Origin of the sequence: Flavobacterium jejuense (assembly GCF_006491595.2) — a bacterium.
GTDB lineage: Bacteria > Bacteroidota > Bacteroidia > Flavobacteriales > Flavobacteriaceae > Flavobacterium > Flavobacterium jejuense.
Map to the genome: position 1 here is coordinate 345,024 of NZ_VEVQ02000003.1, position 57,671 is coordinate 402,694.

Sequence of the window (57,671 nt, forward strand, 5' to 3'; positions counted from 1 at the left end):
TTTTAAGTCGCCTTCAGCTTTTCGACTTTTTATTTGAATAGATACTTTCTCAAAAACAACTTACTAACTTACACTTTTATACAAAAATAGCTACAAGTCATCTTAATTCATGTACAGTAAATCTGTAAAAAAAGTTAATTTTTAAGCAAACATGGCCATAGTGTTTTTTAAAAATAGATTTACAAATACTTTAAAAAACTTATCTTTGTAACATGAAAGAAGACAAATTAGTTCGCATCAATAAATTTTTATCAGAATCTGGATTTTGTTCTCGTAGAGAAGCCGATCGCTTAATTGAGCAAGGAAGAGTAACAATTAATGGAGTTGTTCCAGAAATGGGTACTAAAATTGGCCCAAGCGATGAAGTAAGAGTCAATGGAACACTGATACAAGAAAAAAAAGAAGCAAAAGTATATTTGGCTTTCAATAAACCACCAGGTATTGAGTGTACTACAAATCTTGATGTAAGAGACAATATAATTGATTATATTAATTATCCAGAACGTGTATTTCCCATTGGACGATTAGATAAAGGCAGTGAAGGTTTGATTTTCTTGACAAATGATGGAGATATCGTTAATAAAATACTTCGTGCCAGAAACAATCACGAGAAAGAGTATATTGTAACTGTAAACAAACCTATTACTGAACGTTTTATACAACAGATGAGTGATGGCATCCCAATACTTGAAACTATTACAAGAAAATGTAAAGTACAACAAGTAAGTAAATACATTTTTAGAATTGTCTTAACTCAAGGTTTAAATCGCCAAATTCGTAGAATGTGTGAATATTTAGATTACGAAGTAACAGCTTTAAAACGTACTCGAATCATTAATATTTCACTCGACGTTCCTCTAGGACAATATCGTTTATTAACAGAAAAAGAAATAGTCGATTTAAACCAGCTTATTGCTCCTTCTAGCAAAACAGAAGAAGCTAGTTTACCAAGCAATAAAAGTAAATTTACAGGGAAAAGAAATTACGGAGATAGGAATAGGTAGTTTGATTTTATAAACAATCCATGAAAAAAACATACATTTTCGCTTTAATTATTTTAGCGTCTAGTTGTGCATCTACAGAAATGACAATTCCTGATAAATTAGATCCTATTCACATAGCAAATGCCAAAGAGTTTGCTTTTTCACAATTTCAAAGTTGCACAACAGAAAGCTATATTCCTATTACAACTAAAATAGCAACACCTAGTTTCTCAAGAAGTTTGACAATCGATGTTTTAAAAGAATCTTGTAAGGAAATTAATGAAAGCAATGGAACTCTATTAAAATTGGAGATACAACAAACTTTAGTCTATAAAAAAACATTAATTTATAGATTTAAAGCTACTTATTCAAAAATTGAACATCATCCAGAAATTAGAGTATACTCAACTCTTGCTAATAAGTATAATGGATTAATTTTAAAACCTGAGTATTTAGAAAAATACACACCGTTTAAACCAGAAACAAAAATTTAGGAGAAACAAAACTCCTACCAATAAAAAAACATAAAAAAATGCCAAATCAATTTTCCAAATTAGGAATTGCTGTCCCAATACTAAAAAGTTTAGCCGATTTAAAAATCGACATTCCAACAGAAATTCAAGAGAAAACAATTCCTTTTTTATTAAACAAAACGGATGATTTTGTTGGATTAGCCAAAACTGGAACTGGAAAAACAGCAGCTTTTGGTTTGCCTTTATTACAATTAATTGAACTAAATAATAAAAATATTCAGGCTGTTATTCTAGTTCCGACAAGAGAATTAGGACATCAGATTTTTACTAACATGGAAGCTTTTGCTACCTATTTACCCGAAATTTCTATTGCTACAACCTGTGGAGGAATTCCTATCAAACCACAAATAGAACGTCTATCAAAACCCACTCATATAGTTATTGCAACTCCAGGACGTTTAATTGATTTAATTAAGCGAAATGCTATCAATATAAAGCATGCCAAATATTTAGTTCTAGATGAAGCGGATGAAATGGTAACCGTTTTGAAAGAAGGCTTAGATGAAATTATAGCAGAACTTCCAAAAAACAGAAGAACCATGTTGTTTTCTGCAACAATGCCTGGAACAATTAAGCAATTAATTCAAAACTACATGTCTAAGCACGTTACACAAATAAGTGCAAGCATGGAGACTATAGGAAACAACAGTATCAATCATCAATATGTAGTAGTAGATCCTATTGAAAAACTAGATATTTTAATGCATTTTCTTACCTCAAAAGAAGGTGAACGTGGTATTATTTTTTGTAAAACTAAAGCAGCAGTTAATAAATTAGCTAAAAATTTAGCGATAAATCGTTTTTCCTCTGGAGCTTTGCATGGTAGCTTAACACAACCTATTCGTGATCGCATTATGGATCAATTCCGTGAAGGTCATATCAATATATTAGTAGCCACTGATTTAGCAGCAAGAGGAATTGATGTAAAAGAGATTTCTTATGTAGTAAATTATCATCTACCAGATATTTATGAAGCCTACGTTCATAGAAGCGGAAGAACAGCTAGAGCTGGAGCAAATGGGTTATCGTTGACGGTTTTACAAGAAGAGGAAACTGCTGAATTAGCTGATTTTGAAAAGGAATTAGGTATTCGTTTTAAAGAATTTAAGAAACCGGATTATCAAAGTATAGAAGATAACAATGCTTTTTTATGGGCGAAACAAATTTTTAAAACAAAACCAAATAATGAAATTCCTCCTCTCTTAAAAGATAAAATTAAAACCGTTTTTCATCATTTAACGAAAGACGAATTAATTGAAAAATTGTTAGCCAATTATTTATTACAAAATAAAAATGAAGTTCTTGTGAAAGAAAAAACAACTTCAAAGAAGAAAAGATAAATTTAGCTTTTTAAAGTATTTGGTACTATAATATTCTACTGAAGTCCTAATAAAGGTTCCTTTTAAACAATATAGAAGAAACCTTTATCTTTTTTATCTAGCTTTGATTATAACTAATTGTAAATTAATAACTTAATTTTAATTTCACACTCTTATTTTCAACTTATCGATCTCATCATAATCAAAAACATAAGATTCACTTCTTATTTCATTTGCTTTGCAGTAATCAAAGTCTTGTAATTCACTATACCTTAAAGTAGACAAAGGATAAACTTTTGATGTTCCACATAAATTTAAAACCATTGTTCTTTACACTATAAACTATATCGCTTAAAAAAGCAATATCTGTAGAATTCATATTTCCTTTTTTATTTCTTTTAAACAATTGATTGTGTACTCTTGGGAAAAAGTATTTCAGAAAATGACAAAATAGATAACAAGAGTAATTGCTTCATTTTAATTTAAAAGTTATATTAAATCTCAACTTCCATTACATAATCATCCATTACATAATTGTTTCCAATATCTATTACTTCCTCTTTCACAATCTCAAAACCTAGTTTTTCGTAGAAGAATTTGGCTTTATTATATTTGTTTACATTTAAAAAAATAGCCTTTTGATTATTTTCTAACGCTTTTTCTTTAACATGGTAAAACAATTTTTTCCCTAAACCTGTTCCTTGTGTTTCGGGCAAAACGTATATTCTATGAATCTTTGTTTTTTCTGGTTTACAATTCAATTCATAAGATACAAATCCTAAGGGTTTATCTTTTTTGTCAATAGCAATATAAAAAACGTGTTTTGCTTCATTCCATAAACTCTCAAGAGCTTCAATAGAATAAAACTTTTCTAACATATACTTTAATTGTTCTTTTGATAAAATCTCTCCATAAGCCAAAGGCCAAACAGCATAAGCCAAATCTTTAATAATTTGGAGTTGGTTTTTATTTATTTTAATTATTCTCATACTATTATAATTAAAAAATGAATTTTAAGTAAATCTCTTCCGAAGAGTTAATAAAATTATAAACCATTTAGCTATCATAAAATTGAAATAATTTTTCTTCTAAATGGTTCATAAATATTTAAAAATGTTATGCTTGACCTGTTGGACCAAAATTTAAAGGAATTTGTGGTTGTTCTCCTTCTTCTATTTTACCATGTGCAGCTTCAAATCTTTGAATATTTTCTGCCATTGCTTTTAACAATCTTTTAGCATGCTGTGGAGTCAACACTATTCTTGATTTTACTTTAGCCTTTGGAACACCTGGCATAATTGCAATAAAATCTAATACAAATTCACTATTTGAATGATTAATGATAGCTAAATTAGAATAAATTCCTTCAGCCGTTTTTTCATCTAATTCAATATTAATCTGTCCTTGTGGGTTATTATTTTCCATAATTTTTTAATTTAAAAAAACCTAACAGAAAAATCTGTTAGGTTTTGGTTATATGCATATTTTATAATCAACTACTAGTAATTAAATTCTTCTTTAGCAGCCATTAATTCATTATATTCTTCTTTAGATCCTACGATAGTATTATCATATTCTCTCATCCCTGTACCTGCAGGAATTCTATGACCTACAATTACATTTTCTTTCAATCCTTCTAATGTATCTATTTTACCTGCAACCGCAGCCTCATTTAATACTTTAGTCGTTTCTTGGAAAGAAGCAGCTGAAATGAATGATTTCGTTTGTAACGAAGCTCTTGTAATACCTTGAAGAACTGGTGTAGCTGTTGCTGTAATTACATCTCTAGCTTCCACTAAGTTTTTATCTTCACGTTTTAACAATGAATTTTCATCACGCAATTGACGAGGAGAAATAATCTGACCTGCTTTAAGGTTTTGAGAATCTCCAGCATCTTCAACCACTTTCATTCCGTATAATTTATCATTCTCAACGATAAAGTCTCTAGTATGAGCTAATTGATCCTCTAAGAATAAAGTATCACCAGCATCAACAATTCTTACTTTACGCATCATTTGACGAATTACTACCTCAAAGTGCTTGTCATTAATTTTAACCCCTTGTAAACGGTATACTTCTTGAATTTCATTTACCAAATACTGTTGAACAGCAGAAGGTCCTTTAATTCTTAAAATATCCTCTGGAGTAATAGCTCCATCAGACAAAGGAGTTCCAGCTTTCACGTAGTCATTTTCTTGAACTAATATTTGATTTGAAAGTTTTACTAAGTATTTCTTTATTTCACCAAACTTAGATTCAATAGCCAACTCACGGTTACCTCTTTTAATTTTACCAAAAGTAACAACACCATCAATCTCAGAAACTACAGCTGGGTTTGAAGGATTACGAGCCTCTAACAACTCAGTAATTCTCGGTAAACCTCCAGTAATATCACTTGATTTAGAAGAACGACGAGGAATTTTTACAAGAATTTTACCTGCTTTAATTTTCTCTCCATCGTCTACCATAAGGTGAGCTCCAACTGGTAAGTTGTAAGAACGTATTAACTCTCCATCTTTACCATAAATTAATAAAGTAGGAATTAATTTTTTATTACGAGCTTCAGAAACTACTTTCTCTTGGAAACCAGTTTGCTCATCAATTTCAACTACAAAAGTTTCACCTTGCTTGATATCTTCGTATTCTACTTTACCAGTAAATTCAGAAATAATTACACCATTATATGGATCCCATTTACAAATTAAAGTTCCTTTATCTACCACTTCTCCATCTTTAATAAAGATACTTGAACCGTAAGGAATATTATGTGTGTTTAAAATAATTCCTGTTTTTTCATCTACTAATTTTAATTCAGTAGAACGCGAAATAACAATATCAACTGCATTACCATCAGTATCTTCACCTTTTACAGTTTTTAAATCCTCTACTTCTAAACGACCTTTAAACTTAGTTACAATACTAGATTCTTCTGATAAACCTCCAGCTACCCCACCAACGTGGAATGTACGAAGTGTTAACTGAGTTCCTGGCTCTCCAATTGATTGAGCTGCAATTACTCCAACGGCCTCACCTTTTTGAGTCATTTTTCCAGTAGCTAGGTTACGACCATAACATTTAGCACAAATACCTTTTTGAGCTTCACAAGTTAATGGAGAACGTACTTCCACTTTTTCAAGAGGAGATGCTTCAATTTTCTTAACAATAGCATCTGTAATTTGTTCACCAGCTTCAACTAATACTTCTGAAGTTAATGGATTAATTACATCTTGTAATGTTACACGTCCTAAAATTCTTTCTCCTAAAGTTTCAACAATCTCTTCATTTTTCTTTAAAGCAGAAACTTCAATACCTCTTAAAGTACCACAATCAACAGAATTCACAATAACATCCTGAGAAACATCATGTAATCTTCTTGTTAAATAACCTGCATCGGCAGTTTTAAGAGCCGTATCGGCAAGACCTTTACGAGCACCGTGAGTAGAAATAAAGTACTCAAGAATAGAAAGACCTTCTTTAAAGTTAGAAAGAATCGGATTTTCAATAATTTCACCACCACCAGCAGTAGATTTTTTAGGTTTAGCCATCAAACCACGCATACCTGTTAACTGACGAATTTGTTCTTTAGATCCCCTTGCTCCAGAATCAAGCATCATATATACCGAGTTAAAACCTTGTTGGTCTTCTCTAATATTTTTCATTGCTAATTCAGTCAATTGAGCATTTGCAGAAGTCCAAATATCAATAACTTGATTATAACGCTCGTTATTTGTGATAAGTCCCATGTTATAATTCAAAGATATAGCGTCAACTTGCTCACGAGCATCTATAATTAATTGTCCTTTTTGCTCAGGAATTCTAATATCACCTAATGAGAATGATAAACCACCTTTGAAAGCGAATTTATACCCCATATCTTTCATATTATCTAAGAAAGCAGCTGTAACTGGTACACTAGTAACATTTAAAATTCCTCCAATAATATCACGAAGTGACTTTTTAGTCAATACCTCATTAATATAACCAGCTTCAGCTGGTACTACTTCATTAAATAATACTCTACCAACGGTAGTTTGGATTATTTTATAAACTAATTCTCCTTCTTCATTAAAATCTTTTGCTCTTACTTTAATACGAGCATTTAATTCAACTTTCCCTTCATTTAAAGCTATGTTCACTTCTTCTGCTGAATAGAATGTCATACCTTCTCCTAAGATTTTTTTCTCTGGAGTTGATAAACGTTCTTTTGTCATATAATATAAACCAAGAACCATGTCCTGAGAAGGTACCGTAATAGGTGCTCCATTAGCAGGATTCAAGATATTATGTGAAGCTAACATTAATAATTGTGCTTCCAAAATAGCTTCTGGTCCTAACGGCAAGTGAACTGCCATCTGATCCCCATCAAAATCCGCGTTAAACGCTGTACAAACTAAAGGGTGCAATTGGATTGCTTTTCCCTCAATCAATTTTGGTTGGAAAGCTTGAATACCCAATCTGTGCAAAGTAGGAGCACGATTCAGTAATACTGGATGTCCTTTAATTACATTTTCAAGAATATCCCAAACTACTGGTTCTTTTTTATCTATAATTTTCTTAGCAGACTTAACTGTTTTTACAATTCCTCTTTCTATCAATTTACGGATAACGAAAGGTTTGTATAATTCAGCTGCCATATCTTTTGGCAATCCACATTCAAATAATTTTAATTCAGGTCCAACAACAATTACAGAACGAGCAGAATAATCTACACGCTTACCTAATAAGTTTTGACGGAAACGTCCTTGTTTACCTTTTAACGAATCAGATAAAGATTTTAAAGGTCTATTAGATTCTGTTTTAACTGCTGATGCTTTTCTTGTATTATCAAATAATGAATCCACCGCTTCTTGAAGCATACGTTTTTCATTACGTAAAATCACTTCAGGAGCTTTAATTTCAACTAATCTTTTCAAACGATTATTACGGATGATTACTCTTCTGTATAAATCATTTAAATCTGAAGTAGCGAAACGACCTCCATCAAGTGGAACAAGTGGACGTAATTCTGGTGGAATAACCGGAATTACTTTTAATATCATCCATTCTGGAAGGTTTTCTCTATTCAAGTTAGCCTCACGGAAAGATTCTACTATATTTAAACGCTTTAATGCTTCTGTTTTACGTTGTTTAGATGTTTCTGTATTTGCTGCGTGACGCAAATCAAATGACAGGGTATCTAAATCAATTCTTGATAATAAATCCATGATACATTCAGCACCCATTTTGGCAATGAATTTATTAGGATCTGTATCATCTAAATATTGATTCTCCATTGGAAGTGTATCTAAAATATTCAAATACTCTTCTTCTGTTAAGAAATCTAATTTACTTAATGTTTCACCTTCTGGTCCCTTAGCGATACCTGCTTGAATTACTACGTATCTTTCGTAGTAAATAATCATATCTAATTTCTTAGAAGGTAATCCTAAAATATAACCAATTTTATTTGGTAACGAACGGAAATACCAGATATGAGCAATTGGCACAACTAAATTGATGTGTCCTACTCTATCTCTACGAACTTTCTTTTCTGTTACTTCAACACCACAACGGTCACAAACAATTCCTTTGTAACGTATTCTTTTATACTTACCGCAGGCACATTCATAATCCTTTACTGGACCGAAAATTCGTTCACAGAAAAGACCATCTCTTTCTGGTTTGTGAGTACGATAGTTTATGGTTTCTGGTTTTAAAACCTCACCTCTTGACTCTGCCAAAATAGATTCTGGTGAAGCCAATCCTATCGTAATTCTGTTAAATCTCTTAACGGTGTTTTTATCTTTTAATCTTGTCATGATATGATTACTATCGATTTTTGTAAAAAACTTTTCTTCAGTTATACAGTTACCAGTCCCAGTTTTCAGTCGCAAAACTGATTACTGCGACTGAGACTGTTTACTGTTTATTTATTCTTCTAATCTGATGTCTAAACCAAGACCTTTCAATTCATGCATTAATACATTGAATGATTCAGGTAATCCTGGTTCTGGCATTGTTTCTCCTTTAACGATTGCTTCGTAAGTTTTAGCTCTACCGATTACATCATCAGATTTAACCGTCAATATCTCTCTTAAAGTACTTGATGCTCCATAAGCTTCAAGTGCCCAAACCTCCATTTCTCCGAAACGTTGACCTCCAAATTGCGCCTTACCACCTAAAGGTTGTTGCGTAATTAAAGAGTAAGGACCTATAGAACGAGCATGCATTTTATCGTCAACCATATGTCCTAATTTAAGCATATAGATAACTCCTACTGTAGCTGCCTGATGGAAACGCTCACCAGTTCCACCATCATAAAGATGTGTGTGTCCAAATCTTGGTACACCGGCTTCATCAGTTAACTCATTAATTTGATCTAAAGATGCACCATCAAAAATTGGTGTTGCAAACTTTCTACCTAAATTCATACCAGCCCAACCAAGAACAGTTTCATATATCTGACCAATGTTCATACGTGAAGGTACTCCAAGTGGATTCAATACAATATCAACAGGTGTTCCGTCCTCTAAAAATGGCATATCTTCATGACGTACAATTCTTGCAACGATACCTTTGTTACCGTGACGACCAGCCATTTTATCACCTACTTTAAGTTTACGTTTCTTAGCAATATAAACTTTAGCTAATTTTAAAATCCCTGCTGGTAACTCATCACCTACTGTAATTGTAAATTTCTCTCTTCTTAACCAACCTTGTAAGTCATTCAACTTAATTTTATAGTTATGAACTAAGTCATTTACCATTTTATTTGTAGCATCATCTGTTGTCCATTGTCCTTTTGTTAAGTGAGCAAAATCGTCAACTGATTGCAACATTTTTTTAGTAAATTTCTTACCTTTTGGTAATACTTCTTCTCCTAGATCGTTCATTACACCTTGAGAAGTTTTACCATCAATGATAACAAATAACTTTTCGATTAACTTGTCTTTTAATTCGTTGAATTTTACTTCAAACTCTATATCAAGTTTATCGATGTCTTCTTTATCTTTTGAACGCTTACGTTTATCTTTTACCGCTTTAGCAAATAATTTTTTATCTAAAACTACACCATGTAATGATGGAGAAGCTTTTAATGAAGCGTCTTTTACATCACCTGCTTTATCTCCAAAGATTGCACGAAGTAATTTCTCTTCAGGTGTTGGATCAGATTCTCCTTTAGGAGTAATTTTACCAATTAAAATATCACCTGGTTTCACTTCTGCACCAATACGAATCATTCCGTTTTCATCCAAGTCTTTAGTAGCCTCTTCGGAAACGTTAGGAATATCATTAGTTAACTCTTCATTACCTAATTTTGTATCACGCACTTCTAATGAATAGTCATCAATATGAATAGAAGTGAATATATCATCACGAACTACTTTTTCAGAAATTACAATTGCATCCTCAAAGTTATATCCTTTCCAAGGCATGAAAGCTACTTTTAAGTTTCTACCTAAAGCTAACTCTCCATTTTGTGTTGCATATCCTTCGCAAAGAACTTGTCCTTTGTTAACTTTATCTCCTTTTCTCACAATAGGTTTTAAGTTAATAGAAGTACTTTGATTCGTTTTTCTGAATTTGATTAACTGGTATGTTTTTTCATCTTCTTCAAAACTTACCATTCGCTCTTCTTCAGTTCTATCATATTTAATAGTAATTTTGTTTGCATCAACATAAGTTACTATACCATCACCCTCAGCATTAATAAGAACTCTAGAATCAGAAGCTACTTGTCTTTCCAAACCAGTTCCTACAATAGGAGCTTCTGGTCTTAATAAAGGAACTGCTTGACGCATCATGTTTGAACCCATCAACGCACGGTTAGCATCATCATGTTCCAAGAAAGGAATTAATGAAGCTGAAATAGATGCGATCTGATTTGGAGCAACATCTGTATAATCAACTACATTAGGTTCAACAACTGGAAAATCACCCTCTTCTCTAGCAATAACTTTTTCAGCAGTAATTTTACCATCTTCATTCATTTCAATGTTTGCCTGCGCAATCATTTTTCCTTCTTCCTCTTCGGCACTTAAATAAATAGGCGTCGATTCTAAATCAACAACACCATCAGTTACTTTACGATATGGTGTTTCAATGAATCCCATTCCATTCACTTTAGCATAAACTCCTAAAGAAGAAATCAAACCAATATTTGGTCCCTCAGGTGTTTCAATAGGACACAAACGACCATAATGCGTATAGTGAACGTCACGAACCTCAAATCCAGCTCTTTCTCTAGATAAACCTCCAGGTCCTAGAGCAGATAAACGACGTTTGTGAGTAATCTCTGCTAATGGATTTGTTTGATCCATAAACTGAGATAACTGATTCGTTCCAAAGAAAGAATTGATTACAGATGATAATGTTTTAGCATTAATCAAGTCTATTGGTGTAAACACCTCGTTATCTCTAACGTTCATTCTTTCTCTAATTGTTCTTGCCATACGAGCTAGACCAACACCAAATTGTGAAGACAATTGCTCACCAACAGTTCTAACACGTCTGTTAGACAAGTGATCAATATCATCAATCTCTGCTTTAGAGTTAATTAATTCGATCAAATATTTAACAATAGTTATGATATCTTCTTTGGTTAAGACTTGCTTTTCCATTGGAATATCTAACTGCAATTTTTTATTCATTCTATAACGACCTACTTCACCTAAGTTATAGCGTTGATCTGAAAAGAATAATTTATCTATAATACCACGAGCCGTTTCCTCATCAGGTGGTTCTGCGTTACGTAATTGTCTATAAATATGTTCAACAGCTTCTTTTTCAGAATTTGTTGGATCTTTTTGTAAAGTATTATGGATTATTGTATAATCAGCAGCATTGTTATCTTCTTTGTGTAAAAGAATAGCTTTAACGTCTGCATCAATAATTTCTTCAATATTATCTTTATCTAAAATAGTATCACGATCTAGAATAATCTCGTTACGTTCAATCGACACTACTTCTCCAGTATCTTCATCTACGAAATCTTCATGCCATGTATTCAATACACGAGCAGCTAATTTTCGTCCAATATATTTTTTAATACCTGTTTTTGATACTTTTATTTCTTCTGCTAAGTCGAAAATTTCTAAGATATCCTTATCTCTTTCAAATCCGATTGCTCTAAATAAAGTAGTAACTGGTAATTTTTTCTTTCTATCAATATAAGCATACATTACACTATTGATATCAGTTGCGAATTCTATCCAAGAACCTTTAAAAGGAATAATTCTTGCAGAATAAAGTTTAGTTCCATTTGCATGGAAGGATTGTCCAAAGAAAACACCCGGTGAACGGTGTAATTGAGAAACAACAACACGCTCAGCTCCATTAATTACAAATGTTCCACTAGGAGTCATATAAGGAATAGTCCCTAAATAAACATCTTGAACAATAGTTTCAAAATCTTCATGTTCAGGATCTGTACAGTATAACTTCAGCCTTGCCTTTAAGGGCACACTGTAAGTTAAACCTCTATCAATACATTCTTCAATTGTATACCTTGGTGGATCTATAAAATAATCAAGAAACTCTAAAACGAATTGATTTCTCGTATCCGTTATTGGGAAATTTTCCATGAAGGTGTTATAGAGACCTTCGTTGCCTCTTTCATCAGATTTCGTTTCCAATTGGAAGAAATCTTTAAAAGATTTTACCTGAATATCAAGAAAATCTGGATAATTAGGTATATTCTTAGTAGAAGCAAAATTTAATCTTTCAGTCTGATTAGTAATCATCAATGGACAAATTTTTATTTAGAAAAAAATTAAAAACGTATAAAACGATAATATACGCAAAATGGTTTAGGTCATTGAGAGATAATCTCAAGACCTAAACCTGCTTTGTAAACTAAGTTTAGCTTATTTAAGCTCAACTACAGCTCCAGCTTCTTCTAAAGCTTTCTTAAGACCTTCAGCCTCATCTTTAGAAACTCCTTCTTTAACATTTGCAGGAGCACTATCTACCATATCTTTAGCCTCTTTAAGACCTAAACCAGTTAATTCTTTAACTGCTTTTACTACAGCTAATTTAGAAGCACCAGCTTCTTTTAATACAACTGTAAATTCTGATTGCTCAGCAGCAGCACCAGCATCACCTCCACCAGAAACCACAACAGCAGCTGCAGCTGGCTCAATACCATACTCGTCTTTTAATATTGTTGCTAACTCATTAACTTCTTTAACAGTTAAGTTAACTAATTGTTCTGCGAATTGTTTCAAATCTGCCATTTTTCTATCTTTTAAAATGTTTTGTAAAAAATTATAATTTATTAAAGCGCGTTCTTTTTATTCAGCAACCTCTTCCTTACCTTCTTGATTTTGAAGTGCAGAGATAACTCTTTGAGCTGGAGATTGTAACAATCCGATGATTTCTCCAATAACTTCAGCTCTAGATTTAATAGAAGCTAATTTATCTAATTGATCATCACCAATATAAACATCCTCAGTAATATAAGCTCCCTTTAAAATAGGCTTACTACCCTTTTTACGAAATTCTTTTATAATTTTAGCTGGTGCATTAGCAACATCTGAAATCATAACAGAAGTATTTCCTTTTAAAACTGATGGTAAATCACCAAAATCTGTATCAGAAGCTTCCATAGCTTTTTCAAGCAATGTATTTTTAACTACTTCTAATTTGATTCCTGCTTTAAAACAAGCTCTTCTTAAGTTTGAAGTAGAATCTGCATCTAGTCCTGAAGTATCTGCTAAATAAATAACAGTTACTCCCGCTAACTTTGCAGTTAAATCTTCAATAGCGATTGATTTTTCTTCTCTAGTCATACTAAAAATTTTTAACTACCAAATTATACTGCCTTAGGATCTAAAGCAATAGCAGGACTCATTGTACTAGATAAGTGTATTGACTTAATATAAGTACCTTTAGCTGCAGTTGGTTTTAATTTTATTAATGTTTGAATAATTTCGTGAGCATTGTCATAGATTTTATCAGCATCAAAAGACACTTTACCTATACCTGCATGTACTATACCAGTTTTATCAACTTTGAAGTCAATTTTACCAGCTTTTACCTCTTGAACAGCTTTAGCAACATCCATTGTTACTGTACCTGTCTTAGGGTTTGGCATCAATCCTCTTGGTCCTAAAATACGTCCTAATGGACCTAATTTACCCATAACAGCTGGCATAGTGATTATTACATCAATATCAGTCCAACCATCTTTAATTTTTTGAAGATATTCATCTAAACCTACGTGATCTGCACCAGCAGCTTTAGCTTCTTCTTCTTTATCTGGAGTTACTAATGCTAACACACGAACATCTTTACCTGTTCCGTGAGGTAACGTAACAACACCTCTTACCATTTGATTCGCTTTTCTTGGATCTACTCCAAGGCGAACAGCGATATCTACAGACTCATCAAATTTTGCAGAAGAAACAACTTTAATTAATGCAGCAGCATCTTTTAAAGTATAGTGTTTGTTCTTTTCAATTTTTGAAGCAGCCTCTTTTTGCTTTTTTGTCAATTTTGCCATGTCTAATTCTCTTTAACGATTAAAAAGGAGCGTCTCCTGATACTGTTATACCCATAGATCTAGCTGTTCCTGCAACCATACTCATTGCTTTTTCAATTGTAAAAGCATTAAGATCTGGCATTTTGTCTTCAGCAATAGTTCTGATTTGATCCCAAGTAACATTTGCTACTTTTTTACGATTAGGTTCACCTGAACCAGACTTAACTTTTGCTGCCTCTAAAATTTGAATTGCAGCAGGTGGCGTTTTTACAACAAAGTCAAAAGACTTGTCTTTATACACTGTAATTTGTACTGGTAAAACTTTGCCAGGTTTATCCTGAGTTCTTGCATTAAACTGCTTACAGAACTCCATGATGTTAACCCCAGCAGCCCCCAAAGCAGGTCCAACCGGTGGCGATGGATTCGCTGCACCTCCCTTAACTTGTAGTTTAACTACTTTACTAACTTCTTTTGCCATTTTTTAAAAAAATTTAGCACATCTATCAATTGGAAGCGATTGATGTGATTTATATATGTAACTGATTATACTTTTTCTACTTGCATAAAACTCAACTCTAAAGGTGTTTTTCTTCCGAAAATCTTAACCATTACTTCAAGTTTACGCTTTTCTTCATTAACCTTTTCAATTGCTCCATTGAAGCCATTAAAAGGCCCATCAATAACCTTAACTGTTTCTCCCACTGAAAATGGTATTGAGATATTATCCACTTTAACAGATAATTCATCTACTTTACCTAACATTCTATTTACTTCAGACATCCTTAAAGGCACAGGATCACCTCCTTTAGTCTCTCCAAGGAAACCAATTACACCAGGAATAGATTTAATGATATGAGGAACCTCACCTGTAAGACTAGCTTCAATCATAATATAACCAGGAAAGTAAACCTTTTCCTTAGCTATTTTTTTTCCATCTCTAATTTGTACAACTTTTTCAGTAGGTACCAAAACTTGAGAAACATAGTCAGACATTCCTAAACGCAGTGTTTCAGATTCTATATAAGCCTTAACCTTATTCTCTTGCCCACTTACCGCTCTTACAACATACCACTTTTTAACATTATTATCTGCCATGATATTATTTTAGTAAGTTAAAAAAGCCCTCAAGAGCCTTAACAAACAATTGATCTACACCATAAGTCAAAAGCGCAAAAATAACTGAAAACAAAGCCACTATTATAGTTAAACGTTGTACTTCTGACCATTCTGGCCAAGTTACATTAGATTTCAATTCTTGAAATGCTTCTGAAATATAATTAACAAATTTCATCATTACTTTATTGATTTGCACGGGCGGAGGGATTCGAACCCCCATCAATGGTTTTGGAGACCACTATACTAGCCCTTGTACTACGCCCGTTTATTAGAAGCCAGTCGAAAAATCAACTGGCTTTTTTTTAATATATAAACTAATTAATTAGTCTAAAATTTCAGTTACCTGACCAGCACCAACCGTTCTACCACCTTCACGAACTGCAAAACGTAATCCAACAGATAATGCAATAGCACTTAATAATTGAACTTCAATTGTTAAGTTATCTCCAGGCATAACCATTTCTACACCAGCTGGTAAAGTAATAGTACCAGTAACATCAGTTGTACGTACATAAAACTGTGGACGGTAGTTATTATGGAACGGAGTATGACGTCCACCTTCTTCTTTTTTCAAGATATACACCTCAGCTTTAAAGTGAGCGTGTGGCTTAACAGATCCTGGCTTAACAATAACCATTCCTCTTTTAATATCTTCTTTAGCAATACCTCTTAATAAGATACCAGCGTTATCTCCAGCCTCACCTCTATCAAGGATTTGACGGAACATTTCGATACCAGTTATAGTAGATGTTAATTTCTCAGCACCCATACCAATAATCTCAACCGCGTCACCTGTATTAGCAATACCCGTCTCAATACGACCTGTAGCAACAGTTCCACGACCAGTAATTGTAAACACATCTTCAACTGGCATCAAGAAAGGCTTCTCAACATCACGAGCAGGCAATTCAATCCAATTATCAACAGCTTCCATTAATTCTAAAACTGTATCAACCCATTTTTGTTCTCCATTCAAAGCTCCTAAAGCAGATCCTTGGATAACTGGACCATTATCACCATCATACTGATAGAAAGATAATAAATCTCTAATTTCCATTTCAACAAGCTCTAACAACTCAGCATCATCAACCATATCAACTTTATTCATGAATACAACCATTCTTGGAACACCCACTTGGCGACCTAAAAGGATATGCTCACGAGTTTGTGGCATAGGACCATCAGTAGCAGCAACTACTAAGATAGCTCCATCCATTTGCGCAGCTCCAGTTACCATGTTCTTAACATAATCCGCGTGACCTGGACAGTCAACGTGAGCATAGTGACGGTTAGCTGTAGCATATTCTACGTGAGAAGTATTAATAGTAATACCTCTTTCTTTTTCTTCTGGTGCGTTATCAATTTGATCAAACGATTTTGCTTCTGAAAAACCAGCATCAGATAACACTTTAGTTATTGCTGCAGTTAAAGTTGTTTTACCGTGATCTACGTGTCCAATAGTACCAATGTTTAAGTGTGGTTTGGAACGATCAAAATTTCCTTTTGCCATGATTTAATAATTTAATCTTAGTTATATATTAGTGTTCAAAAATTATAAACATTTCCAGAGCCAATGACGGGAATTGAACCCGTGACCTCTTCCTTACCAAGGAAGCACTCTACCCCTGAGCTACACCGGCTTACATCTGTCATCAACAGGAATGTTTGTGGGGAGAGCAGGATTCGAACCTGCGAAGGTTACCCAGCAGATTTACAGTCTGCCCTCGTTGGCCGCTTGAGTATCTCCCCATACCATTTTATTATCAGTTACTTAACTCTTTGAGCCGATGGAGGGACTCGAACCCACGACCTGCTGATTACAAATCAGCTGCTCTAGCCAGCTGAGCTACACCGGCAACTATAATAAAAAAAGTCCGCTATTTCTAACGGACTGCAAATGTATAGAATTTATTTTTTATTCAAAACTTTTTTTGTCTTTTTTTTCATTTAAGCATGAGCTCTTATTTTTTCCTTATACTTTATCAAAATTCTTTCTAGGGATTCTTCCGAAATATCAACAGCCTCTTCAAAAGTCTTACATGTTTTTTTTACCACAAACTCCTCTCCTGGCACATGTATTTTCACTTCAACCGTTTTATTTTCTTTATCACTAGTGTTTTCTAATTTTAAAAAAACATCAGAAGAAATAACTTTATCAAAATATTTCTCCAATTTATCTAATCGTTCTTGAACAAAGTTGATTAATTTTTTATCAACATTAAAATTAACTGCCTGAACATTTACTTTCATACTCTTTAATAATTACTTAGGTTAGACAAGTGAATTATTTTTGGTTTCTAGGATGCGACTTTTGATACACTTTCTTTAACTCAGCTAAACTACTATGAGTATAAATTTGTGTAGATGACAAACTAGCATGACCTAATAATTCTTTAACTGAATTTAAATCGGCACCATTATTTAGCAAATGAGTTGCAAATGAATGCCTAAGAACGTGAGGACTCTTTTTTACCTTAAGAGACACACTACTAAAGTAATCATTAATTAATCGATAGACAAACGATTCACTAATTTTATTTCCAGTTTTAGACAAAATTAACACATCAGAAAAAGCCGGTTTCACTTTCTCTAATCGAAAAGCCAAATATTCCTTCAACAAATCCTTAGTACACAGCAACAAAGGAATAATCCTCTCTTTATTCCTTTTCCCCAACACCTTCAATACTTGTTTTGAAAAATCAATATTAGATAGCTTTAAATTAATCAATTCCGCCCTTCTTATTCCTGTTGTATAAAAAAGTTCTATAACCAACCTATTCCTAACACCTTCAAAATCATTAAAAAAATGATCTAAATTAAAAACATTATCAACTTCTTTCTCCGAAAAAGGAATTTGCACTTTCTTGGGAGTTTTTAACGACTTATGTTTTAACAGAGGATTAACTTCTATTTGTTTAATTTTTAGCAAAAACCTATAATACGACTTTAAAGAAGAGACTTTTCTATTAACAGAATTATTTGAAATTTTATTTTCTACCAAAAAAACAATCCAACTTCTTATTAGCGGGTAAACCACCTCTTCCAAAGACACCTCATCACAACTAACAATCAAAAACTCTTGAAAAGACATCACATCTCTTAAATACGCATTCACTGTAAGAAGAGAGTAATTCTTTTCTTTTACTAAATAATCTTGATAAGCTTGAAGATTTGTAGACATAAAAAAAAACCATTAGACAACAAAGTTACACTTTATTACCTAACGGTTTTATATTTTGAATTCAAAAAAAATTAAGACTCTAATGAATCTCTTAATTTTTGAATATAAGCTGCTTTTTGAATTTGAGCTCTTTTTACAATTGACGGTTTATGGAAAGCTTGTCTTGATCTCAACTGACGAACTGTTCCTGTTTTGTCGAATTTTCTCTTATAACGTTTTAACGCTTTATCGATATTTTCTCCGTCTTTAATTGGTATAATTAACATAGTTTTGGCACCCCCTTTCATTTAGACTGCAAAAGTAGAAATTTATTTTTAATATCAAATATTAAAGTTAAAAAAAATCAATTATAAATAAAACATTATTCTTTTTATTTAAAATTATTCAACTGCAGGTTTATAATTTTTATTATCAATTATCATTTTTGACAATATTTCTTTTAAGATTTCAGAAGTTCCTCCACCAATTGGTCCTAAACGACTATCTCTCAATAACCGTGCTAATGGATATTCTTCCATATACCCATAACCTCCTAACATTTGCAAACAACTATAAATAGTTTCATCTGCTATTTTTGTAGATTTCAATTTAGCCATCGTGGCTTCTTTTACTACATACTCACCTTTATCTAAACGAGCTACTGCTTCATAATTAAACACTTTACAATGTTCAACATCTGTTGCATGTTCTACAATTTTGTGACGTAGTGCTTGGAATTTATCAATTGTTTTTCCAAAGGCTTCTCTTTGTGACATATATTCTATTGTGTATTCAATAGCATATTCAGATCTAGCATGTGCATTAATAGCCATAATCAAACGCTCTAAAGCAAAATGCTGCATAATATAAGGAAATCCTTTTCCTTCTTCACCCATTAAATTCTCTACAGAAATCTCTACATTATCAAACGCAATTTCAGCAGTATCCGAAGCCCTCCAACCTAATTTATCTAATTTTGTAGCAGAAATGCCAGGAGTTTTTGTATCTATCAAAAACATGCTTATTCCTTTATTACCAAGTTCAATATTAGTTTTAGCAGCAACTACATAATAATCCGCATATACACCGTTAGTTATAAATGTTTTAGACCCATTAACAATGTATTTATCTCCTTTTTTAATAGCTGTTGTTCTCATACCAGCCACATCACTACCTCCAAAAGGTTCTGTAATACATAACGCCCCTATAATATCTCCTGCAATACTTGGTGCTAAGTAATTTTGTTTAATTCGCTCATCTCCTTCCGCATTTAAATGTGTCATTGCTAAATAAGAATGTGCCCACATAGCCGCAGCAAAACCAGCAGATTTTATTTTTTGAAGTTCTTCCAAAAAAATTACAGTGTAAAATAAATCTAAATTCATTCCACCATAGGCTTCTGGATAATTTATTCCGAAAAACCCCATTTCTCCAAATTTTTTCCAAATAAAGCGTTCAATTATACCTGTTTTTTCCCATTTTTCAATATGAGGTACCACTTCTTTTTGTAAAAAATCTCGTAAACTTGATCTAAATAATTGATGTTCTTCTGTGAAGTATTTTGAATTCATGAATTTATATTTGATATCTTTAAATTGAACTATTTTTTTAGAATTCCAAATATAAGGCGATTATTTTTAATTTTTCTAAAGGACAGTTGTTAATTTTTGCTAAATCTTCAATAGAACTCAAAACTCCATTCATACTTCGGTAGGTTACAATCTCTTTTGCGAAGGCATAATTAAAATAAGGAAATTTCATTAATTCTTTTGTAGAAGCTGTATTGATATTAATTTTTTTCAGAGATGAATTTGGCTGCACAAAAAATCGAAGTTTACAATCCTCTAAAACCTCTGAAGAAATACCCCAAACAAATTCTAGCTGATCAACTGATGCAAAAGTGCCAAACTTTTCTTTTTCCTTGAGAACAATATCCGATATTTTATCACCAATACCATAAACCTTCATTAAATCTTCTTTAGTCGCACTATTCAAGTCAATTGAAACTATTTTTTCTTCAACTTTTTTATTGAAATTACCATAGGGTTTAAAATCCTTTTTAGCATTTACCCAATCAGGAAATTTGAACAGAGGTGAAATTTTAGTCAATAAAGAATCTGAAACCTGTGTGACTTTTTGAAACTCATATGCAGAATTCACAAACTTATTTAACGCCCTATATTGATGTAATCTATCAATTTCAGCCAAAGACATACCTAATAAATATCCTTTATAATCAGTAATAAAATTAGGATTGAATGCTTTTGGTTGATATCCTGTTTCTATTTTACTTTTTTTAATACTATCAATCTTATTTTGGACTAAAAGCCATTCTTTATCATGTAATTGTTTCGATGTATAAAAAAAATTATTAGATTTTAAAATAAAATAAATAGATTGTATTAAAATGACGAGTATAAACAATAAAAAAATCCCACTTCTATGTTCTCTCGAAAATAGAAAGTAGGATTTAAATTCTTTCATCTGTTTTTTCAAAATAAGACTTATATCAGATGGATAAATATTTATCTAAATTATTCTGGCTTTTGTCTTACCAATTCATCATCATTCTCACTGTAAGAATCTGGTTCTTGTTTAGGTGGAATGGTTAATACTTTATAGAAAAAAAAGCTTGCAAAAGAAATCACTATTCCTTGAGCTGCTAACATTGTTATTAAAGCTGATGTATTCATTTTTAGTTTTTTTTTAAAATTTTATAATGTTGCTCTACCTTCTTTCACTCTTTTCTTATAAGCAAAATATACTATTACACTTATAAAGATAAATAAAGAAAGTAATAACATTCTTCCCATGAACTTGTACAAAGTATCATTTTTAAAATCCCCTGTTGCAATAATATCATTTGGTTTAACAATATCTCCTTTTTGAACAACAACAACTTGATTCTTTTTAGCTTTAAACTTATATTCTTTATAATTTGTATAAGTAATTGTTTTCACTGTTTCCGTTTCTTTGTCAAACACTTTTTTAATATCCTCAAATGAAAACTTAACTGTATTAGTACCTACTTCTTCAACAGTACCTGCATTTTTACCAGCTGCATCAAAGTTTTCTGCATAAAACTCTTTAGCAAACCATTCTTTATTATTTGTATCGTTATCTTTTACTTTATCAATCCAGTCAGGGATACTTGATACTAAAACCCAACCTAATAGTAGCGGTGTAACAATTAAAATAATATATTTATAAAAACCAGGTATTTTAATATCTGCTCCTTGATTAATTTCAGCCCATCCTTTTTTGATTCCAAATATATAAGAAAACAAAACTGTTTCTAGAAAAGCAAAAACTACCAAACTTACTGTTCCTGCCCAATAGTCATATTGATCAAACAAACCTTCGTTATAAAAAATAACTGTTGGTAGACCCATTATCAAAACTAAAGCTCCAAAAGACCAAGCTCCTTTATTTTTAGACCAATTGAATTCATCCTGCATGAAGCCCATCCAAGGTGTACCCATCGCAAGAGAGGAAGTAATACCTGCAAAAAACAATAACCCAAACCAACAAACTCCAGCTACTATTGCTAAACCACTTCCCCATTGTTGAAATAAGTAAGGCATTGTTTGAAATGCCATACCAAAACCTGCATTTTGAATTACCCAGTCTAAACCAAGATATCCTGCAGCAATTGGAATTACTATTAAACTACCTAAAACCACTTCCACAAATTCATTCATAAATCCGGCAGAAACTGCATTTAAAGCAATATCATCTTTAGATTTTAAGTAAGCAGCATAACAATGAATTGTTCCCATACCTACAGAAAGTGTAAAGAATATTTGACCTGCAGCTGCTAACCATACTTTTGGGCTAGTTAACGAATCAAATTGTGGTGTCCATAAGAAATTTAAACCATCCCATGCATTTGCATCTGGAAAAATATCAGAAGCTCCTGAAGTCCCTAATGTTAAACCTCTAACAGCTAAAACAACTCCAAACGTTATCAACAAAGGCATACCAATCTTAGCTACTTTTTCAATTCCTCCTAAACCTTTTGAAAGAATAAATGTATTCAACAATAAACATATAATATAAAATATTACAGCTTCATAAGGAATACCAGTAGTTGATTCAGCAATATTAGTATAGGAATTGAAAAATCCCGCAACATCTGCTTGACTCATTTCATTAAAAGTTCCCACTATTGAATGATACACATAAGACATTGTCCAAGATTCAATGTAACAATAATAAGCAGCAACTGCTATATTAGTAAAAATCCCAAATACTCCAATATATTTCCAAACTCTACCTTTTGCCATAGAATCTAAAATATAAGGTGTACTATGATTGCCTGAACGACCACCAAAACGACCTGAAGACCATTCAATGAATAATAATGGAATACCCATTACTAAGAAACATACTAAATAAGGAATTATAAAAGCTCCACCTCCATTTTGAACTGCTTGTACAGGGAAACGTAGAAAATTACCTAATCCAACAGCATTTCCAGCCATTGCCAAGATGAGTCCAACTCTAGAACCCCATGAGTCTGATTTTGTTGACATATTAATTTATTGGTTGTTAATTTTCCAAAGATAAGAAAAGTATCGAAAAAACAAAGAAAAGTTAAGGCTTTGAGATTCAGCAATTATAAATCAAAAACTGAAGAACGCTTAGTATAAATCATATCTTTGAGCTTTAATAAAAAAGCTAAAGTAAGATAAAACCCAAAACCTAAACCTGCAGTTACAAAAGATATGTATATAAAAAACAAGCGTACATTTGTAGCTCTCATTCCCAATTTATCGGCTAATCTTGAGGCTACAAAAAAACCATGCTTCTCAAAAAAATGAAGTATTTTATACATTTTCGCTTTAATTTAGTATCCAAATATACTGATTAATTTTTAATCAAACTTATTCCGATGTTACAACTAAGACATCTATTTCCATCACAATATTCTTTTTTTAATTGTAATAAGCTTTGTGAATCAAATGCCGTTTTTACTTTTACATTAAAATGGTTAAACTTTTTAATTATTGAGTTTTTTTCAGGTTGAATTTGTCTAATTAAATGAATTATTTCTTCTAAATTATCTTTCCCAATATAATTTAAATAAGCAAACTGAAGAGGTATAATAGTATTGATTATAATTAAATCTATAAAACTTTTTGAAATTAATTTCTTTTTAAAAGTACTTTCTTTATCAAAATTATAATGATTATCCCAATATTTACTTGCCTTAACCGCAAACAATTCATATAACTTTTCTATTTCTTTAACGTTACAACTTTGTTGAAAAATATTATGTCTAGTATGGTATAAAACCGCTAATTGAGACAATCTAATAGTAGGAAAATTATCAGGTCTTAATTTATAAAACTGCAAAGTTTCTTCATTGCGTTTTTCATTTAATCTATATTTATTTTTCAAAAATTTCCATTTTGAGTTTAAATTTTGAAAGTAAGTATCTTCTAGTTTATCATTCAATAAATTAGTACAACCATAAAACAAAGCTTCTATATTTTCTAACTGATTAGATTCTTTTCTTATTATGGCAAATGATAATTCTTTTGCCATTTTATAAATAATTTCACCATTTGTATTTAAACCAAAATTCTTGGCAAGCAAGCAAAATAAAACAGCATCCCAATCGTTTTTTGTTTCTTTTAGCAATTCTAATACTGTTTTTGATTTTCTCTCTAACCTTTCAAAGAAAAGTCTTTCTTTCCAGTTCTCAACAATAATTTTATCGACATTACTAATTTGATTTTCACAATTAATCCACGTTTTGGAAAGCATCAGTTTTTTGTAATTATCTATTTCATTTAATGACACATACTGTTTAAGTTCAAGAACAGGAATTTCTAAATTATTTTTCCTATAAATTTCTACATCATGTTCCCAAACAACATGTAGAATAACATTGTTATAGTTTTCGTCTATTTCATGGTTATGCAAATACCAATCTGAAGATTTTAGATGAATTTCGATATTTCCTGCCCACTTTTGATTTCCTATGATGAGTTGGGCATTAAAAAAATCGGGACCAGCAGTTTGTAAATACTGACCGAAACTAAGAATTTCAATTTTTTCTTTCTTAAGAGTAAATAATTTAGTTACATCGAGTTTTTTATGTAACCAAATATAATGCAAGAAGTCTTCTTTCATTTGTATGGCTTATAATTAATCTAATTGGCTTATAATAAAGTACAAATATATACAAAAAACAAAAACCTGCAAATCATAGACTTACAGGTTTTCTTAAACTATTTCAAAGCTCTTACTTTATAGAGCTAATAACATCATGTTTTGTTATAATATGATACTTTCCATTTTCTAGCTCAACTAAAACAGCCTGATTGTCTTTATTGATTAGCTTAGAGACCTCTTCAATTGACGTATTTTCTTTTACAATCGGAAATGGCTTACCCATTACTTCTTTTATAGGTTTGTCAGCAATATTCTTATCTTCAACATAACTCCTAAACAGGTCAGTTTCATCTAAACTTCCAACAAAACCAGTTGTATCAATTACTGGGATTTGAGAGATTTTGTATTTTTTTAATCTTTCAATAGCATGAGAAACCAATTCTTCTGTACGAACCACAATTAATGGTTTATCTTGATGTTCTTTAATTAAATCTGTTGCTTTTGTAACTTCTTCTTCCAAGAAACCTCTTTCACGCATCCAATCATCATTGAACATTTTACCTACATATCTACTTCCTGAATCGTGAAATAAAACCACTACTACGTCTTCTGGCTTAAAATGTTCTTTTAATTGCAATACGCCCTTAATAGCAGCACCAGCAGAATTACCAACAAAAATACCTTCTTCTAAAGCAAGTCTTCTTGTATAAACAGCAGCATCTTTATCGGTTACTTTAGTAAAACCATCAATTAAAGAAAAATCAACGTTTTTAGGCAAAATATCTTCTCCAATACCTTCCGTTATGTAAGAATAAATTTCGTTTTCATCAAAAACTCCTGTTTCATGGTATTTTTTAAATACTGAACCATAGGTATCTATTCCCCAAATTTTAACATTTGGATTTCTCTCTTTTAAGTATTTTGCTACACCAGAAATAGTTCCACCTGTTCCAACACCAACTACAAAATGTGTAATTTTCCCTTCTGTTTGTTCCCAAATTTCAGGTGCAGTTTGCTCATAGTGAGCAATTGCATTACTAGGATTGTCATACTGATTTACATACCAAGCATTTTTAGTTTCAGTTGCTAAACGCTTAGAAACAGAGTAATAAGAACGAGGATCAGTTGGTTCCACATCCGTAGGACAAACAACAACTTTTGCTCCAACAGCTCTAAGAATATCCATTTTTTCTTTAGATTGCTTATCAGAAATCACACAGATTAATTTGTACCCTTTAACAATTGCTGCTAAAGCCAAACCCATTCCTGTATTTCCTGAGGTTCCTTCAATAATAGTACCTCCAGGTTTTAATCTTCCATCAGCTTCAGCATCTTCAATCATTTTTACAGCCATTCTATCCTTTACTGAGTTACCTGGATTAAAAGTTTCTACTTTAGCTAAAACTAAAGCGTCTATTTCTTTAGTTAATTTATTGATTTTAACTAATGGTGTATTTCCAATAGTTTCTAGTATGTTTTTTGCGTATTTCATTTTGTCATTTAGAAATTAGAATACAGAATTTAGTTATAAAAACATAAATTCGTTTGCAAAGATAGTGTGAATATTGCGAATACAAAAATGAAAATGAAAACCTAACTAACCCTGATGGTAGTGACAGCTTCCTAAACTAGTTTAGGAACTAAAACGGACAGCAGGAATATGGCAAACAAGAATGCCTTCACTTTCGTTTCTTAATTATTGAAAGAAATTCCAAACAATACCAAATCTCACAATAAAATCGCGGTAAGGATAATTGGGTGCTGAATAAAAATTGTATCCAGTCATAGCTGAATTAAAATGTTCTGCTTTTAAGAAAATTCTAGCTTGACGTACTTTTGCATTAATGAAGAAATCTATCATTGGAAAACCACCAATTTTCCTTTCACTTTGAACATAAAACTCACCTAACAGTGGATTATAATCGTTAGCGTAGTATTCTGTAAAATAATTAAAAACAATTCCAGTTTGGATAAACATTGCTTTTTTAAATACATGCTCAGAAAAATATAAAGAATTTCTAGTTACTAGCTGGGGAACATTTAACGTTTTGTCTGAATTTTCAACATTTTGATACAACAAAGTATTATCTAAACCAAACTTCCAAAATTTAATATCTTTTGAAGCTTTTACAGCAGCATAAGTTATTGTATTATTATTTTGAAATGGTTTAACAGTTAACTTTTCGATATCATTTGTAATATTATCGAAATACAAATAATCATCTAAAATAGAGTATTGCCCCTCTAAATTTAACCATTTTGACAGAATTGTAAACTGAAATTGATTACGCTTTTCATTTTTAAAATTATTAAACCAATTATAATCAACATAATTACTTTGATACAAAGTATAATTCAAATTAGGCAAACTATTTAATTTTTGATATTTGAATTGGAATTCATAATCCTCATTTAACTTATAGTTCAATGTAGCTTCAATATTTGAAACAGATTGATCTGTTATTGAGTTCGACAATAATAAATTTGCTTTTAAATTATTAGCATAGTAGGTATAATTACCACCTAAAGATGTAATTCTATCATTTATAGCATTTGGAACCAAAGTATTTCCTACATTATCAAATACTAAGCTTTTATAAAAATAGTTATAAACATCATCCTCAATAAAAAAGGAGACATCTCCATATTTTTTTGTTGTAAAACCAACTCCTATTTTATTATAGAAATGATTATATCTCGTTTTATTGTTTATAAAACTTGAATATGAATCTCCAAATCTATCATTGGCTATAGTTTGTTCAAAATTAAAAAATTTATACTCATGGTTGAATTGATGTGTAAATAACAAACTGTTTGGATTACTCTTATTTAACTTGAAAGAATGATCTATTAAAAAACGGTTTCCTTTTAATAAAGAAGTAGCGTCATTAAAATAAACATCTAATCGTTCTCTTTCATTAAATGGAGGTTCACTAGTTTCAAAAATAGTTACATCTTGAATTCCTCCGTTTTCTTGATTTGAAATATCTTGACCCGTAAAATGAGCATTGAGAATATAACGCTTGTCCTTTGTAAAGTAACTAGTAGTAAATCTAAAATTTCCTGAACTTGCAATATTGTTGATATATTTTCCAATTGAACGTAGCCCTTTATAAGCAATAGAAAAATTAAGATTTGGCTTTGTATTTACTGTCAGAAATGCATCTACAGATTGACCTTGTTCCATTACTGTCTTAAAATACAGGTCAGACAAAGGTGTTGGCACATTGTAATATTTAATATCATCAACTTCTAAATAATTAAAATGTTTTCCAGAAAAACCCATTGAAGGAATAACATTTTTTTTCACTAAAGAATAGTTTAAAGTATTATAAGTATGTCCTTCATTTGCAAAAGGTAATAATCCAAAAATATCTTTCCTTAATAAATTGAACTTATATTCTTTTTGTATTGACAAAGTGGTGTCTAAATAGGTAGTATCTTTTTGAAGTGTATATATTTTATATAAATCTATTGGAGGTTTTTCTTTAATTTCATTAATCGTTTTTTTTGCTCTACCTAATGTATCACTAGATTTATTTGATATTTTTCCAAACCCATTAGCATCTCTTATTTGAGAGTTTAAAAAAACTGAAAAAAACAGGAATAAAATAATTATAAAATTTTTCATTATATTTTTTAATTCTTACAAATGTAATGAGAAATAATAATAAATATAAAAAGCTAAACTCATAATTTTAATATAAAAAAAGAGCTCGATAAATATCGAGCTCTCAATCTGATTAAAAATCATTTTATAATTTCCCTACTTAAAAAGTAAAATTAAATGAAGTAGAACCTCCAAAATTACCGCCATCTGAAGCTAAAGTAGTTGTCCCTGAAGTTAAAGTAAATCCTCCTGGAGCATTGATCCCATCACTATAAACATCATAAACTACAAATGTATAATCTCCATCAGGTAAACACAAATTTTGAGAATAAGTTGCTAAACCAGTATAATCACCTGCTGCAGCAGAAGCATATAAAGTAACACCTTGATATAGTTCCCAAGATGTTTCTTCAGGATAAGAATCAAATGTAAAAGATAAAACTACTGGATTTAGGAAACAAGCTTGAGTAATTTTGATTGTAATTTTACTATTACTAGCAGCAACACTATTTGTGTATATAGCAGTAGAAGGAACCAATTTCAAAACGATATCCTTTCCATTACCTAAGTCTGTACCTGTAACATTAACAGGAATAACACCAACATTTGTGTTTGCTGGTACAGTAACAGTTCCTGGTACGGAATAATATTGTGTATCTGCAGTGGTAGCTCCTAAATCTACTTCTACAGAAAAAGTTCTATCTTCACCTGATATGTTAGTAGTAAATACTTTAACATCATAGGTCTCAGTTAAATTTTCCTCTATAGAAACATTGTAAGTTTTTGATTCAAAAGATACATAATTTAATGATCCTCCTGAATTTTCATCTTCATCACTACATCCAGTCAAAAACAACACCGGTACAATCAGTGAGAAGATTGCTATTATTTTCTTATAATTCATAATTCTTGTTTTTGGGTTAATTTTGATCGTTAAGGAAAGGATTATTTTGAATCTCAGCTTGAGGAATTTCAAAAGTCAATCTCTCATCGTTATATGGAACAGCTACACCTGCTTGAAACAAGTGGTTAGCACCTCTGTTTATTGTTGCTTGATTACGTTTCATAGCCAAATAACTTTTACCTTCACCCCATAACTCAATTCTTGTTTGTAAATAAATCTCATCAAGTAAAGCTTGACCAGAAAGACCATCAACATAAGAATTATCTGGAATACGGTTTACTAACAAAGCTTTTAAACTAGTCCTAGCTGTAACTTCATCACCACTTTTTGCAGCAGTTTCAGCATTTAACAAATAAATCTCATCAACTCTCATATAAATATAATCCGTTGTAATTACTCTTTGCCCACCTTGTATTCTATTAGGATCATAGAATTTATTTATTGGTAATTGTGAAGAAGCAGAAAACTGACTTTTACGAGCATCATTAGCTGGAATTGAATTATACAGATTTAAATCAATTACTTTTCTATCTCCAGCAAAAGCATAACTATATGTAAAAATATCCATTTGTCCCCACCAAGACACTAAATCTAATCCTTGATTAGGTGTAAGATCAACTCCCCACATCCAAGAAGGTGTATTAACATTATTAAAACCTCCTGTTAATTCCGCAGTAGTAGTTAATGGGAAGCCACCAGATGCAATTATATCGTTAGTTAATGTTTTTGCATCTCCATTATTACCCATTGCAGCATAAACATAAGCTAACAAACCTTCTGCAACATATTTATTAATTTCCGTTTTAGTTAAACGATTAAATCCATCTAACAAAGTAATTGCATCTGTTAAATCATCTACAATTAAACCATACACATCTGAAGCTGAACTTTTAGGTTGTGCTTGTTGAGCTGGATCCGTATATATAGGCAAAATTGGTTGAGACAAATCATATCCATTAACCTCAAATTGAGTTAGATAAAAATAAGCATATGCTCTTAACGCTTTAGCTTGCCCCATAAGGTATTGATTTTCTTGATTTACAGGAATTGCATCATTTCCACCCAAGGCTTGAACAACAATGTTAGTAGATCTAATTATTCTATAATAATACCTCCAAACTTGATAATTTTCATTTCTAGTATAATCAATAGTAACCTGATAATCTGCCAAATTTCTATACCAATTATACGTATTACTACTTAAAGCCATATCACCAGACAACATGTCTGAAAATATATCATACCCTTTTTGTCCAAAATCATTGTGATTTGTTGTACCACCAGTTTCTGTTTGAAACATTAAAGAGTAAATTCCCGAAACTGTCCCTTTAAGTAAATCAGGGTTATTTGCAGATGCATCTGCCAATTGCTCCTGAGTAATAAACTCAGTAGGCTCAGTCTGTAGATATTCCTCATTACAACTTGCTGTAAAAAAAAGCAAGCCAGTAACAAAAATTGGATAAATAAATTTATTTTTCATATTTTTTTTTTTTAAAATTCAAGTTTTACACCTAAAGTAAAATTCGACAAAGGTGAATATCTATAAGTATTAGAACTACCATTTTGAGAAGTAGAAGGATTAAATCCTTTTCTATGACTTAAAAACATTAAATTATCTCCAGTTACATAAAAATTCAACTTAGATAATTGTAATATATCCGCAAATTTAGATGGTAAAGTGTATCCTAATCTTACATTATTTAAACCAATGTAATCAGCTTTAGTTAAAAATCTAGTAGATCTAGCATTCACATTAGCATCCGCAGCATTTGAAATTCTAGGAATATCAGTAATATCTCCAGGCTTTTGCCATCTATCTCTGATATCTTCATGCCAGTTATTAGAACCAATTTGACCATTACCCATTAATCCAGCATAAGTAAAGTCATAAGCATAACCTCCTAAGCTATAAGTAAACTGTGTAGATAAATCAAAGTTTTTATATTTAGCACTTAATCTAAATGCTCCTCTAACATCAGGAATAGCTGATTTTCCAACAAACTTATTTGTAGCATCTGCATAGTTTGATGTAACAGTAGTTCCAATTACACTATTAGGATTTTGAGAAGTATAATCTGTTAAATTTCTTACAATAGCATCTCCAGTATTGAAAACTCCATCATTATTAACATCATCAAAATTCATATACCACAATGCTGTACCAGTAGATGAGTCTACACCAGCCCATTCAGGCATGTAAAAATCATAAACTGATGAACCATTTGACCAACCATAAGGAGCATTAGACGTATCCAATATTTTTGGCGAGCCTGTAGCAGGATCTAATGGCATTTCAGTAATTTTATTAGTTAATATCTCTCCGTTAATACCAAAATCTAAAGTGAAATCACCAGGGTTTTTAGGTTTCATTATATGTGCCAACACGTCAAATTCTAAACCACTATTTCTTAATTGACCATCATTAACTGTAATAAGCGCAATACCCGTTGAAGGAGCCGTACGTCTTTGGAAAATTAAATTATCAATATTTTTAACATAATAATCAACATTTACATCCAAAAAATTAAAGAATGTTGATTCTAAACCTACTTGAAATATTTTAGAAGTTTCCCATGTTAAATCTGCATTACCGTTACCTCTAATAGAAACTGAATATTCATCATTTAAGTTACCCACATCAAAAGTGTCATAACCTGGCCATAAGCCTGAACCTTCTTGATCCCCTATTACACCGTAACTAGATTTTATTTTCAAAAAGTTAACAAAACTTACATTTTCTAAGAAAGACTCATTTGACAATATCCAAGAAGCACCTACTGAACCAAATGTTCCCCATTTATCATTTTTAAATCTTGAAGAACCATCTCTTCTAATTGAAGCAGTAAAATAATATTTCTTCTTGAAATTATAATTAAACTGACTAAAGTAACTTTCAAGAGAAGCCCTATCAGTATATGAACCTGGTTGACCAGAATTAATTATATATTGATTTAAATCAAAAGTATCATATAAAACAGCCTTTTGTTTTGAAGCAGTAAAATTAGTCAATTTAAAATCATTTGATTCATGAGCCACAAATACTTCAAAATTGTGATTACCTAATTCTTTGTTATAACGTAATAACTGTAAAAAATCTTGAGTTACATATCTTGTTTGACTTTTAAACAAAGACCCAAACTGTTGAGCAGCAGAACCATAAAATGGATTATTTCTATTATTATACTCTTGGTCATAGTATTGAACCCCATATCTATTCTCAAAAGTAAAGTCTTTAGACAATTTAAAATCAAATGAAAATGATCCATTGAATTCATTTCTATCTGTCCTACTTCTATCGTAATGAGCATCTGCTATAGCATTTGTTAAACCTCCAAATCCTCTTGAACCTGAAGTACCATCACCATAATCATATTGATTACCTCCAAAGTAAGGATCTGCAACAAAATTTCCTGATGGATCTCTTGAATACAATGGGTAAATTGAAGGAATGTTATCTACAAACCAAAATATACTACCAGAATCTGAAGTTTGACCATTATTATTAGTTCTAGAACCCGAATAACCAATATTTGCAGTAGCTTTCATCCACTTTTTAGGTTGATGAGTAAGATTTAATCTAGTAGAATAACGTTTGAAATCTGAATTAATGATATATCCTTCATCATTTAAAAAACCAAATGAACTAAAGTATCTCGTTTTATCATTTCCTCCACTAAATCTAACATTAGCTTCTTGTCTGTAAGAATTTTGGAAACCATAGTCTTCCCAGTTCTCTGGATTATACTTTCTTGTAACACCTGCACGAACTTGACCTGTAGCTGGATCTATTAAATCAGCTGCACTATTTACATTCCAAAGATTATAACCTGGACTTATACCTTGACCACCAAATAAATTAGCATTAGCATAAGCAACAGGGTCTGGAGCTCCAGTACTAACCCCTTGATTATAAACAGCATTCCAAGATAAACCAATATATTCTTCTGGAGATTTAATAGTACTATATCTAGGCAATAAACTAATATTAATACCTGATTTAAATTCTACTTCTAAAGAAGAACTCTCAGATTGTCCTTTTTTAGTTGAGATAACAACAACTCCATTAGCTCCTCTAGAACCATAAATAGCCGTTGCCGTTGCATCTTTTAATATTGTTAAACTTTCAATATCGGATGGATTAATTGCATTTACATTACCTGTATATGGAACTCCATCTACAACATATAAAGGATCTCTGTTTCCATTCACAGAACCGAATCCACGAATTCTAATCTGTGCTGATGAACCAGGTTGACCTGAAGTTGTAATTACATTAACACCCGCAACCTCACCTTTTAAAGCTTGAGAGATATTAGAAACTGCTTTAGCTTCAACATTCTCAGACTTAATTCTTGTTGCTGTTCCAACAAAAGCCTCTTTTGTTGTAGTACCATAACCAACAACAACAACTTCTTTCAAATCAACACCTTGAGATAACAAAACATTGTAAGAATTTGCTGCAGTTACTGTAACGGTTGAGTCATCCATACCTACATAAGAGACAACAAGTATATCACCCTCACTAGCTTTGATAGTAAAACTACCATTAAAATCTGTTGTAGTACCTTTATTAGTACCTTTAACAACCACATTAGCTCCTGCTAATGGTCCTAAAGCATCAGAAACGACACCTGTAACAGTTTTCTCTTGTGCGAACGAAAACTGCATTGTAAACGCTACTAAAAGCGTGAAAATCCATTTAAACTTCGATCTCATATTAATTTTTATTTGAGTTAGTTATTTCGCAAACTTCTTAATAATTTCTTAAATAACCAAATAATACTTCGGAATATTACTCTTTCTAAATGTTAAATATTTAATTATAAAATTACACAATACTAACTAATACTACTTATTAGATGAAAAAAACTCATAAAGGTTGCGTTTAAAATTATATTTTTGTCAAAAACAAAAAATGTTAATTAAACGTTATAAAAATTACACTTTTGAATGTGGAACCGATGAAGCTGGAAGAGGTTGTCTTGCAGGACCTGTGACAGCTGCCGCAATTATTTTACCTGAAAATTTTGAATCTCTTTCTTTGAATGATTCAAAGCAATTATCAGAAAAAAACAGATTAATTTTAAGACCACTTATTGAAAAAGCAGCTATAACATTTGCATTCACACATATCAATCAGGATGAAATTGACGAAATAAACATTTTAAATGCTTCGATGAAAGCCATGCAAGAAAGTATTTTACAGTTAAACCCTATTCCTGAATTTATAATTGTAGATGGCAATAGACCCATTTTTTCAAAATTAGGATTAAAAAGTAATTATGGAAAAGTTTTTAACAACAATGAAATTGAATTATTAAAAAAGATACCTAACGAAAGTATCACAAAAGGAGATTCTAAATATTTAAGCATTGCTGCAGCATCTGTTTTAGCAAAAACTTACAGAGATGACTTTATGGATAAAATTCACGAAGAATTTCCGATGTACAATTGGAAAAAAAACAAAGGCTATCCAACTAAAGAACATCGTGAAGCCATAAAAAAATACGGCCCATGTAAATACCACAGAATGAGCTTTAAATTATTACCTGAACAATTGTTTCTAGACTTATAGTTTTTAAAGCTTAGTAAAGGTTGAAAACAAATTAAACAAATTCGCACTCAAAAAGAGTTGAGAAATGTTTCATAATTTTTTCTTTTACCAATTTTTCATCTACATGAGTATTTAGTTCTGCATGCATTGAAGTTACCGCTTTACCTTTTATTCCACATGGAATTATATTATCAAAATATCCTAAATTGGCATTTACATTTAAAGCAAAACCATGCATGGTTACCCAACGACTCGCACGAACTCCCATTGCACAAATCTTTCTTGCAAAAGGTGTTCCAACATCTAACCAGACACCAGTTTCCCCTTCACTTCTTGTTCCTACAATATCGTATTCAGCTAAAGTTAAAATAATAGCTTCTTCCAAAAAACGCAAATACTTGTGAATGTCTGTGAAAAAATTTTCCAAATCTAAAATAGGATAGCCTACAATTTGCCCTGGACCATGATAAGTAATATCTCCTCCTCTATTTATTTTGTAAAAAGTAGCTCCTTTTGCTTCTAGTTGTTTTTCTGAAAGTAATAAATTAGATAAATCTCCACTTTTACCTAAAGTATAAACATGAGGATGTTCTACAAAAAGAAAATAATTGGATGTTTCTGAATTAGCTTCTTCTCTTCTATTTCGAATCTTTGTATCAACAATTCCTTTGAAAAGTTCTTCTTGATAATCCCAAGTTTCTTTGTAGTCTTTATTTCCTAGGTCTTGTAATTGAATTTCTTTATTTTGAGTCACAAGTAGCGTATTGAAAATTAGTACTGCAAATATACAAATAGTTCCTTTATAGCCCTGACAGAAACGGCATCCTTTTTTGAAAAAAAAGATAGAGTGTATGGCAGGAAAATGGATTACAAAAATACCCAAAACAATCACTCCATATAAAATGTAAATTTTTGAACTTTTAAACTTTTAAACTTTTAAACTAATACCTATCTTTGCACGCTTAAATACATTTATATGCAACTTTCAGAACAAGAAATCATTAGAAGAGAAAAGCTAATTGCTTTACGTACCCTTGGTGTAAACCCTTATCCTGCAGATTTATTCCCTGTAAATCATACTTCGAAACAGATTAAGGAAACTTTTGAGGAAGGTAAAAAGGTTATTGTTGCTGGACGATTAATGAGTGTTCGTGATCAAGGTAAAGCAGCATTTGCTGAATTACAGGATAGCGAAGGAAGAATTCAGTTGTATTTAAACAGGGATGTTATTTGTCCAGATGAAGACAAAACTACTTATAATCAGGTTTTTAAAAAACTAACCGATTTAGGTGATTTTATAGGTATTGAAGGAGAATTGTTTACTACAAAAGTAGGTGCAAAATGTATTCGTGTAGATCAATTTACTTTTTTAAGCAAAACATTACGTCCTTTACCTTTGCCAAAAACAGATGAAGAAGGAAAAACCTATGATGCTTTTGTAGATCCAGAATTACGCTACCGAATGCGTTACGTTGATTTAGCTGTAAATCCGCAAGTGAAAGAAGTATTCAAAAAAAGAACAAAACTGTTCAATGCTATGCGTAATTTCTTTAATGAAGCTGGCTACATGGAAGTTGAAACTCCAGTTTTACAAGCTATTCCTGGTGGAGCTGCTGCAAGACCTTTCATTACGCATCATAATAGTTTAGACATTCCGTTATATATGAGAATTGCTAACGAATTATACTTAAAAAGATTAATCGTAGGTGGTTTTGATGGTGTTTATGAATTTTCAAAAAACTTCCGTAACGAAGGAATGGATAGAACTCATAATCCTGAATTTACAGCAATGGAAATTTATGTAGCTTACAAAGACTACAACTGGATGATGGAAATGACTGAAAATTTATTAGAATATTGCGCTACTCAAGTAAACGGAACTACTGAAGCTACTTTTGGAGAACATAAAGTAGATTTTAAAGCTCCTTATACTCGTGTAACTATGACCGATGCAATTAAACAATTTACTGGTTTTGACATTACTGGAAAGACCGAAGCTGAATTGTTTGAAGCAGCTAAATCTATGGGTATTGAAGTAGATGAAACCATGGGTAAAGGAAAACTAATAGATGAAATTTTTGGTGAAAAATGTGAAGGCAACTTTATCCAACCAACATTTATTACTGATTATCCTAAAGAGATGTCTCCTTTATGTAAATCGCATAGAGATAATCCCGATTTAACAGAACGTTTTGAGTTAATGGTTTGTGGTAAAGAAATTGCTAATGCTTATTCGGAATTAAACGACCCAGTTGATCAAAGAGAGCGTTTCGAACATCAAATGGCTCTTGCTGAAAAAGGTGATGATGAAGCGAATGGTATTATTGATGAAGACTTTTTAAGAGCTTTGGAATATGGTATGCCACCCACTTCTGGAATGGGAATTGGAATGGATCGCTTAATTATGTTTTTAACTAATAATGCATCCATACAAGAAGTGTTATTCTTCCCACAAATGCGTCCTGAGAAAAAAGGACCAGAATTAACCGAAGATGAGAAGCATATTATTGAAATTTTAAAAGCTAACGAAGGAATTGCTATTGGTGATTTGAAAACAAAATCAGAATTAAGTGGCAAAAAATGGGACGCAGCAAGTAAAGGAATTACTAAACATGGCTTGATGAAAATTAAAGTGGATGGTGAGGCTAAAATTGCTGAATATTTAGGCAAATAAACTTCTCCAAAAGCGTTAAAAATAAAAAAAGGAACTCAATTGAGTTCCTTTTTTCTGTTATTTACAAACTATAATTCAAATTTACGCTCCATCTATAATTAGCCCTCACATTTCCACCTGTGAGATTTTGATTTATAGGCAGCATAGCATTGGCCCCAAAAGAAAATTGATCTCTTCCTATTTCAAAACCCAGTTTACCAAACAAAATATCTCCTTCCGTATTTCTTACTTTTTGTTTGTACTGATAATTTGTACCATATACTTCACCAGCCAAACCTAATTGCGGTACGATTGCATATTTCGAAGTTTCATACAAATAGAAAAACGTTCCAGCATAATTGAATTGATTACCAAAACGATATTGTTTGTCGTTCTCAGTTTTAACAACGTAATTCAGCATAGCATTTAATCCTAATTGCTTTCTTTTAATCACATATTCAGTTGCAAAAAGATAATCCCAACTACCCGTTCCAACTTGGAAACTTGGATTTACTGTTCCTGCATTGGCTTCATTAAATTTTCCTGTTGGCATTTTTATTCCTGTCCCAATTTGAAAAGAATGATTAAAAAAAGTACTATCTTTTTTGGTTTCAAATACTTGATACATCCCTAAAACAGTAATATCTCCTAAACCTTGTATTTTTTGATTTCCATTTTCAATCGCTCTTGAATGAAAATGATAAGGTATAAATGTCGACACTTGAACTTTTTTCACAACTGGAATTCTAGCCCAAATTTGCATGGTATTAAAATCTTGATTATACCAAGGAGAATTCGTATACAAACCATCATTACTTTTATAGGATTGATTAAAATAACGAATTCCAACAAAATTGGAGTTTAACATAGAGGCAAAACCCATACTTCCACCACTAGCAGAACAACCACAAGCATCACAAAAATCAAATGCTTCTAATTGCAAATGATATTTAGCAAAAGGATTTGTAGCTATTGAATCTTTATCCATGGCTAAGCCAAATTGAAAAAACAGCACAAAAATTATTATTATTTTCTTCATTGATTTAATATTCTGAAAAGCGACTATCCGTCAAAAACTGATAGTCTGTTAATGTTTTTAAAAAGGCAATTACTTGCGTTTTTTCTAAATTTGTTAAAGGAATTCCCAAAGTTCCATTTTGACTCAAAGAAGAATCCAAAGTCGTAGAACTTACCACACCCGAACTATAATGATTTAAAACAGCTTCTAAAGTAAAGAAACGTCCATCATGCATGTAAGGTGCTGTTTTTTCAATATTTCTCAAACTAGGCACTTTAAACTTGTATTTATCTGAATCTAATTCTGTTACACGATATCTCCCAATATCATTTAACGATGGATTTATTGGTAAACCATTATTTCGAAATGAATTATCCGTAAATAAATCGGTTGCATGACAAGAAGCACATTTCTGATTAAAAACAGCATAACCTGCTAATTCATCAGCAGACAAATTTCCACCTACTTCATTTCTTCTGTATTTATCAAATTTAGAGTTGGAAGATGTTACCATAACCATAAATTGAGCCAAGGCTTTCAACATATTTTCAGAATTAATTGCTCCATCAGGAAACGCTTGCGCAAATAATTTCTGATAAGTAGCATCTCCTTTCATCATCGTTATTGCATTGGTAAAATTACCATTCATTTCTATTTCACTAGTAAAAGGAATAATGGGTTGCAATTCTAAATGTGTTGTTGCTCCATCCCACATAAAAACGGTTTGATAAGCCAAATTTTGAATTGGTGGTGTATTTCTCGTTCCAATATTTCCGTCTACTCCATGACTAAAAGTATGTCCGTGATGCGTAAAAGCAGAAGCTTGTTCGTGACAAAAACCACAAGAAACAATTCCATCAGAAGCTAATCTGCCTTCGTAAAACAATTTTTTTCCCAATTCAAATCCTTTTTCAGTTAATGGGTTATTAGACAAATCATAAGTTAAAGGCGGAAAATTACTTGGAACTTCATAGTTTATCGGAATTTTTTGATAGTTTTCCTCTCCATTATCATCTGAACAACTAAATAGAAATAAAAAAGCAAACAACAATATATATTTTGTTTTCATTTTCTTAAAATTTAAAAAACTGTTGCTAACCTGAGTTCGATTAGTATTTTTAGGAGCACAAAAACAATACTTCAGTTGAAAAACAGTCCTGCTATCCACTATATCTTTTCATTTTTCAAAGAAAAAAGAAAAGGATGTCGTTCCTATCAGGGCTATAATTCACGTTTATACTTTCTATACACTATTTCAATAGTAATAGAACGCAGGTTATTATGATATCTAATCAACAACAGTTATAATTAATTATTTAATCATTATGTACATGATGCACTTCAAACATATTTGAAAGATTAGCGGTAATTAATGGTAGCTTTTCTCCTCCCATAATTGTAGCTCCATCTGAAAGATTAATAACATTTGTTCCATCTATAATTTTAGACAAATCAGCCATAATATGTATTTGCGGAGTAATAGTTGTTCTCACTAAAGCATTATCTGGTAAGTCTAACGTTATAGTATTGTAATTATAGTCATTACCTGTTTGACCTGTATGCACTTTAAACTGAGCCTCAGTTGTTACCGTTGAAGAGGTAAACTTACCTTCTAAAGCAACAAATTTATAGCCCGCACTCCATGACCACATCATTCCTGCATCTTGAGCCGTCTGCAAAAAACTAGTTTGACCAGTTGCGCCTAAGTCAAATTGTTCTTTATCCACACCTATTCCAAAAGAAACTTTAGTATAATCAGCCGCAGGAATATTTGGCAAGTTTATTAAGTGAGTTGCCTCTGTCTCCTCATCGATTATAAAGTAACTTTCGCTCTTTGGTACAGTATAAACAGACCCGTCCATTTTAGTAAGCACAATATTACTTACTATATATTTTGCAACATCTACTTTTACAACTTCACCGTTAGAGTTTGTGTAAGCTGTATTAAAAGCAAAATCTGCTCCATTATAAATTTGATCAAACTCTAATTTAAGATTCCCTTCACCTAATGTATTTGAATTGACATCATCATCATTAGAACATGATGCAAACGATAAAGAAATGGCTACTACAGCTGCTATATTTTTTAATTGAAATTTCATTTTATTTTATTCTTTAATTTTATTATATAAGATATTCATCCGAAGCAAAAGCTTCAGATAGGTTTTGAGCATAAATACTCTATTGATTTGAGACTACAAACCAACCTAATAATTTAAAAATTAAGAATTTAAAATGGGAGGATGAAAGATGGAATATAAAGCAACAGACTTATACAAATCTGGGGTAGAAATAGCTATTCCTTTTTCTAAAAAACTAAAATCAAACAAGAAGTTTACTTTTTCAATTTCACTGCAAAACAAAACTTCAAATTCATAATGAGAAGTATTTTTTTTGTTTGAAGAAATTGGTTTTTCAGATTCGGAAGCTTTTGCAAGTTCCTTCGCTAAATGACACTTCCCATTACACTTTAGTTCTGGCTTGGCTACATTTTCACAAAGTTCTGTTGCTATATATTCATAATTAACAATATACTCCAAAACAGGAATTACTGGCTTAACCAGTATAAATAATGCTAAAATGAACATTGCTTTTTTCACCTTACAAATATACATTTTACAATACGAACTAAACTATAAAAAATATCATTTTTTTAGTTCCATTAAACCTTTTTGTAATTCTTTTATCTAATATACATTAACTTTAAAAATAAAATTATGAAAACAATAATTGTAACAGTAGCTTTAGTATTTGCTTCTTTAACTTTTGCACAAAAAAGAGAAATGAAAAGAGAAAAAATGAAGCCCGAAGAAAAGATTGAGAAACAATTAGAAAAAATGACATCTGAACTAGATTTAACTGATGAACAACAACAAAAAATCAAGCCACTTTTAGAAGCACAATCTAAAAAAAGAGAAGCTAAGAAGGAAAAAATGAAAGATTTGAAAGCTAGCGGAGAAAAACCGTCTCCTGAAGAACGTTCAAAAATGAAAGAAAAAATGAAAGAAAATCAATCTGAGATGAAAAAAAACTTAGCTAAAATTTTATCTGCTGAACAAATGAAAAAATGGGAAAACCATCAGAATGAAAGAAAAAACAAGATGAAAGAACGCATAAAAGAAAGAAAAAGATAAAAATAACTGAATAAAACAAAAGATTTTTTTTGGATTAAAGCTAAAATTAATTTAGATTTGGTACTTTATAACTATAAAACCATCAAAAATGAAAAAAATACTTGCTATTTTAGTTTTATTTTTTGCTTTCAGCTTAAGTTCTTATGCTCAAGAAGAAAGAAAAGAAGATCTTGTTGTATTAGCAAAAAAAGACAGTAAAGATGTTGTTTCTTTATTAGAATTAGGTGAAAGAGAGCAGATTGATTTTTATAATTTATTTTATTATAAATATGATGAGCAATCAAAAACTTCAAGTGAGGAAAGAAGAAAAGTTATTTCAAATATTATAACTAAAAAATTAGAAGCTTCTTTAACTGCTGATAAATTTAATAAATTAAAAAAGAATACCGCTCTATTTGAAAGAGTAATAAACTAAAAAAATCCTGCAAAAGCAGGATTTTTTTTTTTATAATTCCACAGCTACATCTTTAATAGCTTTAATTGTATAATTTAAATCCTCATACGTTAAAGCATCTGTAATAAACCATGTTTCATAAGCTGATGGAGCTATGTAGACTCCTTTTTGAAGTAATCCATGAAAGAATTTCTTAAAGGTTTCATTATCACCATTCTTTGCTGTTTCAAAATCAAACACTGGAGAAGAATCAAAATGAACAGAAATCATAGAACCAATTCTGTTAATAGTGAAATCCATTTTATTTTCAGACAGTACTTCATTAATTCCTTTTTCAAGATATGCAGTTTTTTCTTCTAACCTTTGAAAAATAGCATTATCTTCATTAAGAACTTTAAGCATTTCATAGCCCGCAGCCATAGCTAGTGGGTTTCCTGACAAAGTACCTGCTTGATAAACGGGCCCTAAAGGAGATAAATAGTTCATAATTTCTTCCCTTGCTGCAAAAGCACCCACAGGCAAACCTCCTCCAATTACTTTACCAAAGCAAACTATATCCGCATCGACACCATATAATTCTTGAGCACCACCTTTAGCTAGACGAAATCCAGTCATAACTTCATCAAAAACAAGTAAAGCTCCATTTTCAGAACAAACTTCTCTTAATTGCTCTAAAAAACCTTTTTTAGGAGGAATACACCCCATATTTCCAGCAACGGGTTCAATAATTAAGGCTGCTATTTCGTTTTTATTAGATTCAAATAGCTGTTTTACATTATCAATATCATTATAATTAGCTAATAAAGTATCTTTTGCAGTTCCTTCTGTTACTCCTGGGCTATTTGGTACACCAAATGTACTTGCTCCACTACCAGCAGCAATTAGAAACGAATCCGAATGACCATGATAACAGCCTGAGAATTTAATTATCTTTTCTCTCCTCGTAAAACCTCTAGCCAATCGAATAGCACTCATACAAGCTTCTGTTCCAGAACTTACAAAACGAATCTTATCAATATTAGGTACCATAGAGATTGCTAAGGCAGCTATTTTTGTTTCTAGCTCAGTTGGTGTTCCAAAAGAAGTTCCTTTCTTAGCTCGCTCTATAACCGCATTAACAACTGGTTCATAAGCATGACCTAAAATCATTGGTCCCCAAGAATTAATATAATCTATATATTTATTCCCATCTTCGTCATATAAATAAGCTTCTTTGGCTTCTTTTATAAATAGAGGTGTTCCTCCTACTGCTTTAAAAGCCCTAACAGGTGAATTTACTCCTCCAGGTATAACTTTATTAGCTTCTACGAATAACTCACTACTTCTTTTGTATTCCATTATTTTAATCTAATTTTCTGACCTATTGACAATGAATTATCTTTAAGTCCATTTATTTTTTTCAACTCTTCAACTGATAAATTAAATTTTCTCGACAAAGAATAAAGCGTATCACCTTTTTGAATAATATACAATGAAACATTATTACTAATGTCATTATTTTTCACTTCATTATCTGATTTAATATTTTCAATTCTATTCAAAACTTCATTATCATATTTATCCAATTGATAACGCTCAATAATACCTATTAATTTTGAAGGGTATTTTGGATCTGTAGCATAACCCGCAGCTTTAAGTCCTTTTGCCCAACTCTTAAAATCTCCTTTATCTAGTTCGAATAATTTATTATACCTACTTCTTGAAGTTAAAAATAACGAATGATCTCTATAAGATTCTGACGGATCATCGTATTTACGAAAACATTCTTGAGCAGCATCGTCATCATGAGTAATCGAAGGACCATTCCATTCTTTATGACATTTAATTCCAAAATGATTATTTGCTTCTTTACACAATCTACCATTTCCTGCACCAGATTCTAGAATACCTTGAGCAAGTATTATACTAGCAGGTATGCCATATTGCTTCATATTTAATTTGGCTACATCTTTAAAAGAATCTATATATGAATTCACATTACTGTAAGTAGCAGAAACTTTTGAAGTAGCTTCTAATTCTTCTTTTGCTTCTTTTTGTTCATTCTCTTTATCATCAGTAACTATAACAACTACTTTATTACTCGAATTATTTTTAGTCGTATTTGTTCTATTTTTAGTTTGCGTTATTCTTTTATTTCTAGATGCCCCACAACTTACAATAGTCAACAGTATAAAAACATAAATTAATTTCTTTATCATACGTATTTTAATAGCTCTTTATTTTTTTTTAACCTAACCTTATTAACACCTTTAATTCCTTGTAATCCACCTGTATGAATTAGAAGGATTTTACAATTGTTAGAGAATTTATTTTTTTGAATCATATCCAAAACTCCGTAAACCATTTTTCCTGTATAAATTGGGTCTAATGGAATTAAAGTGGAATCATAAAAGTCATTTAAAAAAGTGATTAATTCATCTGTAACTTTTCCATAACCTCCAAAATGATATTCATTATTAATATTCCAATTTGATTTGGTTACAAATTTACAAATTACATCAGATAAAAAGTCGCCTTTTAAAGCAGAAAAGCCAATTATTTTTTGACCTTCATTTGAAGCATTTATAATTCCTGAAACTGTTCCTCCTGTACCAACTGCACAACAAACATAATCAAAATCAACATCTTCGTCAGTTAAAATCTCTTCACAACCTTGAATAGCTAGATCATTTGTACCTCCTTCAGGTAGGATATAACTTTTATTGTGTGTTTTTAATAAATCTTCAATATAACTTACTTCTTCCTTTTTAGAATAAACCTCTCTAGAAACAAATTGAAATTGCATACCAAACTTTCTCGCTAGAGATAACGTAGGATTATCAAAAATCTTATCATAAAGTTCTTCTCCTCTTATAACACCTAACGTTGCTATCCCATATTCTCTTCCAGCAGCAGCTGTAGCAAGTATATGATTAGAATAAGCACCCCCAAAGGTAATTAGTAGTTCAGAATCAACCTCAATTGCCTTTCGAACATTATATTTTAATTTTCTAAATTTATTTCCTGAAATATAAGGATGCAACAAATCTTCTCTTTTAATATATATTTCAATATTATTTGGCAGTGCTATATTAATCTTTTGATTCACTTTGCAAAATAACAAAAAAAACCCCGATAAAATCGAGGTTTAACATATCTTAAGATATTATTTATTTTCTAGAAATAGATACTTTTTTATCTATATTAAAATTGTCATGAGTAGTTAATTTTACAAAATAAACACCATCACTCAATCCAGAAGTTGAAACTTGAATTTGTTTCGAAGTACCTAGATTCATTTTATTAATTACCAATTTACCAGTTACATCATACAAATTAATTGATTCAACATCTTTTTGCAAAGTATTAAAAACAGTCAATTCTTGATTATCATTGTTTTGATAAACCTCAAAAGATTCCATTATTTCATCATCTAATCCTAAAGTCGAATCGGTATTTTTGAAAGTAATTTCAAATCTTGCTTTATATACTCCTGGGCTTAACGTTATGCTGAAAAAACTATTTTTTATATCATAGTAAATATTTGTCTCTTTATCATGAACAAATATTTCTTGCGCTAAATCAAAATTAATCAATTCATTAACCGTTACTTTAAAAGTAGTTTGGATATCTGCTTTGAAAGCAATTGGCATCTTTTTGTCTACATCAAAAGGCAAAGTTGAAATTACAAATTGTTTGTTTGTGTCTAATGGAAAATACATATCTCTAGGCAAATTAGAGTCTGGTGTTAAACCATCAAGAGCTACATCATAACCATCCGAAGCATTATCATTAAAAGCAATAGCAGTTTCTCTAGTAAATTCATCATTCATAATTGTATGAATTTTAAATTGTGGAACTTGTTTTTTAGAAAACTGGGTATAATCTATGTTTGCAACATTTGGAATTTCTTCCCAATTATTAGATAAATTCACATTGGAATTAGAAGAACGTTCAAATTGAGAATTACTTGCTACTCCTTCTTTAACAAAGGAACGATATAAGTTTTTCATTTGAGCATTACCTGAAGCAACAACACCTCTAATCATAAAGCCCTGACCAACAGGCGTGAACATTCTTTCATAAGAACTTCCTGTGGATGCACCAGTTGTATTTGGAGTACCATCCCCATTATACGTATTCCAAGTTGCTGCTGTATAGGTCCCTGGTAAAAAAGCATTTGTTCCATTTGGAACATAAACACCATATCCTCCTATATATTGAGAAACATAATGAGAAGTAGCTGGTTTTTCATGTTCCCAAAAGTAAGCACTACCATTTATTATAGGCGAACCTGTGAATGAATAAGTACCATCACTATAATTAACTGTATAACCACTATTCTCCAGTAAAAATAAATTTAAATTTATTGCTGACGGATAAGGATTTCCAGTTAATGTTTGATTTGGATAATCTGGTCCAGCAGTATTTCCAACTGGAATTAAAATTGTTCCTTCATTTGGTTTACCTCTAAAATCGTATCGCTGATTATTTCCAGAATTATTGACAACACCTTCATTTGCATCAGCAACAACAGAATCACTTCCTGAAACTCCTTTCATAGTAAACCCTTCTCCTGCATTAACTGTTGAAGTATTGCCCACAAACGTCCATTGACCATATTGATTAGATTGAACATATTTATATATCCATCTTGAAGCAATAGATAAAGAAGAATTTGTTGAAACTCCATTTAAATTTGAAGATGGCAAAATTGTTGCAGCTGAGCTAGAAACTACAGAAGTAGGTCTATTCAATCTAGTTATTCCAAAACTAGCATTTCCAACAGTAGCAGAAGGAACACCTACTGGAGAACACCAATAATTATAACCAAAATTATTAGAAGTACCTTCTTGAAAAACAGACAAGTTACCTAATCCTTGATTCAAACTAGAAGATGTGTTTCCTTGAAGTAATTGAGACTTATTTCTTAAATATAAATTTCCATCATTATCAAGATTAACGTCTTGTTTCACATACAAATAAGTATCATTAACAAAAACATAACTATTTGGACTAACATACATTTGAGCACTCATATCCAAAGTTAACAACACCAAGAAATAAAATAATGTTTTTTTCATAATAATGAAATTTTACTTTTTACACTTTGTAAATATTACAAGCTACAAAAATAATCAAAAAAAAGAATACTTTGTTAATACTTAACAATTTAAATATCAACATAATCTTAAAATCACTACATAAAGATACAAATAAAAAATTATCATACAAGCCAAAATGTGTGAAAAACAATTCATAAATGTTAAAATATGCAATATTATCTAAAGAATTTAGACATTCAACTAAACCTTAACAACACTCGCTTTAATCAAAACTTAACCACATTCATCAATTACACTTTTACATAATATTTAAAAAAACAAAAAAAAAAAACGACGAAAAGCACTTAAAACAGTCAAAATATTATTTATTTAACAAAATTAACAGTTTTTCTATCGGTTGTGTTAAAAAAAAAATTATTTTTGTGTCGTTATTATCTCAGTATCATACTGATAAAAGAAAAAATTATTGATTTAACCATTTGCTTATGAAGTTAATCTACTCTTTTTATAGGGCATGTCCTTTTTTTGTCAAAAAAAAACACAACCTAATGAAAAACAATTTATTAATTGTTTTCACTTTTCTTTTATTTTCACTTAATTCCGTTGGACAATTAAACGATTGTGGTAACGGTGCAGCTGGACAGCTAACTGTCAGCGCTACTTGTTCTCCAGTTTCATTTGATTCATCAAATGGGACAGACTATTGGAATGGTGCATCAGGATGTAATGCTACTGATAATGATGATGCTTGGGGATGGTTTGATGCCACTTCAACTTCAACCACCATAACATATAATAGCACAAGAGATGCTGTATTACATTTATTTACAGGTAATTGTTCAACAGGAATGACACCTATTGCTTGTTCAGACAATACATGGTTTGGAGACGAAACAATTACTTATCCAACCACTCCTGGTGTAAGGTATAGAATAAGAATTCAAAGATACCAATCTAACGGAAATATGACTGGTACCATATGTGTTTATTCAGCTGTTCCACCTCCTACAATTACTAGTTTCACTCCATCAAATGGATGTGTAGGGTCAACTTTTAACATAACAGGAACAAATTTCACAGGTGCTACTACTGTAACAATAGGTGGTACAAATGTTACTTCTTTTACTGTAAATTCAGCTACTTCAATAACTGCAACAGTCGGAACTGGAAGCACAGGATTTATTACAGTAACAACTCCTAGCGGAACAGCTACTTCTTTTGGAATTTTCACAGTATTAACAACACCTACAATCACATCTCAACCTTCAGCTACATTGATATGTAAACCTGGTAATGGCTCTTTTAGCGTAACAGCTTCTGGAGCGGTAACATACCAATGGAGAAGAAATGGAATAAATTTAACAAACACAGCTCCATATAGTGGTGTAAACACTGCAACCCTAACCTTAACTAATCCTGCATTAGCTATTGCAGGTACATTTGATGTAGTAGTTGGAAACGGATTCTGTTCCACAACATCAAATTCCGCTACTTTGACAATAGATTCTACTCCAGTAATCACTACACAACCAGTTTCTACAACAATATGTGAATCTGGATCTGGCTCATTTAACGTAGTAGCAACTGGTGGTACAAACTATCAATGGAGAAGAAATGGAGTAAACTTAACAAATACAGCACCATATAGTAATGTTAACACTGCTACTTTAACTATTACAAGTCCTTCAGCAGCTATAGCTGGAAATTTTGATGTTATTATAACTTCCTCTTCTGGTTGTTCAGTCGCCTCTAATGCAGCTACCTTGACAATTAATCCAGTTCCAGCAAACCCAGCAAACCCTACTAGTAATTCTCCTCAATGTAACCCAACAGGAGTCACTTTAACAAGAACTGGAACACCTCCAGCAGGAGAAACTTGGTATTGGCAAACAACTTTAGGAGGAACTGACACTACGAACAACAACACAACTTATAATGTCAATATCTCAGGAACCTATTACATTAGATCTAGAAACAACACTACTGGTTGTTGGAGTTCTGGAGAAGGTAGTTTAACTGTCACTATAAACAATACATTAACAACAACAGCTACAACTCCAAACCCAACTGATTCCACCTCAGGAATTTGTTACCTAGGATCTGGATCTGTTACTTCTATAAGCTGGACAGCTGTTGCTGGTGCAACTTCATATGATGTATATTTTGGAGCTGGAAGCTTACCTGTAATTTTAACTGCAAATGTAGCTACAAACTCATACAATACAGGAGCATTAAGTGCTTCAACAACATATTACTGGAAAGTTGTTCCAAGAAATGCTTGCGGAATTACTTCGGGAACACCAATAGTTTGGAACTTTACAACAACCAACAAGCCATGCTACTGTAATTCCTCAGGAGGAACTTATCCAGACGGTATTACTGGTGTACAATTTAACACAATAAACAATACTGGAACAACTGTTAGCTCAAGTTACACAGATTTTACTGGAATTTCTACAACTGTATTAAAAGGGATATCGTACAATCTTAATGTATACATAAACACTGGAGGCAACTATACACATTATCAAACCGTATGGATTGATTGGAATGGAAATGGTTTATTTACAGATGCAGGAGAATCTTACAATTTAGGCACAACAGTTAATGTAACAAATGGTCTAAGTTCATCATGCCCTTTGTCAATTTCTGTTCCAGCTGGAGCTATAACTGGTCAAACTAGAATGAGAATTCAATGTAAATACAGTTCTGTAACTGGAAATTCTTGTGCAACAGGTTTTGATGGTGAAGTAGAAGATTATACTTTAAACATTATTCCTGCATCACCATGTGCAACTCCTACAACTCAACCGACAGCTTTATCATTAAGCCCAACAGGTACTTTTATATCAGGATCATTTACTCCTGCTTCACCAGCTCCAAACAACTATTTAGTAGTTTACAATACAACTGGAATTACACCTTCTCCTTCAAATAGCTCTACTTATTCTGTAGGGGGAACTATTGGAGCAGGCAATTTTGTTGTATCGAATAACAATAGTACCTCTTTTACAATTACAGGACTAACAAATACAACCACATATTATGTATTTGTATTTTCATACAATTCTTTTTGTACTGGTGGACCAAGATATAATATATCAAGTCCTCTAACAGGATTCACAACCACTAATACACAGAATTATTGCACTCCTTCTGTAACTGCTGGCTTACAATCTGCAAATTACATTACTCAAGTGGATTTCCTAGGTAATATTACCAATTCTAGCAATACATCAACATACTCATCAAATCCAGCAGGGTTTCAAGATTTTTCTTCTTTAACTCCTAAAGCTTCTCAAGCTCAAGGCGAAGGAGTCAACATTTTCGTAGACACAAACAGAAATAATGCTGTTTATATGAAAGCTTGGGTTGATTGGAATAAAGACAATCTATTTGACAATACAACAGAAATTGTTTACCAATCTACCAGTGGGTTTTTAAATACCACTTTTGGGTTTATTATTCCTACAACAGCTACACCTGGTGACTACAGAATTAGAATAAGAATAAGCACAGGAAACAATACTTTTACATCTTGTGGTAATTTAACAAATAACGGAGAAACAGAAGATTACACATTTACAGTAATTGCAAATTGCGCTACTAAAATCCAAACCATCTCATCTGCTACAAGATGCGGCACTGGAACAGTAACATTAGGAGCAACTGGAACAGCTGGAACAACTCAATACAGATGGTACTCCGCTAAAACAGGAGGTGTACTTGTTGGAACTTCTGCAACAACCTCTTGGACAACCCCTTCAATCTCAACAAAAACAGCATACTATGTAACTGCGTATAATGGTTCATGTGAATCATTATTCAGAACAGAAGTTATAGCTTATGTAAACCCAATATCAACTATTACATTTACAACATCGAGTCCTGAAATTTGTGGAGAAGACAGTATAATAGACCTTTCTGCAAACACAACAACTGAACAAGTATATCTTATAGATGAAAATTTTGAAAGTGGTCTAGGTGTTTTTGCTAATAATAGTATTGCAACTCCAAATGCTTCAATAACCGATTGGCAAATTAGAAATAGTACATATGTACCTGCTTATCCTACATATCCTGTTTGGTATCCCGCAATTTCTTCAGGATTTAGTCCAAATCAATTTGTAATGTCAACTTCTGATTTAGCAACTGGTGGTAATTCTTTTGGTAAAGTAGAAACTGCTTTAGAGTCTACAACAGTTAATACAACTGGTTTCTTGAATTTAACATTATCATTTAGAATGTATTTTTCTAGTTACAATGATAGTAATAGTGCAACATCAGAGTTTGTAACATTAGAATACAAAAACGGTTCAGGTGCATGGACAGCTGTTCCTTCTGGTTTATATTTATCCGATATAGGCATTGGAACTGATTTTGCTACCCAAACTATAAATATGAGTTCATATACTGGCATCTCTTCTTTACAAATAAGATTAAGATATAAAGCAGGATGGTGTGATGGTGTAGCAATAGATGATGTTCAATTATATGGAGATAGGACTTTAACCCCGGCATTTACTTGGACAAGTGCCTTACCTGTAGACGCTTATATTGATGCTGCTTGTACTATACCTTACACAAGTGGAACTCCTATTTCAACAGTATATGTAAAACCAACTGTTGCTCAATTAGAAACTCCAACTTATTCATTTACTGCAAATGCTAATTTAGCTAATGGATGTACAACCAGTTCTACAATAAATGTTACTAACAAAACTAAAATTTGGAAAGGCACATCTTCATCTGATTGGAATAACCCAAACAACTGGTTACCTGTTGGTATTCCTGATATTAATACATGTGTAATTATACCAAGTTCAGCTACAAATACTTTATTAAACACTAGCCCAAGCGGAAACGGTAAGAATTTAGTAATAAAGCCAGGAGCTACTTTAAATATTCAAAATAATCAATCTTTAACAATTAAAGAAAATGTAATTAACAATGGTACATTCAACCTTGACAACAACACTAGTTTAGTTCAAATAGACAATGTAATTAACTCTGGAAGCGGTATCATGACTATGAATAGAACAGCCACAACTAATAATACTTCTGACTATATATATTATTCTTCTCCTGTAGGAAGCTTCCCTGTAACAAGTATTCCTGGAAGCCCTAGATATATTTGGGAACCAACAGTAAATAGAGCCCCAACTTATCCTAGTAATTTTGGCAATTGGATTAGCGCAAGTGGAAATATGACAATAGGCAGAGGATACATAGCAAGGCAAGGTGTAGCAGGATTAAAATCGGTTAATTTTACAGGCATTTTTAATAATGGAAATATTTCAACTCCAATAAGTAGAAGTACATATAATGGTGTAAATTATACTGGACCAACCCCAACTCCTATTACAAAAGATGATGATAATTTAAATTTAATTGGAAATCCTTACCCATCTGCAATTAATGCAATTGACTTCCTTACTGCAAATACAAATCTTGAAGGTTTTGTAAAAATATGGACACACGGAACAGCTTTAAGCTCTTCTACTACAAGTCCTTTTTATCAAAATTTCCAAAGCAATTACTCCATAAATGATTATATCACATATAATTCCAGTGGTTCCTCTTCAGGACCAGGTGTTTTTGGCGGCTTTATTGGTTCAGGACAAGGATTTTTTGTACAAATGAAACATACAACTACTGCAACTACAGAAAATGTAACATTTACAAACAACATGAGAAGTGCTACATATAGCAATAGCCAGTTTTATAGAAATGAAAATAACACTGTTATAGAAGCAAATAGAATTTGGTTAGACCTTACAAAAGAGAACGGTCCATCAGTAAGAACATTAGTTGGATATATTACAAATGCTACTAATGATATAGATAGGCTTTATGATGCACCAGCTTTAAATAAAAATTATTTTGATATCTATTCTATTTCTACTACATCTACTGAAAAACTAAACATACAAGGTAGAGCTCTTCCATTTGTAGAATATGACACTGTTCCAATTGGAGCTTATATTGCGCAAAATGGCAATTATACAATTAGCATAGGAGCAGTTGATGGCTTATTCAGCAATTCAGATCAAAATATTTACTTAGAAGATTTACAAAATGGAATCATTCATGATCTAAGACTTACACCATATAGCTTTACTTCAAATGCTGGAAATATTGACAATAGATTCATTCTAAGGTTTAATAATACAGATAACTTATTAGGAAATTCTGATTTTGATACCAATGAGAATGAAGTTTTAATTATGACAGATGAAAACTTAACTATCAAATCTCTTACTACTAATATCCATTCTATTGAAATTTATGATATTCTAGGAAGAAACATTACAATGGTAAATAAAATTAATTCTCTAGAAAAAGAAATCAAAAATATTCAAAAAAATAATGCCCCAATAATTATTAAAATAAAACTTGAAAATGGATTTATTCTTAATAAAAAGCTTGTTTTTTAAAAAATCATAGAAATTAATCTTAATAGAAAAAGAGGTTGTTCATTATTTTTGGACAACCTCTTTTTTTTTATTCCAACAAAACTCAACACCTCATTAATTTCAGAAAGGCAACTTAATTTTTCAGACTCCTTCATATGAAAATCTGATATAAATTAATGTATTTATTATTTTTTTTAAATCAACTTTTTTTAAAAATATTGCATTTCTATTTATCGATAGAATAATGCTTTTTATCGACACATTGTTTTCAACTACCTAAATTTCATTAATTAAGAATCAATAGTCTTTACTTTTATGATAATTAGCGTACAAAATTCTATGATTCATAATCAAAGTATTTTTTTTTATTTCAGAACAAATAGGCTTATTCACTAATATATCAAACGAAAACAAAAGATCATATCTATAATATTTTAACAAAAAATAAAAAAATATCATTAATATTAACAAAATTTATATTTTTATTATAAATTAATATATAAATAACACATATTTATTAAGAAATTTAAGAATAAAATAACCGAAAATCTAAAAAAACAAAACTATTTTACAATGAACAACTATTTTTTAACAAGAAAAATATTTCTTTTTAACATTTTTTTAACAAGAAAAGAAAAATCAATAAAAATATTTTTCAAATTATTCCAAAAAAATCAAAAACACATTCGTTTAATGCTATTAATCAATGCTTTATGAAAAAAAATTACTTAACATTTATCGCAACTATATTCTTCTTTTTCATATTTAACTTTCAAAGAATATATGCTCAAACACCATCTAACGATGATTGTTCATCTGCTATAGCTTTAACAATTAATTCGAGTTGCACATATACAGGTTACACTAATATGTCCGCTACTGCATCTAGCTCACCATCAACACCACCTTTACCAGGTTGTGCAACTTATGTAGATGGAGATGTTTGGTTCTCATTTGTAGTCCCTGCAAATGGAAGAGTTGCAGTAGACATACAAGAAGGAACAATGAATGATTCTGGAATGGCATGGTATACAGGAACATGTAGTTCATTAACACTTTTGGAATGTGACGATGATGGTAGCCCTAATGGATCTGGATATATGTCATATATAAATAGATCCGATTTAACCCCTGGAAACACTATCTTTGTAAGAGTTTGGGGATACAATAATTCATATGGAACATTTGGCATTTGCGCTACCTCAGCAAGTACTCCTACATGTACTCTTGGAGATGGTACAGGAACTTCTGAATTAGGATGTCCATCAGTCGTTTCTGGTGGACTTAATTTAAATGGAGCCGATCCAGACCCTATAAACTGCTCAGCAACTTCAACCTGTGTAGATTTAGAAGCAACTTATTTAAATTTAGGAGAAACTACCTCGTATTTGGTTGAATCAATTGCTTATAATCCTCCATATCAATTTGGTTGTTTAACAAACCCCGTTAGTGTTAATACGGATGATGTTTGGTCACCAACAATAAATTTACCTTTTGACTTCTGTTTTTATGGTAATACCTATAATCAATGTTTAATTGGATCTAATGGTGTTATTACCTTTGATCTAACTAGTAATTCTCCAGGAGGAACTTGTGGATGGAGTTTTAATGCAAATCTACCTATCGTTGGAGATTCTTCTTTAATTGAAAATGCAATTTTTGGTGTCTTTCACGACATAGATCCTACCTATGGAGGAGAAGTAGGTTGGGAATTAATCACACTTAACACCGGTTGCCGTGCTTTAGTAGCCTCTTGGAATGATGTTCCTATGTATGAAGAAAATTCGATATTATATACCGGAATGATTGTTCTATATGAGAACACTAATGTCATTGAAGTATATATACAAGAAAAGAATATAGACAATTTTGGAGCAGGAACTTGGAATGATGGAAATGCAGTTGTAGGTATCCAAAATGCGGATGGAACAATAGCAACTGTAGCACCTAATAGAAATGGACTAGATACAAATTGGGCTGTAACGAACGAAGCTTGGAGATTTGTACCAAATGGAACATCAATTACAACTATAAAATGGTATGAAGGCACAGGAACATCTGGTCCAGTTGTAGGAACAACAGACCAAATAAATGTATGCCCCACATCGACTACAACTTACACTGCAGAGGTAACTTACACTCTTTGTGGTGGTGCTACATTAGTTGAATTGGATGAAACTACCGTAACCATAGACACAGGAAGAATATGGACAGGAGCAGTAAGTACTAATTGGAACAATAGTAACAACTGGTCTCCAACAACTATACCAACAGCTTCAGACTGTGTAATAATTCCATCAACTGCTAACGATCCTATAATTTCAGGGACCAATTACAATGCTTTTGGATTAAACTTAACAATAGAAAACGGAGCTACACTTACTGTAAATTCAACAAATAATTTAACCGTAATAGATTGGATTAATATTAATCCATCTGGAAATCTTGAATTACAAAATAGTTCTAGCTTAATTCAAGTTAATAATACATCTAATACTGGAACAATGAACATGACTAGAAATGTTGATATACAATTATATGATTATGTATATTGGTCATCTCCAGTTTCAGATTACACACTAAGCAATATCAATGGTAGCAATCGTTATAAATGGGAACCTACTCAAACCACTTCATATATTAGTAACTTTGGAAACTGGGTCTCAACAAATGAAAACATGATAAATGGTAAAGGATATATAGTAAGAGCTCCTAACTCATTTACAAATTCATTACAAACTTTATCTACAACTTTCTCAGGAACACCAAATAATGGAGACATCATAACAACTATAAAAAGAAGCAATTATGATGGAGCAAATTATACTGGACCTACTTCTACACCAGTAACAAAAGATGATGATAATTGGAATTTAATAGGAAACCCATACCCATCATCTATTAATGCAATAGATTTCTTAACTCAAAACAGTAATATTGATGGTTTCATAAAAATATGGACACATGGAAATATCCCAAATTCAGCTGAAGCTGATCCATTTTACGAAAACTATGCTTATAACTATTCATTAAGTGACTATATCACTTACAATGCCTCAGGGAGTTCTTCTGGACCAGGAGTTTTTGGAAACTATATAGCCGCATCTCAAGGCTTCTTTGTTTTAATGAATCACACTAGCACTAGCACAAATGAAAATGTCATATTTAACAATTCAATGAGAAGTAACGCATACGATAATTCTCAATTTTTCAGAACAAATCCTAATTCTCAAATAGAAAAAAACAGAATATGGTTAGACCTAATTTCAGAAAACGGTTCTACAGCTAGAACATTAATTGGCTATATCACTAATGCAACCAATATAATTGACAGACTTTATGATGCTCCAGCTCCAAATAAAAATAATTTTGATATTTATTCTATAAACGAGAATAAAAAATTAAACATTCAAGGCCGTTCTCTTCCTTTCAATGAAACTGATTTGGTTTCACTTGGAGTATATTTACCTCAATCAGGTAACTACTCAATAGGTATTGGAACGTTAGATGGGTTATTTGAAAATCTTAACCAAAATATTTACATTGAAGATTTACAAACTGGCATCATTCATGATTTAAGAATTACACCATACAGTTTTACCTCTAATGATTCAGGGAATATCGACAATCGTTTTGTGTTAAGATATACAAATAATACATTAGACAATTCAGATTTTATTTCAACAGAAAATGAAATAATTGTCTTAACAAGTGATAATTTAATTATAAAATCTACTAAAACAGAAATTGAATCAATTAAAATATATGATATACTAGGTAGAAATCTAGCCTCAATGAAAAATGTAAATTCGACTGAATTAACAGTCCAAAATTTACAAAAAAATAATACTACATTAATAGTTCAAATAAAATTAACCAATGGAATAATTATTAATAAAAAAGTAATATTCTAAAAATACTTAACCCAACTCCAAAAAGACCTTTTCTTTAAATAGTTAAGGTCTTTTTCATGAGAATAGGCTTCCCTTTCAAATGAAATATTTCTGTAAGCAGTATTCCAATTTTTATGCTTTAAAAAACGAATAAAAAATTCTATAAAATACCATACAAAAAAAGGAAAAACCAATAACTCAAATTGTTGCCTAATATGAATTTTTTCATGGTTAACAAGCACTTCATTTTGCTTATCTTTTTTATGTAAAAGAATTATAAACGGAAAAAAAGTAATCCCTTTATACCCTTTTGGAATTAAATATTTCACAACTAGTATAATCATATGCCACAAAG

Annotated in this window: 45 protein-coding genes and 4 tRNA genes; 9 read left to right on the forward strand and 40 right to left on the reverse strand. The window is 31.4% G+C overall.

All coding sequences use genetic code 11. The features are described 5' to 3' along the window. The first annotated feature begins 212 nt into the window (after positions 1-212). From rluF to FIA58_RS06620, 3 genes are read left to right on the forward strand one after another with little or no spacing between them, the layout of a single operon-like run. Positions 213-1,004: a 23S rRNA pseudouridine(2604) synthase RluF gene (gene rluF / locus FIA58_RS06610; RefSeq protein WP_140961414.1), complete on the forward strand. Its 792-nt coding sequence runs from the start codon at positions 213-215 to the stop codon at positions 1,002-1,004. A gap of 20 nt (positions 1,005-1,024) precedes the next feature. Then, positions 1,025-1,477, forward strand: coding sequence for a hypothetical protein (locus FIA58_RS06615; RefSeq protein ID WP_140961416.1), 453 nt, complete (start codon positions 1,025-1,027; stop codon positions 1,475-1,477). 38 nt (positions 1,478-1,515) lie between these two features. Continuing rightward, positions 1,516-2,856 (forward strand): DEAD/DEAH box helicase, encoded by a 1,341-nt coding sequence (locus FIA58_RS06620; RefSeq protein WP_140961418.1) that lies wholly within the window; start codon positions 1,516-1,518, stop codon positions 2,854-2,856. Positions 2,857-3,000: 144 nt separating this feature from the next. Here the strand turns inward: FIA58_RS06620 and FIA58_RS06625 are convergent, their stop codons facing one another. The 30 genes from FIA58_RS06625 to FIA58_RS06770 form a co-directional block, all read right to left on the reverse strand. Beyond that, complete coding sequence (locus tag FIA58_RS06625; RefSeq protein ID WP_165928869.1) at positions 3,001-3,159, reverse strand: hypothetical protein; 159 nt, start codon at positions 3,157-3,159, stop codon at positions 3,001-3,003. A gap of 170 nt (positions 3,160-3,329) precedes the next feature. After that, positions 3,330-3,824 (reverse strand): GNAT family N-acetyltransferase, encoded by a 495-nt coding sequence (locus FIA58_RS06630; protein ID WP_140961420.1) that lies wholly within the window; start codon positions 3,822-3,824, stop codon positions 3,330-3,332. Between the two features lie 127 nt (positions 3,825-3,951). Next, positions 3,952-4,260 (reverse strand): DUF3467 domain-containing protein, encoded by a 309-nt coding sequence (locus FIA58_RS06635; protein WP_140961422.1) that lies wholly within the window; start codon positions 4,258-4,260, stop codon positions 3,952-3,954. A 74-nt stretch (positions 4,261-4,334) separates the two neighbouring features. Next, positions 4,335-8,633 carry a DNA-directed RNA polymerase subunit beta' gene (rpoC, locus tag FIA58_RS06640; RefSeq protein ID WP_140961424.1) on the reverse strand — a complete coding sequence of 1,433 codons (4,299 nt, stop codon included), beginning with the start codon at positions 8,631-8,633 and terminating at the stop codon, positions 4,335-4,337. Between the two features lie 111 nt (positions 8,634-8,744). Continuing rightward, positions 8,745-12,557 (reverse strand): DNA-directed RNA polymerase subunit beta, encoded by a 3,813-nt coding sequence (gene rpoB, locus FIA58_RS06645; RefSeq protein ID WP_140961426.1) that lies wholly within the window; start codon positions 12,555-12,557, stop codon positions 8,745-8,747. A gap of 123 nt (positions 12,558-12,680) precedes the next feature. Continuing rightward, a complete protein-coding gene (gene rplL / locus FIA58_RS06650; RefSeq protein ID WP_140961428.1) occupies positions 12,681-13,049 on the reverse strand; it encodes a 50S ribosomal protein L7/L12 in 369 nt (122 codons plus the stop codon). Between the two features lie 57 nt (positions 13,050-13,106). Beyond that, positions 13,107-13,604 carry a 50S ribosomal protein L10 gene (rplJ, locus tag FIA58_RS06655; RefSeq protein WP_140961430.1) on the reverse strand — a complete coding sequence of 166 codons (498 nt, stop codon included), beginning with the start codon at positions 13,602-13,604 and terminating at the stop codon, positions 13,107-13,109. Between the two features lie 23 nt (positions 13,605-13,627). Next, positions 13,628-14,317, reverse strand: a complete 690-nt coding sequence (gene rplA, locus FIA58_RS06660) for a 50S ribosomal protein L1 (RefSeq protein ID WP_140961432.1) — start codon at positions 14,315-14,317, stop codon at positions 13,628-13,630. 19 nt (positions 14,318-14,336) lie between these two features. Further along, on the reverse strand, positions 14,337-14,774 hold the full coding sequence (gene rplK / locus FIA58_RS06665; protein ID WP_140961434.1) for a 50S ribosomal protein L11: 438 nt from the start codon (positions 14,772-14,774) through the stop codon (positions 14,337-14,339). Positions 14,775-14,839: 65 nt separating this feature from the next. Beyond that, on the reverse strand, positions 14,840-15,391 hold the full coding sequence (gene nusG / locus FIA58_RS06670; protein ID WP_140961436.1) for a transcription termination/antitermination protein NusG: 552 nt from the start codon (positions 15,389-15,391) through the stop codon (positions 14,840-14,842). Between the two features lie 4 nt (positions 15,392-15,395). Then, positions 15,396-15,590 (reverse strand): preprotein translocase subunit SecE, encoded by a 195-nt coding sequence (gene secE / locus FIA58_RS06675; protein WP_140961438.1) that lies wholly within the window; start codon positions 15,588-15,590, stop codon positions 15,396-15,398. 15 nt (positions 15,591-15,605) lie between these two features. Further along, positions 15,606-15,677 (reverse strand) — tRNA-Trp (locus FIA58_RS06680). A gap of 57 nt (positions 15,678-15,734) precedes the next feature. Beyond that, positions 15,735-16,922: an elongation factor Tu gene (gene tuf / locus FIA58_RS06685; protein ID WP_140961440.1), complete on the reverse strand. Its 1,188-nt coding sequence runs from the start codon at positions 16,920-16,922 to the stop codon at positions 15,735-15,737. A 58-nt stretch (positions 16,923-16,980) separates the two neighbouring features. Beyond that, positions 16,981-17,052: transfer RNA gene (locus FIA58_RS06690), tRNA-Thr, on the reverse strand. Between the two features lie 28 nt (positions 17,053-17,080). Beyond that, positions 17,081-17,161: transfer RNA gene (locus FIA58_RS06695), tRNA-Tyr, on the reverse strand. 33 nt (positions 17,162-17,194) lie between these two features. After that, positions 17,195-17,268, reverse strand: a tRNA-Thr gene (locus FIA58_RS06700). A gap of 91 nt (positions 17,269-17,359) precedes the next feature. Next, on the reverse strand, positions 17,360-17,662 hold the full coding sequence (hpf, locus tag FIA58_RS06705) for a ribosome hibernation-promoting factor, HPF/YfiA family (RefSeq protein ID WP_140961442.1): 303 nt from the start codon (positions 17,660-17,662) through the stop codon (positions 17,360-17,362). 34 nt (positions 17,663-17,696) lie between these two features. Further along, complete coding sequence (locus tag FIA58_RS06710) at positions 17,697-18,593, reverse strand: tyrosine-type recombinase/integrase (protein ID WP_140961444.1); 897 nt, start codon at positions 18,591-18,593, stop codon at positions 17,697-17,699. Between the two features lie 71 nt (positions 18,594-18,664). Beyond that, on the reverse strand, positions 18,665-18,859 hold the full coding sequence (gene rpsU, locus FIA58_RS06715; protein ID WP_140961446.1) for a 30S ribosomal protein S21: 195 nt from the start codon (positions 18,857-18,859) through the stop codon (positions 18,665-18,667). 114 nt (positions 18,860-18,973) lie between these two features. Further along, on the reverse strand, positions 18,974-20,143 hold the full coding sequence (locus tag FIA58_RS06720) for an acyl-CoA dehydrogenase family protein (RefSeq protein ID WP_140961448.1): 1,170 nt from the start codon (positions 20,141-20,143) through the stop codon (positions 18,974-18,976). A 37-nt stretch (positions 20,144-20,180) separates the two neighbouring features. Further along, entirely contained in the window at positions 20,181-21,056 is an 876-nt protein-coding gene (locus FIA58_RS06725) for a ComEA family DNA-binding protein (protein WP_140961450.1), read from the reverse strand. Between the two features lie 50 nt (positions 21,057-21,106). Beyond that, positions 21,107-21,265: a hypothetical protein gene (locus FIA58_RS06730; protein WP_165928870.1), complete on the reverse strand. Its 159-nt coding sequence runs from the start codon at positions 21,263-21,265 to the stop codon at positions 21,107-21,109. 21 nt (positions 21,266-21,286) lie between these two features. Continuing rightward, the gene (locus FIA58_RS06735) at positions 21,287-23,107 is read right to left on the reverse strand and encodes a sodium-dependent transporter (RefSeq protein ID WP_140961452.1); all 1,821 of its coding nucleotides are present in this window, start codon (positions 23,105-23,107) and stop codon (positions 21,287-21,289) included. Positions 23,108-23,190: 83 nt separating this feature from the next. After that, complete coding sequence (locus FIA58_RS06740; RefSeq protein WP_208022768.1) at positions 23,191-23,409, reverse strand: PspC domain-containing protein; 219 nt, start codon at positions 23,407-23,409, stop codon at positions 23,191-23,193. A 32-nt stretch (positions 23,410-23,441) separates the two neighbouring features. Next, entirely contained in the window at positions 23,442-24,713 is a 1,272-nt protein-coding gene (locus tag FIA58_RS06745) for a DUF2851 family protein (protein WP_140961456.1), read from the reverse strand. A 112-nt stretch (positions 24,714-24,825) separates the two neighbouring features. Then, positions 24,826-26,187, reverse strand: a complete 1,362-nt coding sequence (locus FIA58_RS06750) for a pyridoxal-phosphate dependent enzyme (RefSeq protein ID WP_140961458.1) — start codon at positions 26,185-26,187, stop codon at positions 24,826-24,828. Positions 26,188-26,391: 204 nt separating this feature from the next. Beyond that, the gene (locus FIA58_RS06755; RefSeq protein WP_140961460.1) at positions 26,392-28,326 is read right to left on the reverse strand and encodes a putative porin; all 1,935 of its coding nucleotides are present in this window, start codon (positions 28,324-28,326) and stop codon (positions 26,392-26,394) included. A gap of 139 nt (positions 28,327-28,465) precedes the next feature. Then, positions 28,466-29,209 carry a DUF4843 domain-containing protein gene (locus tag FIA58_RS06760; protein WP_140961462.1) on the reverse strand — a complete coding sequence of 248 codons (744 nt, stop codon included), beginning with the start codon at positions 29,207-29,209 and terminating at the stop codon, positions 28,466-28,468. 16 nt (positions 29,210-29,225) lie between these two features. Further along, positions 29,226-30,689 (reverse strand): RagB/SusD family nutrient uptake outer membrane protein, encoded by a 1,464-nt coding sequence (locus tag FIA58_RS06765; RefSeq protein ID WP_140961464.1) that lies wholly within the window; start codon positions 30,687-30,689, stop codon positions 29,226-29,228. Positions 30,690-30,700: 11 nt separating this feature from the next. Then, entirely contained in the window at positions 30,701-33,925 is a 3,225-nt protein-coding gene (locus FIA58_RS06770; RefSeq protein WP_140961466.1) for a SusC/RagA family TonB-linked outer membrane protein, read from the reverse strand. 199 nt (positions 33,926-34,124) lie between these two features. Here FIA58_RS06770 and FIA58_RS06775 point away from each other — a divergent pair, with 199 nt between their 5' ends. Next, positions 34,125-34,784: a ribonuclease HII gene (locus FIA58_RS06775; protein ID WP_140961468.1), complete on the forward strand. Its 660-nt coding sequence runs from the start codon at positions 34,125-34,127 to the stop codon at positions 34,782-34,784. Positions 34,785-34,815: 31 nt separating this feature from the next. Here FIA58_RS06775 and lipB read toward each other — a convergent pair whose 3' ends face one another. Then, complete coding sequence (gene lipB, locus FIA58_RS06780) at positions 34,816-35,517, reverse strand: lipoyl(octanoyl) transferase LipB (protein WP_140961470.1); 702 nt, start codon at positions 35,515-35,517, stop codon at positions 34,816-34,818. Between the two features lie 222 nt (positions 35,518-35,739). Here lipB and lysS point away from each other — a divergent pair, with 222 nt between their 5' ends. After that, positions 35,740-37,437 carry a lysine--tRNA ligase gene (lysS, locus tag FIA58_RS06785; protein WP_140961472.1) on the forward strand — a complete coding sequence of 566 codons (1,698 nt, stop codon included), beginning with the start codon at positions 35,740-35,742 and terminating at the stop codon, positions 37,435-37,437. A gap of 61 nt (positions 37,438-37,498) precedes the next feature. Here lysS and FIA58_RS06790 read toward each other — a convergent pair whose 3' ends face one another. The 4 genes from FIA58_RS06790 to FIA58_RS06805 all read right to left on the reverse strand — a co-directional run bounded on the left by FIA58_RS06790 (position 37,499) and on the right by FIA58_RS06805 (position 41,049). Next, the gene (locus FIA58_RS06790; protein ID WP_140961474.1) at positions 37,499-38,455 is read right to left on the reverse strand and encodes a transporter family protein; all 957 of its coding nucleotides are present in this window, start codon (positions 38,453-38,455) and stop codon (positions 37,499-37,501) included. 4 nt (positions 38,456-38,459) lie between these two features. Then, entirely contained in the window at positions 38,460-39,503 is a 1,044-nt protein-coding gene (locus FIA58_RS06795) for a cytochrome-c peroxidase (protein WP_140961476.1), read from the reverse strand. Positions 39,504-39,750: 247 nt separating this feature from the next. After that, positions 39,751-40,536, reverse strand: a complete 786-nt coding sequence (locus tag FIA58_RS06800; RefSeq protein ID WP_140961478.1) for an MbnP family protein — start codon at positions 40,534-40,536, stop codon at positions 39,751-39,753. A 120-nt stretch (positions 40,537-40,656) separates the two neighbouring features. Further along, positions 40,657-41,049 carry a hypothetical protein gene (locus FIA58_RS06805; protein WP_243754645.1) on the reverse strand — a complete coding sequence of 131 codons (393 nt, stop codon included), beginning with the start codon at positions 41,047-41,049 and terminating at the stop codon, positions 40,657-40,659. A gap of 102 nt (positions 41,050-41,151) precedes the next feature. On the opposite strand from FIA58_RS06805, the gene FIA58_RS06810 reads away from it, so the two are divergent. Beyond that, positions 41,152-41,568 carry a Spy/CpxP family protein refolding chaperone gene (locus FIA58_RS06810; protein WP_140961480.1) on the forward strand — a complete coding sequence of 139 codons (417 nt, stop codon included), beginning with the start codon at positions 41,152-41,154 and terminating at the stop codon, positions 41,566-41,568. A gap of 88 nt (positions 41,569-41,656) precedes the next feature. After that, entirely contained in the window at positions 41,657-41,983 is a 327-nt protein-coding gene (locus FIA58_RS06815) for a hypothetical protein (protein ID WP_140961483.1), read from the forward strand. 30 nt (positions 41,984-42,013) lie between these two features. On the opposite strand, the gene hemL is transcribed toward FIA58_RS06815, so the two are convergent. The 4 genes from hemL to FIA58_RS06835 form a co-directional block, all read right to left on the reverse strand. Beyond that, positions 42,014-43,300, reverse strand: coding sequence for a glutamate-1-semialdehyde 2,1-aminomutase (hemL, locus tag FIA58_RS06820; protein ID WP_140961485.1), 1,287 nt, complete (start codon positions 43,298-43,300; stop codon positions 42,014-42,016). Beyond that, on the reverse strand, positions 43,300-44,160 hold the full coding sequence (locus FIA58_RS06825; RefSeq protein WP_140961487.1) for a glucosaminidase domain-containing protein: 861 nt from the start codon (positions 44,158-44,160) through the stop codon (positions 43,300-43,302). Before FIA58_RS06825 ends, hemL begins: the two co-directional genes overlap by 1 nt. Next, positions 44,157-45,050 carry a 1-aminocyclopropane-1-carboxylate deaminase/D-cysteine desulfhydrase gene (locus FIA58_RS06830; RefSeq protein WP_140961489.1) on the reverse strand — a complete coding sequence of 298 codons (894 nt, stop codon included), beginning with the start codon at positions 45,048-45,050 and terminating at the stop codon, positions 44,157-44,159. The genes FIA58_RS06825 and FIA58_RS06830 overlap by 4 nt, the downstream gene beginning before the upstream one ends. Before the next feature lie 61 nt (positions 45,051-45,111). Continuing rightward, the gene (locus FIA58_RS06835) at positions 45,112-47,025 is read right to left on the reverse strand and encodes a T9SS type A sorting domain-containing protein (protein WP_140961491.1); all 1,914 of its coding nucleotides are present in this window, start codon (positions 47,023-47,025) and stop codon (positions 45,112-45,114) included. A 530-nt stretch (positions 47,026-47,555) separates the two neighbouring features. Between FIA58_RS06835 and FIA58_RS06840 the strand changes: the two genes are divergently transcribed. Both FIA58_RS06840 and FIA58_RS06845 read left to right on the forward strand, forming a co-directional pair. Next, complete coding sequence (locus tag FIA58_RS06840) at positions 47,556-53,444, forward strand: GEVED domain-containing protein (protein WP_140961493.1); 5,889 nt, start codon at positions 47,556-47,558, stop codon at positions 53,442-53,444. Between the two features lie 692 nt (positions 53,445-54,136). Further along, positions 54,137-57,337: a T9SS sorting signal type C domain-containing protein gene (locus tag FIA58_RS06845; protein WP_140961495.1), complete on the forward strand. Its 3,201-nt coding sequence runs from the start codon at positions 54,137-54,139 to the stop codon at positions 57,335-57,337. On the opposite strand, the gene FIA58_RS06850 is transcribed toward FIA58_RS06845, so the two are convergent. Next, positions 57,334-57,660, reverse strand: a complete 327-nt coding sequence (locus tag FIA58_RS06850) for a hypothetical protein (protein WP_140961497.1) — start codon at positions 57,658-57,660, stop codon at positions 57,334-57,336. The genes FIA58_RS06845 and FIA58_RS06850 overlap by 4 nt on opposite strands. Positions 57,661-57,671: the final 11 nt, after the last annotated feature.

Excerpts from the sequence above, each read along its gene's own strand:
- rluF (WP_140961414.1), top strand. The coding sequence starts at position 213 with ATGAAAGAAGACAAATTAGTTCGCATCAATAAATTTTTATCAGAATCT.
- FIA58_RS06615 (WP_140961416.1), top strand. The coding sequence starts at position 1,025 with ATGAAAAAAACATACATTTTCGCTTTAATTATTTTAGCGTCTAGTTGT.
- FIA58_RS06620 (WP_140961418.1), top strand. The coding sequence starts at position 1,516 with ATGCCAAATCAATTTTCCAAATTAGGAATTGCTGTCCCAATACTAAAA.
- FIA58_RS06625 (WP_165928869.1), bottom strand. The coding sequence starts at position 3,159 with ATGGTTTTAAATTTATGTGGAACATCAAAAGTTTATCCTTTGTCTACT.
- FIA58_RS06630 (WP_140961420.1), bottom strand. The coding sequence starts at position 3,824 with ATGAGAATAATTAAAATAAATAAAAACCAACTCCAAATTATTAAAGAT.
- FIA58_RS06635 (WP_140961422.1), bottom strand. The coding sequence starts at position 4,260 with ATGGAAAATAATAACCCACAAGGACAGATTAATATTGAATTAGATGAA.
- rpoC (WP_140961424.1), bottom strand. The coding sequence starts at position 8,633 with ATGACAAGATTAAAAGATAAAAACACCGTTAAGAGATTTAACAGAATT.
- rpoB (WP_140961426.1), bottom strand. The coding sequence starts at position 12,557 with ATGATTACTAATCAGACTGAAAGATTAAATTTTGCTTCTACTAAGAAT.
- rplL (WP_140961428.1), bottom strand. The coding sequence starts at position 13,049 with ATGGCAGATTTGAAACAATTCGCAGAACAATTAGTTAACTTAACTGTT.
- rplJ (WP_140961430.1), bottom strand. The coding sequence starts at position 13,604 with ATGACTAGAGAAGAAAAATCAATCGCTATTGAAGATTTAACTGCAAAG.
- rplA (WP_140961432.1), bottom strand. The coding sequence starts at position 14,317 with ATGGCAAAATTGACAAAAAAGCAAAAAGAGGCTGCTTCAAAAATTGAA.
- rplK (WP_140961434.1), bottom strand. The coding sequence starts at position 14,774 with ATGGCAAAAGAAGTTAGTAAAGTAGTTAAACTACAAGTTAAGGGAGGT.
- nusG (WP_140961436.1), bottom strand. The coding sequence starts at position 15,391 with ATGGCAGATAATAATGTTAAAAAGTGGTATGTTGTAAGAGCGGTAAGT.
- secE (WP_140961438.1), bottom strand. The coding sequence starts at position 15,590 with ATGATGAAATTTGTTAATTATATTTCAGAAGCATTTCAAGAATTGAAA.
- tuf (WP_140961440.1), bottom strand. The coding sequence starts at position 16,922 with ATGGCAAAAGGAAATTTTGATCGTTCCAAACCACACTTAAACATTGGT.
- hpf (WP_140961442.1), bottom strand. The coding sequence starts at position 17,662 with ATGAAAGTAAATGTTCAGGCAGTTAATTTTAATGTTGATAAAAAATTA.
- FIA58_RS06710 (WP_140961444.1), bottom strand. The coding sequence starts at position 18,593 with ATGTCTACAAATCTTCAAGCTTATCAAGATTATTTAGTAAAAGAAAAG.
- rpsU (WP_140961446.1), bottom strand. The coding sequence starts at position 18,859 with ATGTTAATTATACCAATTAAAGACGGAGAAAATATCGATAAAGCGTTA.
- FIA58_RS06720 (WP_140961448.1), bottom strand. The coding sequence starts at position 20,143 with ATGAATTCAAAATACTTCACAGAAGAACATCAATTATTTAGATCAAGT.
- FIA58_RS06725 (WP_140961450.1), bottom strand. The coding sequence starts at position 21,056 with ATGAAAGAATTTAAATCCTACTTTCTATTTTCGAGAGAACATAGAAGT.
- FIA58_RS06730 (WP_165928870.1), bottom strand. The coding sequence starts at position 21,265 with ATGAATACATCAGCTTTAATAACAATGTTAGCAGCTCAAGGAATAGTG.
- FIA58_RS06735 (WP_140961452.1), bottom strand. The coding sequence starts at position 23,107 with ATGTCAACAAAATCAGACTCATGGGGTTCTAGAGTTGGACTCATCTTG.
- FIA58_RS06740 (WP_208022768.1), bottom strand. The coding sequence starts at position 23,409 with ATGTATAAAATACTTCATTTTTTTGAGAAGCATGGTTTTTTTGTAGCC.
- FIA58_RS06745 (WP_140961456.1), bottom strand. The coding sequence starts at position 24,713 with ATGAAAGAAGACTTCTTGCATTATATTTGGTTACATAAAAAACTCGAT.
- FIA58_RS06750 (WP_140961458.1), bottom strand. The coding sequence starts at position 26,187 with ATGAAATACGCAAAAAACATACTAGAAACTATTGGAAATACACCATTA.
- FIA58_RS06755 (WP_140961460.1), bottom strand. The coding sequence starts at position 28,326 with ATGAAAAATTTTATAATTATTTTATTCCTGTTTTTTTCAGTTTTTTTA.
- FIA58_RS06760 (WP_140961462.1), bottom strand. The coding sequence starts at position 29,209 with ATGAATTATAAGAAAATAATAGCAATCTTCTCACTGATTGTACCGGTG.
- FIA58_RS06765 (WP_140961464.1), bottom strand. The coding sequence starts at position 30,689 with ATGAAAAATAAATTTATTTATCCAATTTTTGTTACTGGCTTGCTTTTT.
- FIA58_RS06770 (WP_140961466.1), bottom strand. The coding sequence starts at position 33,925 with ATGAGATCGAAGTTTAAATGGATTTTCACGCTTTTAGTAGCGTTTACA.
- FIA58_RS06775 (WP_140961468.1), top strand. The coding sequence starts at position 34,125 with ATGTTAATTAAACGTTATAAAAATTACACTTTTGAATGTGGAACCGAT.
- lysS (WP_140961472.1), top strand. The coding sequence starts at position 35,740 with ATGCAACTTTCAGAACAAGAAATCATTAGAAGAGAAAAGCTAATTGCT.
- FIA58_RS06790 (WP_140961474.1), bottom strand. The coding sequence starts at position 38,455 with ATGAAGAAAATAATAATAATTTTTGTGCTGTTTTTTCAATTTGGCTTA.
- FIA58_RS06795 (WP_140961476.1), bottom strand. The coding sequence starts at position 39,503 with ATGAAAACAAAATATATATTGTTGTTTGCTTTTTTATTTCTATTTAGT.
- FIA58_RS06800 (WP_140961478.1), bottom strand. The coding sequence starts at position 40,536 with ATGAAATTTCAATTAAAAAATATAGCAGCTGTAGTAGCCATTTCTTTA.
- FIA58_RS06805 (WP_243754645.1), bottom strand. The coding sequence starts at position 41,049 with ATGTATATTTGTAAGGTGAAAAAAGCAATGTTCATTTTAGCATTATTT.
- FIA58_RS06810 (WP_140961480.1), top strand. The coding sequence starts at position 41,152 with ATGAAAACAATAATTGTAACAGTAGCTTTAGTATTTGCTTCTTTAACT.
- FIA58_RS06815 (WP_140961483.1), top strand. The coding sequence starts at position 41,657 with ATGAAAAAAATACTTGCTATTTTAGTTTTATTTTTTGCTTTCAGCTTA.
- hemL (WP_140961485.1), bottom strand. The coding sequence starts at position 43,300 with ATGGAATACAAAAGAAGTAGTGAGTTATTCGTAGAAGCTAATAAAGTT.
- FIA58_RS06825 (WP_140961487.1), bottom strand. The coding sequence starts at position 44,160 with ATGATAAAGAAATTAATTTATGTTTTTATACTGTTGACTATTGTAAGT.
- FIA58_RS06835 (WP_140961491.1), bottom strand. The coding sequence starts at position 47,025 with ATGAAAAAAACATTATTTTATTTCTTGGTGTTGTTAACTTTGGATATG.
- FIA58_RS06840 (WP_140961493.1), top strand. The coding sequence starts at position 47,556 with ATGAAAAACAATTTATTAATTGTTTTCACTTTTCTTTTATTTTCACTT.
- FIA58_RS06845 (WP_140961495.1), top strand. The coding sequence starts at position 54,137 with ATGAAAAAAAATTACTTAACATTTATCGCAACTATATTCTTCTTTTTC.
- FIA58_RS06850 (WP_140961497.1), bottom strand. The coding sequence starts at position 57,660 with ATGATTATACTAGTTGTGAAATATTTAATTCCAAAAGGGTATAAAGGG.